Below are 57671 nucleotides of genomic sequence, written 5' to 3'. Positions count from 1 at the left end.
GCGGTTCTGGCGGAACCGGCGCTGGTGCTGCTGTTCGGTCAGAAATGGGCGCCCGCCGCTCCGGTCCTGAGCCTGATGTCGGTGTTTGGCATGTATCTGTGCGCCGAAAAGGTGCAGCAGACCTTTTGTCTGGCGGCAGGTCAGGCCGGGCGTCTCGCGATCCTGTCCTGGGTTGAGGTGGCGCTGGCGGCGGCAGTGATCGCGGCGCTCGCCCCTTACGGATTGCCGGTCGTCACAGCCGGTTTTGTGGCTGTCTTTTTGCTGGTCTGGCCGCTCAAATTTGCCAATCTGGGACATATTGCGGGGCTGTCCGGCCTGACTTTGATGCGGCAGCATCTTGCGCCGCTCCTGCTGTCAGGCGGGATGGCGGCGGCAGTGCAGGGGGTCGTGTGGGTGCTGAGTGACGCCGCGCGAATTCTGGTTCTTCTGATCGGTACAATGACCGGGGGTGTTGCCTATTGCCTGCTGGCGTTTCTGTTCCAGCGGGGCAGGATGCGCCTGCTAATATCGATGGTCCGACCCCGGGGCACCAATGTGACATGAACCCATATCTGAACGCGCAGGGTCCGGACGATACGTCTTGTTCTCGGCCTTGCGCTGGTGCTTACCAGATGGGGTGTCCTAAACGAAAGATGACAGTCTCTTCCTTGCCATCCGATTTTTTTAGATTGGCTATGATCTCGTTTTGCGTTTCAGCGGGGGTCAACTGGAAATAGGCTGTGGCTTTTGCATCGTGTCGGATCAGCTCAGCTGACTGGGCCGGACTACTATCAATTTCAATCGATACGGCTACAACGTCCGGCGCGCCGATCCGCATTTCAACATCAAGCGGGGTTTCGTGCCGCAGTGGTGCGCGCAAGATCAACCGGGCGATCGACCCGTCGGCGTTGACGGGATGGACTCTGGTCGCAGCATAAGCGCCAGGGTTGAAGCGGTGATAAGCTGTGAACAGCATTCCGGCCAGCAGCAGCAGATAAGCCCATCGGGTCCAGCCCATCCCGCGCCAGATGCGCCTGAATGGGCCATAGCACGCAACATCCGGGTATAGCCGGGCAGAAAAGATCATGGCACCGGTTATGGCAACGCCGGTCGCGATTAACCCGAACACAATCCAGAGCGCCATCGAAAACGCCCCGGCCCAGGTGCCGAAATGCAGCATGTTCATCAGCTCTTTCCACTTTGCAAGCCCGCCCAAACCATCTGGCGTCAGAACACCCAGAACCTCGAGCGTCGCGGGGTCCAGTGCAACGGAGCTCATGCCGCGAAACTTTGCGATCCCTTCCACATGCCCGATAAAGACAAGGCTGTCGGCTTGGCTACCGGGTATGAGCATCACAACAGGATCAAAGCCGGACAGGGCCGCCCGGGCGCGGGCTTCAGCGGTGTTTATAATCTCCGGTCCAAAGCCCGCCGGCAGAGCGGAGTCGCGAGGAGACGAGGGTGGAAGCTCTGGTGTTGTGCCGCTAATTCCCAACCCGCCCAGCATGAAATAGAAGCTGGTCAGGGCGATCAGGATCACAACTGGTGCGGACCAGATCGCGGTCAGCCGATGAGCACCGCCTGTCCATGATCGCAATCCGTTCGAACGGCCGGGCCACCGGAAAAACCCTTTCCAGAACCGCCGATATGTAATGAGTCCGCTGATGATCTGCCCCAACAGCAGAACCGATGTGGCCGAAATCAGTACGAACATGATCCGTTTCTCGGTCAGAAACGTATCGTGTAAATCCCGCAATATGTTGCGAAAGCCCAGATTGCGCGTTTCTTCGGCAACCTCTCCGGTGACCGGATCGGTCCAGAATGTCACCGCCTCTCCCCAACCTGTGTTGCCATAGGTCTGGTCCACGAACCAGGGGGGCGAACGTTTGACGATCACGAAAGGGCGGCTTTGAGGATGGGTTTCTTTGACGCCCTCGTAGATCATTCCGAAGCTAGCGGTGCGATCTTCCTCGGAGGTGATGGTCCAGATTGCCGGGCGGCCAATCGATTCAAGCTCGAACCCGGCCACCAGAAGGGTGCCGGTCAGAAACATGAATGCAAAAAAAATTGATAAATGTAGACCCATCCAGGTGTGGATCTGAAAAAGCGCATTACGGATTTTACGGTTCATTCGATTATTTTTTTTCAGTCTACAATTCCCGGGTATACTAAACGCGGTAAAAGCTTGGGAAACAATAGCCGTGCAGTAACATTGCCGGGTGGGACGGATTTCATCTTCTCTGTGGCCGAGAATGCACATTGCTGCATGATATTTCTGCAGCGCAGGTGTTGTGCGAATCTCGAACTTTGCGGGATGCTATGATCATGCCTGCATATTGGGTGGGTAAGTGGTGCCGTTAGATGCTAGATGATGATATGAAAACAATTTCTGTTGTCTCTCCCTGCTTCAATGAAGAAGACAACGTAGTGAATTGCTACGAAACCGTTAAGGCGATTTTTGAAAATGAGCTACCAGGCTATAGGTGTGAGCACATCTTTGTCGACAATGCTTCAACCGACCGTACCGTGGAAATCCTGCGAGAGATCGCTGCCGGTGACAAGAATGTAAAAGTGGTAGTGAACGCCCGGAATTTTGGCGTGTTCCGATCTGCCTTCAACGGGCTGCGTTATGCCGGGGGGGATGCGATCATCGTCATTCTGCCGGTTGATCTGCAGGATCCGCCTGAAATGATCCCGGAATTCGTGCGGCTGTGGGAAAACGGCTATGACGTGGTTGCGGGTGCACGGGCCAGCCGCGAAGAAGGTTTCGTGATGCGTTGTGCACGATCGGTGTTCTATACGATCGTCAACCGGTTGTCGGATGTAACGATGGAACCATCCGTCGGAGAGTTCCAGCTGATCGACCGCAAGGTGCTCAAGGCGGTGTTGTCGCATCGAGATCATTACCCGTATATCCGTGGTATCATAGCAAGCTGCGGGTTCCGCCGGGTGATTGTGCCTTATGTCTGGCGGGCTCGGGCACGGGGGTTGTCCAAACATAATCTGATGGCCCTGACGGATCAGGCGCTGAATGCGATCTTTGCCTTCACGCGCGCACCCATGCGGTTCTGTACGCTCAGCGGTCTGGTCATTGCCATTGGCTGTATCCTGTTTTCCCTTATTGCCACGGTTTTGTATTTCCTTAACCCCGAGCAGGCTCCACGGGGGACAACGACCATTATCGTGGCGCTGTTCTTCCTGTCGGGAATCCAGATGTTGTTCATTGGAATGTTGGGGGAATATATAACCTCGATCCACAACCAGGTACGCGGCGGACCGATTGTCACAGAGCAGGAACGTATCAATATTGATGGCCCCGCGCGAGATCCTGCACTGGTCAAAGAAGAGCATATGGCATGAACATCTGCTCAGGTCAGCTTCTGTGGAGCCTCATTGGCCTTTTAGCGTTGGGTTGCGGTCCCGCATGGGCCGCAGATGCCCCCACCACCAATGCGACACTGGCCGAGCTGCGCCTATGGTTTTCCGTCATGGCCGCCGCGGCGGTTGTTCTGGCTGGCGTATTTTGGCGCAGCGGGCAAGGTCTGTTCGGGCTTCTGGCCGCAATCATTCTGTTGGGTGGTTCTGCTCGGTTGTGGCTAGTCCAGCCCCTTTGGTTTCCACGACTCGAGATTTCCGCAAACCCTCCTGAAAACCTGATCATGCTGGCGATACTGGCGGGGCAGGCGGTGTTGACGGGCTTTGTGCTTGTGCGACCGCAGGGAAGGGCGGCCATAACGGGCCTGATGGCAGAAGCAGGACGGTGGCGGCTGATCCTTTTGCTGGGGCTGGCTGCGGCCTTTTGCGTTTCTGCGACGCCGTACGTGGCTTACGGGTACTATCTGGCCTTCGGTTTGCAGATCGGGATCGGCGGTGCGTTGAACCTTGTGCAGATGGCGACGCTGGTCGCCGTTTTCACAGTTGCCGGACCTGACCGGGCACCCCGCATTCCGGTTCTGGCCCTGGCGGTCTTTGCAACGCTGGCCAGCGCGGCTCTGGCCTGGGCGGCGTTCGACCGCGTGCCTCATGTTGAGGATGAGGTGGCGTATCTGTTTCAGGCGCGCACCTTTGCCGCGGGTGTCCTCGGAAGCCCGGCCCCACCCGAAGCGGCGCAACTCGCATTGGAATATTATCTGTTCGATATTAGCGGCGATCAGTGGATCGGCGTGCCGGCACAGGGCTGGGCCATCGTGCTGAGCCTTGGCGTGCGGGCCGGGGTGCCGTGGCTGGTCAACCCTGTGCTGACCGGGATCTCTGTCTGGCTGGCGCATGGCATCGTGAGCCGTGCCGTCAGTCGCGAACGTGCCGATCTGGTGGCATTGCTGATGGCCATGTCGCCCTGGGTGCTCGCCGTCGGGGGCACACTGATGGCACATTCCACAACGTTGGTGATGGTGCTGCTGGGATGGTGGTGTCTGCTCAGAGCCGGAGAGGGATCAACGCGCAGGGATGTCTTGCTTGCGCTTGTTGCAGGTCTGGCTTTGGGCTGGGCCTTTGTCACCCGACAGCTTGATGGGTTGATCATAAGCGTTTTGACCGGCCTGTGGTTGCTGCGGCGCCTGCCGGGGGGGATCGGACAGGTGATCGCCTGCGCCTTGGGCGGTGTTCTGTCGGGTGGGTTTTTTTTACTGCTCAACCTGATGATCACCGGAGACGCGCTGCTGACCCCGCAAGCGGATTACCTGAGCCGGTTATGGCCCGACACGCAGAATGCCTATGGGTTTGGTCCCAATGTAGGGCCACCGGCCGAAAGCTGGGGCGCGCTCGACATCTGGGTCGGGCATAGTCCGGCCGAGGGTCTGCTGAATCTGGTCAATGGTCTTGCCGCGCTCAATTACGAACTTCTGGGCTGGACATTCGGGTCCCTGGTTCCGGTCTGGATTGTGTTCATATGGGGTAAAAAGCTGGCCGGGTTCGACCGGGCCATGCTGGTGGTGTTCGCGTTTCTTGTGGGGGCACTGTTTTTTTACTGGTTTACGGGCACGTTCTATCTTGGGCCGCGCTACTGGCATACGGCTTTGTTGCCAGCGCTGGCTTTGGCGGCGGCAGGAATCGAGACCATCCGGGACCGGTTGCCCGAACGGCATCGTGGCCGCCTGCAGTGCGTCATCATATTGCTGTGTGCGGTGTCTGTTGTCAGTTTCACCCCATGGCGGGGGGTGTCGAAATACAATGGGTATGGTGGCTATACCGGTGACATAAGACGGCAGGCCGCCGGGCTTGGAAACGCTCTGGTCTTTGTCTCGACACAGGGCGATATCGGGTCTGCACTCTATCTCAACGACCCGTTCCTGCCCGAGGGCAAACCGATTTTCCTGCGCGATATGGGCCCCGAGCAGAACGCAGACATCATCGCGGCCTTCCCCGGGCGCGAAGTTGTCTATCTGGGGGACAGCGAATAGGCCCGGGGCCTATTCGGCTGCATGTCGGCTTTCGCCTGACACGAAGTTGCGCCGGAAATCATTGGCGAACATCGTTCGGGTAAACCGGCCGAGCCCTGAGGCTTGTTCGCCAAAGGTTTCGATCCGGGACAGCAAGGTGGTTTTCACCCTTTGATCGACCTGGGTCTGGAACTCGCGGGGGGCATCGAACTGGTAATCCTGCAGCACGCCCTGATATCCCGAATTCCTCCAGGCCTCGACATCGAAAGACGAGCTCCAGACGGGTTCGTGTTCCAAGGTTTCCGAGAAGGGCACATGCAGCATCACGGCGTTGTAGTAATTGATGATCGTGTCGAGCATCTCGTGCGCTTTGTGGTCGTCCTTGTCCAGAAGGTCGCTGATGGCCCGTTTCAGGAAATCAAGTGCTTCGTCCAGCACGATGAACCGGCCAATCATCGAGTATTTGCTGAGCAGATTGCCCCCCAACTCGCCGCTGATCAGGTCATCATAATTTTCCTGCGCCCAGGCGACACAATCGGCGCGGGTTTCAAACAGCTCCTGCTGGTTCTCCTCCAGATACCCGGCCACCGCATCCCGGAAGGGCTGGGGGGCCTGATCGAGAATGTCCTGCATATGCTTGACGATCAGGAAGGGCCGGATGCCGCGGGAGCGCGCCAGCCGGAAGGCTTCCTCGAAATTGTCTTCGTAATAGAAGATTGTCAGCAGCAGATGGAAAACGCGGGTGTCCAGGTAATCCTGGAACGAGAAATTCTCGGACTGGACCACCATCTCTTCGGTTTCGACCACGGTCGGACCGTTATATTTACCCAGGCAGCGAGCGACGACCCGGTGCAGGGTTTTGAAGCCGAATTTCTCGCGGCTGTCGGGGTTGGCCAGCGGTGCGCCGTGCAGCAGCATCAACTGGTGCGCCGCGACCCGGCTGACGCCGGTTTCGATCAGTTGATCGACGGCATCCATGAAGGATTCCCTGGTTTCACCGGGCATGCACAGGATCAGCTCGCCATAGGATTGCATGCCCTTTGAATGAAGCTCCTGTTGTACCTCGGCATAGGTGTCCAGGCTGATATTGTCGCGTTTGATGTTCTTCAGAACTTCCGGGTTCAGAGACTGAACTGACGAGGTCATCGGCAACCGGCCCTTGGCTTTGCGCATCACCTTGATGATCCGGTCGCCGCGGTTCTTGCCCGTGGTTGTGCGGATGTATTTGGGCCAGTCGTACCGGTCCATCAGATGGCCCAGATAATCGGCCACCTCTTCGTCCTGCACATACATGCCGAAATTGTCGTCAGCAAAACACAGCGGGCTGGCATGGTTGATGCGGGCCACGATGTAATCCAGATCGGCCTTGGTGCGTTCAAACGAATGGCGGAAGACCTTCGAATTCGATTTGACCGCCGAATTGCAGAACGCGCAGGTGAACGGGCAGCCCCGTGCCAGTTGCATCAGTGCAAACAGGCCGGTGTCAAAGAACTTGTCCATCAGCCCGGCCAGATAGGGCGACGGGATCTCGTCCAGATCGCGGATGCGGGGCGGCTCGGCCCCGCGCAGGATCTCTCCGGTTTTGGGGTGCACGTAAAGCGCGCCATCGACGGCCTCTTCCCACATGCCTTCGCGTCGGGTGCCGACATCGATGAAGCGTTGCAGCGTGCTGAGGAAAGCGCGCTCGCCCTCATAGGTGGGGCCGCGCACATGCAGGTCGATCTGCGGCATGGTCCGGATCCAACTGTCCTGCTCATCTTCGGTCAGCGGAAAGTTGGGACCACCCATCAGGGTCAGGCTGTTGGGGTTAACCGCCTTGACGTAGTCGGCAAAGGACAGGGCCAGATGGTGGTTCCAGGAATAACTGGAAAAGCCGACCACATCGGGCGGAGCTGTGTCGACGGCCGCTTTGAATTCCTGCGGATCACGAAAGATCGCGACCTCGACCGGTGTCGGGCTTTTCGCATGAGCCTGGGCATAGGTTGCAAGATTTCCAACACCCAACGGGTAGGTGTCCGACGTGGCAGTAACGAGGTTATGTCCAAGATCAGCAAGATAAAGACGCATTGACGATTATCCTTCCAGCACTGGTACCAAATACATTTAACAGTCCATATCCTACTATATATCAGATGGACCGGTTACGGATCGAAAGTGTTTATGTCTGTTGTTTTTAGGCATTATATCAGACTTCCTGTTGCCACGGGAAGCGATCGGTCAGCGCCCGGGAAACAAGGATGAAGGCCAGAACGGCAGCAGGCAGAACCAGCAGACCCTGTGCAACGATCGGGTGCCGCCCTGTGCTCAGGAGAGCTTCCAGCAAAAAAGCGTTGAAAACGTAAACTATGACGTATGCCAGCAGATAAAACGGTAGTTTTTTGAACCCTTTGGTGTCAAATACAATCCAGGCATGGGTCATGAAATTCCACAACACGCCGATGACGAATGAGACCGCAAGAGCAACCTGTGCTGGCAACCCTGACAGGCTCAGAACAGAAAAAACCGCGTATCCAAAGACTGTGTTTATAATGCCTACCAGAGCAAAAAGCATGAAGGATTGCTTGCGTAAAAAAAACGAAGATTTCATACAGCCTCCTCCTTTGTCCGAAGACACCGAGCGACTCCGGACGTAATGTCATATTGTGGCATAAATCCGGCCTCGTTTCGCAACCGGGTCACGTCCGCTGCCAACCGTGCCGGATCATCCGCTGCTCGGGCGATAGCCCCCAACCGGATCAGATCGGGTCGGTGCATCTGGTTTGCGACTTCTTCAATCAACTGTTGTACCGGGACGGCGGTGCCGCTCGCAACATTGATCGCGCCGGTGACATTGGTTTCCAGCAAGAGCGCCAGTGCGCGGGCAAGATCATCGACATGCAGGAAATCCCGCTCCTGCCGTCCATCGGTGCAATCTACCGGTCGTCCCGCCCTGAGGTTTGACATCAGATCGCCAAACAGTCGCCCCGGCGGTTCATCCGGCCCGTAGACAAAAAATATGCGTGCCCAGGCCAGAGACAGACCAAGCGTCTGCTGGCCCGCGCACAGTGCCAGACCGGCTCCGGCCTTGGCCGCCCCATAAAGGGTGCGGGGGCGCAGGGGGCTGGTTTCGATCAGCTCCGGTACCGACCAGTCATATTCAGCACAGCTTCCGGCGCAGACGACACGCTGGCCTCCTGTATGCGCGAATTCCCGCACCAGATGCAGCGTGGCGGCCATCCAGTCCAGATTGGCCGCAGAAGTCCAGCGGTCGCGCGCGCCGTCATGCCAGGCCAGATGAACCAGATGGCTGGCACGGGTTGCTTCAAGGGCTGTTGTGGTGGCACCGGGGTCCAGCAGATCGCAGGTGATGTCGCTTGCCGGGTTGCGGCCCAGTGTCACCACCTCGTGGCCCGCCTCTGTCAGAGCCGTGGCTGTCGCGCGCCCGATCAATCCGGTTGCGCCCGTTAGCAGAACCTGTGCCATCAGCTGATCCTGACCTCCGGCACGGCGGTTACGAACCGGGTACCGTGCGCCTTCAGGTCGGACAGTTGATCCGTGACCTCATCCCGGATGTTCCAGGGCAGGATCAGCACGTAATCGGGCGGGGCCTCGCGCAGGGCTTCGACCCCGTGCACAGGGATATGGCTGCCAGGCAGCAGCGTGTTCTGCTTGGCCGGGTTGCGGTCAACACAGTAGGAAATCAGATCAGGGCCGATCCCGGCATAGTTCAGCAGCGTGTTGCCCTTGGCAGCCGCCCCATAAGCGGCAACCGTGTCGCCCCGGGCCTTTGTCGCACGCAGGAAGGCGAGCAACCCGTCGCGCAGCGCTTCGACCTGCGTGGTGAAATTCATGTAGCCTTCTGGCTGATCGAACCGGGCCGCCGCTTCGTCGGCACGGGCCTTGGCCAGACCGGGCCCTTCGGGATGGCTGGCACCCTCAAGACAGGCGAACACCCGCAGCGAACCGCCATGGGTGGGCAGTTCTTCGACGTCGAAGACACGCAGGCCCGCCTTGGCAAAAATCTTTTCCACCGCCAGCAGCGACAGATAGGAGTAATGCTCGTGATAGATCGTGTCGAACTGGACACTTTTTACCAGGTTCAGAAGATGTGGAAATTCAACCGTGTAAACCGCATCGCAGGTCAGAAGCGTGGTGATCCCGGCGACAAAATCGTTGATGTCAGGCACATGCGCCAGCACATTGGCCGATGCGATCAGAGCTGGAGGTTTCTCGGTCGCGGCCACCTTGCGGGCCAGCGCCTCGCCGAAATAATCGACCAGCGTGCGCACACCCCTTTCCTGTGCCGCGGCGGCCACATTGCCTGATGGCTCGATCCCTAGAACCGGGATGCCTTTTTCAACGAAATACTGCAGCAGATATCCGTCATTCGAGGCGATCTCGACCACCAGATCGTCCGGCCCGAGATCCAACCGATTTACCATTTTTTCCACGTAGCCCCGGCAATGGGCCAGCCAGCTGTCCGAGAAGCTGGAGAAATAGGCGTAATCGGTTGAAAATATCTCTTCCGCCGGCACGACATCATCCACCTGAACCAGCCAGCATTCCGTGCAAACACGGGCGTGCAATGGATAGACCGGGTCCGGCGTGTCTGCCTCTGTTGGGTCGACATAGGAATTGGCCAGAGGGGACAGCCCGAGATCGACAAGCGTCATCTCAAGGGCCGCGCCGCAATGGCGGCAGGTGGGATGGGTTGTGCCGGTCATACCTGTCTCATGCTCAGTGTTTCGAATTCAGCAATCTGGGCGTGGCACAGCTCGGTTGCCGGGGTGCCACGGGCCCAGCCCGCATACCAGCCTGCCGTCAGCCTGACGGTATCGTCAAAGCTCAGGACCGGGCGCCAGCCAAGCATTGCACGCGCCTGCGATACATCCAGCCGGAGCATTGTGGCCTCATGCGGGGTGTCTGCCGGAGTATCGATATCGATCCGGCCCTGTCCAAGCGCCTTGATGATCGCATGGGCCACATCCAGAACCGGACGCTCATCGTCACATTCGGGGCCAAAATTCCAGCCCGTCGCGAAGGCATCGTTTTGTTCGAGCTTCTTGGCCAGCACCATGTACCCCTTGAGAGGTTCCAGAACATGCTGCCAGGGGCGTATTGCGCCGGGGTGGCGCAATACGACACGCCCTTCATCGCTCAGACAGCCGCGCACGATATCGGGAACCAAACGGTCTTCGGCCCAGTCGCCGCCGCCAATGACGTTGCCCGCACGTGCACTGGCAATCCGGGCCGGGTGCGCATCTGACGCATAATAACTGCGCCGCATTGCTGCGACCGCTATTTCGGTTGCACCTTTCGATGCAGAATATGGATCATGCCCGCCCATCGGGTCGGTTTCGCGATACCCCCAGGCCTGTTCGACATTCTCGTACGCCTTGTCCGAGGTTGCCACCACCACCGCGCGCAGGCTCGGGGCTGCACGCAGCGCGTCCAAAAGCTGAACCGTGCCCAGAACATTGGTGGCGAAGGTCTCAACCGGCGCGCGATAGGAGCGGCGGACCAGGGCTTGCGCAGCCAGATGAAAGACGAATTCAGGATCGGATTCCGCGATGATCCGGTCCAGGGCCGCGCGATCATTCAGGTCACCGATGACCGACCGTATTTTGCTTTGGTCCAGCAACGTCCAGAGATTGGGTTTCGTCTCGGGGGCGAGGGCGTACCCGGTGACTTCCGCACCTGCCTCGGCCAGCCAGGCAGCCAGCCAAGCGCCTTTGAAGCCGGTATGCCCGGTAACAAGCACCCTGCGTCCAGAAAACGCGCTCGCACTCATTCCCAGATTTTCCACGGTGCGTTGCCTGTGGCCCAGTGTTCTTCCAGTTCCTGACGTTCGCGAATGGTGTCCATGGGCTGCCAGAAGCCTCTATGTTCAAAAGCCATCAGTTCGCCATCGCGTGTCAGATTCATCAAAGGGTTGCGTTCCCAAGCGGTATCGTCGCCGTCAATGTAATCGCCCACTTTGGGCGACAGCACGAAAAAACCGCCATTGATCAGACCACCATCTCCGACGGGCTTCTCGGAGAAATTCAGAACCTGGTTGCCTTGGAGTTCGAGCTGGCCGAAGCGGCGGGGCGGAGGAACTGCCGTGACGGTTGCAAGCTTGCCATGCGCCTGATGAAAATCGATCCCGGCACGAATGTCGATATCACCAACACCGTCGCCATAGGTCAGGCAGAACGCTTCTTCATCCTTGAGCAGATGCATGACCCGGCGAAGTCGCCCGCCAGTCTGGCTGTCGTCTCCGGTGTCGATCATTGTCACACGCCATGGTTCTGACTTGCTGTTTGCGATTTCAAGACCACCATTGGCCAAGTCTATCGTGACGTCCGAGTTGTGCAGAAAGAAATTCGCGAAGAATTCCTTGATTACATAACCTTTGTACCCCAGGCAGATGATGAAATCAGTAACGCCGTGGGCCGCGTAGATTTTCATGATATGCCAGATGATCGGTTTGCCGCCGATCTCGACCATGGGCTTTGGAATCTTGACGGTTTCTTCGCTGAGCCGGGTTCCCAAGCCACCGGCCAGAATAACGCATTTCATCAAATTGCTCCCTCGTTAACAACGAGACTGGCTACCAATTCACTCGTTTGAACCCAGACCTGATATATCCGAGCTTTTCTAAACATTCACACGCAGTAGGATGGCAGCGCCGCCATCCTGTCAAGATTCACAGGGCGACGAGTCATGAGGCGCTGAATTTCCTGTTGCTCTGGCGCTCAACCATACACAATGCGTGAAAAGTCACAGCATTGTTGATGCGCGATTTCGGCCCGCCGATACAGTGAAGGACATCACAGACGCAGCCTAAAAAAGCGGTCATGGTTCAGGTCAGGCGCCGTGCAAGAGGTGTATGGATCGAATGTATGTTTCGCTTCCGGGCGGGGAATTTTGGCTGGTGGCGCCAGTCAGTAATCATCGTTATGTTTCAGGACATTGTGGAAAACGCGTGCAGTTTCGGGGGGGTGAAAGGCCGACGGTTCCGCAAAGCGGGAACCGGCTTTCGGCACAGGCAACGCGGTTCGGGTCTGCCATCGATTTGCAGAGAAGGACGCGAGTGCGGTTCGTCAAGCCGGATGGTTGATTTTTCTACACGAAAGAGGTGGAACTCAAAGCGCAGGAGCCCCGTTTCGGGAACTGACAGGATTTTGTTGTGAATCTCGGATAACCTCTTGTAGCTTTAGGTCAGTGTTTTGGTATGGGTGTTAGTCATTTGAAAAAAGATATTGTTCCCGTTGTCGTCATTGGTGGTGGTCCTGCAGGGCTGACAGCAGCCTATGAACTTCAGAAACTGAGCGACACACATGTTCCCCGGGTGTTTGAAGCCTCGGACATGGTTGGTGGCATCTCACGAACCGAAACGCACAAAGGTTATCGCTTCGACATTGGCGGGCACCGGTTTTTCACCAAGGTGCGTGAGGTCGAAGAGATGTGGCACGAGGTGATGGGGGATGATTTCATCACCGTGCAACGTCTGAGCCGCATTTTCTACAGAAATAAATTCTACGATTACCCACTGCGTATCTTCAACGCCCTTGGCAATATCGGCCCCTACGAGACCTACAAGATCATCGGCAGCTTCATCAAATGGAAGATCCGCCCCCGCCAGCAGGAAGACACGTTCGAAGACTGGGTCGTCAATCGCTTTGGTGGGCGGCTCTATATGCATTTCTTCCACAGCTACACCAAGAAGGTCTGGGGTATTCCACCGTCGGAAATCCGGGCCGACTGGGCCGCACAGCGGATCAAGAACCTGTCCCTGCCCAAGGCGGTCTGGAACGCGATTTCCGGGGCCAATGACACCGCCAGCCTGATTGAGGAATTCCAGTATCCCCGCCTGGGACCCGGCATGATGTGGGAAAAAACCCGCGATCTGATCCGGGAAAAAGGTGGCTCGGTCGAAACCCACTCCGAAGTGGTCCAGGTGAACCGTGATGGCAATCGCGTCACCTCGATCGATGTGCGCCACTGGACTGAAGATGGCGAAAAACACACAGAACGGGTGGAAGGTGCAGAGTTCGTCAATTCGATGGCGGTACGCGATCTGATCCACGCCTTCGACCCGCCACCGCCGCCCGAAGTTGTCGAGGCGGCAGACCGCCTGCGGTATCGTGATTTCCTGATCGTGACCCTGATCCTGGACCACGCGGACCCGTTCCCGGACAACTGGATTTACATCCACAGCCCGCAGGTGAAGGTTGGTCGCATCCAGAATTTCCGGGCCTGGTCCGCGGAAATGCTGCCCGATCAGAACACCGCTTCGATCGGGATGGAATATTTCTGCCAGAAAGGTGACGGGTTGTGGTCGTCAAGTGACGAAGATCTCAGGCACCTCGCCAGTGAAGAGCTTGAAAAGCTGGGTCTGGCCAAGGCCAGTGATGTCATCGATCACGCAGTTATCCGGCAGCCCAAGGCTTATCCGGTCTATGACAGCGAATACAAGGACGCCCTAGACACGGTCAGCGACTGGCTGAAGACGCTGGAAAACTTCCAGACCGTGGGTCGCAATGGTTTGCACCGCTACAACAACCAGGATCATTCCATGCTGTCGGCGATGTACGCGGCGCGCAATATTCTGGGCGAAAATCATGATGTCTGGGATGTCAATGTTGAGCGCTCTTATCACGAAGAGTTTGAAACCAAGCCCAAGAAAAAGGCTGCTCCGCAATCGGCCGTCCGCAAGAGCACGGTTCTCTGAGGAAGGGCAGCCCTTCAACTGTGGACCGCAGTGCCCACAGGTTTGTTGGCAGAGGAGGGTCGGGGGCGGAATCTGTCCGGCCGGATGCTGACGTGATCGCGTAATCTGTTATTTCGCGATCTTCGTCCTGATGATCCAGCCGGCATCGCAGCCAAACTTGGATCAGCAACAACCGCAGCCGCAGATCCGGGCTGGCCTCTTCGATGATGTTTGTCATCTGTGTCCGGGTCAGGCTGAAAAGATCCCCTAAATGGGCGTTCCTGAAGTATTCCGGCCGGATCTCAAGTCGCTGAAACACCGTCGTCCAGAACCCGATCTTGATGCGCTGGCTCAGGGTGTTGGGGATGTAGCGGTTGGCAACCTCGCGGACCACCCATTTGTCGCGGATGAAGGGATATGCCTTTTCAAAAACGAACGGAGAACCACTGAGTTTGTAGCGTGCTGGCAGATTGATCTCGAACCGGGCAACCTGTGTGTCCAGAAACGGGAACCGCGCCTCGATCCCGGCAGCCATGCCCATTGTATCGTTGCGATGCAAAAACGACACCATCATAGACGATCAGAAATGGCCCCCCGATCTGGTTCCCGTGGTTGAGGAATTGCGTGAACTGCACTGGCGCAATGGTACGATCATTGAAAAACACCGTCGAAAAAACGCAGAGCTGGCTCATGGCCTGAAAACGCCGCTGGCGGCACTGGCGCGCGTTGCCGAAGAGCTTGAGGGAGATAAAGGAGATCAGATAACGGATTTTGTGGGGCGTATGACCGGTGTCATCAAACGCAACCTCAGCCGTGCTCGTACCGAACGCCCCTATGGAAAATCCTCTCCGGTGCATGCCTGTGCCGAAGATGTATCGTTCGCACTTGGCATCACACTTCGAAACAGGATGCCGCATATCGAAAACGCCATAGGTGCCGGAAACACCTTTTGGGGCGAGGAGGCCGACATTCAGGAGATCCTGGGCAATCTGCTTGAAAATGCCTGTCTCTGGGCCAAGAGCCATGTACGCATATCCGTGGCAGCACCCGAGCCGGGCATGATCACGTTGAGTATCGAGGATGAAGGCCCCGGGATGGGGGCGGGTAAATCAGAGGGGTCGGCTCAGAAAGACAACACCGATGAGGCCGAGGGGCATGGGCTGGGGCTTTTGATCGTGCAGGATATCGCTGAACTTTACGGCGGATCCGTCAGTATCGGGATATCTTCTCTGGGTAGCGCGCGCGTTTCGGTAACGCTGCCGGGCCAAATTGAAGCTTCCAGAAAGCCCAGAACGCGTTCCCTCAAAGGAAACTTGCGCAGGGCAAACTGATTTGTTTGCCCGGTTTTCGGCGGGCGAAACCGGACAGGTTAACTTCGCCTGACCGACAAGTTATGCCGTCTGCCCAGCATGTGATATTCGAACAGGCACCAGACATATATAGTGGCCGAGTAGACGTAATAGACCTGATGGTAGAGCAGACACTTGAACGCAAACCACGGCCCGCCATGCCCGGACATGGCGCGAACCAGATCCAGATTGGCGACAAAGGCCGCGGCCAGTAACGCAAAAGGCAAAGGCCAGCTTCCCGGCCAGAACGGCAGGGCCAGAAGCGACAGCAGCAACAGCCCGGCAATTGCGGCCCGTGCCCGCTCGGCCATCGAGGTGTTCAGGTCATCGGTCAGCCCCTCGCGCGAGATCATCAGCCGGGCCCAGGGCAGGGCGCGGCAGAAGATATCCGTGCTCAGGCTGTTGCGGATGGTCCAGACCTTCAGGTGTTTGCCCTGTAAATGCGGCTCGACCAGGATACGGCGACCGGTGGCCGCGATCCGATAACCCAGTTCGATATCCTCGATCGAGGGGACCTCATAGGTTTTGACATCGAACCCGCCAACCTCAAGAAACACGTCGCGCCGGATGGCGCCACACCCGGCCCAGAAGGTGCGCGCCTCGCGGCGCGCGCGCTGATGGTGATAGCGATGCAGAAGGTTCTTGTAGCGTGAAAACCAGGCCTGCCCGTCCGGGGCATCATCATAGGATCCGAACACGGCACCTACATTGTCTTCGGACATCGCCCGGCGAATATGTTCCGGCCCGTCCGGCCAGGCGATGACATCGGAATCCACGAACCACAGGATATCGCCCGTGGCCTGCTGGGCGGCCAGGTTGCGGGCGGCTCCGGGACCGCCATTGACGGGTGTGGCCAGAACGGTTGCGCCCATTTCCCGTGCCAGCGCCGCAGTGCCGTCCGGGGACTGGTCATCCACCACCAGAACCTGCTGCACCTGTCCGGTATTCAGCATCTCAATCAATGGCGGCAAAACGCGCGGCAGCAGATGTTCGGCGTTGTAAGCGGGCATGACCACGCTGATGGAAAGGGGTTGATCTGAACTCACGAAGGATCTCCGGCAATGATACGCGAAGCGCCTGAGCGCTGAACAAGGAAAAGAAAGGCGGCTGTAAAGGGCAATAGCCACATCACGCGCGCGCCGTAACGATCCGCGGGTTGTGATACTCCCCCACAAACCAGTGCGTTGACCGCTATTCCGATCAGGATGAACAGCGCAAACAGCTTCATGTCACGCGACACACTACCGGGCCGAAGCAAAACAAAGACGATAAAGGCAAAAGAGACGGCATAGATCACGCCGTGTACGATATCGGCCGTTTCTATCCAGCCCCTGTCCTGAGACAATGAACCGCCTTGGAACATATCGGGCCGGATGTCTTCCATTCTGGCCAACCAGCGGGCGTTTTTCAGCTCCACAGCCGTCGGGATCGTCATGGCAATGCTATAGCGCAATACCTGCTGATAGCCGTTCCGGGCCAGCGCCAACGAGGTGGAAAAGGGCCGGGACAGGAAAACCGCTTTGGCGAACTCCCGTTGGGACAGGGCAACCCGTTTCTGATCTTCGGGTGACATGAGCCGGAATGAACCCAGGTTGGGCGAGCGTTCGAAAATGATATGGGATGGTGTCAGCCTGTAGGGATCATCTGACCACGACAGCGCTTCGTGTAGCGCGCAGGTGGGCACTTCGGCATTCGGACAGACCTCGTCCAGATAATCCATGCCCGGCCCGTCAACGATGAGCCGCGCGGTGATATGCGGCGTATAGACGACCTCTTTGTTGGTGGCGATTTCCACGGTGACCTGAAAGGCCTTGCGCTCGGCCAGTGCCAGCGCCAGAACCATCATCATCAAGATTGTCGCACGCCAGCGTCGCGGTCTTTTCCCCCAGAACGCGGCCAAAGCGACAAAAGGTACCATTAACGCTGTAACCGCCAGATGAGACGGGTGTAGAAGAGCACTGAACAGGGCCAGACTGGATATCAACAAAAGTTCCCAGGTTTGCATCACCCGCCCAAAGGCCGTCAGTGAGGCAATCACGATCAGCAGCACCGGTGCAAAAATATCCGGCATCATATAGGCGATATAAAACGGCAATGAAGTACTGGCTGCCACAAACAAAGGCACCGTAGTCATCGTGATTGTGTTCTGCGCCCCGCCCGGAGACCGGCCAGCCGTTCGTGCCAGCATCCAGACGGCCAGCAGCGTAGCAGCCAGATGCAATACCGGAAGGACGGGCAGGGCATCGATCCGAACAAGCGCAGCCATGATGAGGCCATAGATCAGTGACCGTGATCCGGTTGCGGTGTTATCCTCATCGGCGGCGTGGGTTACACCTGCCGCAACGCTATCAGCTGTCGGCGGCAGGAAACTGCTCAAGGCCACATTTCCCTGCCGGATGTAACTGCCGGTATCGAAGTAATAAAGCGGCCCGCCATTGATCATGAGAACGGACAGGCAGGCCAGCAGCGCCGCGATCAACAGGAAGAAAGCCCCGAACCTCCAAGATAGTTTATCCGAAGGAACCGACACGGTCATATCCGTTCTGCGACCAGTTTCGCCGCAAGTACGGTGGGCTGAAAGCAAGCAACTATTGCATTCAGCCCGTCTTCCAGTGCCATTTCACAGGGATCAAAATTAGGCGCGTTCATCAGCGTCCTCGGCAGCCTCCATCAATCGGGCCATAAGCGGTGTTATCCCACTCCGGTCTCTGCCGGCATGGCGCTAAGCAATCATTTGATAGCAAGAAAACCTTCAAAACAAATATACTTCTGGATACTCATCACATCTTTGAAATCGGCCCGGCCCAGCAGATCTAGATTGCCCTGGGTCGAAAACGGCTCAAGCACGCTTTTCAGGCTGCGTGCCTGAACTTGGTACAATAGCAATTCAAGGCTACACGAAACTTTCGGGCCGTCGAAGGAGAAATATAACCGAACCCGGGTTTGTGGCCTTTTTCCCTTCTAGCGCGGTCTGCAGGTCCTTTGCGAAGTGCTGAAAGTGGACAGTGCGTCGAAATGGATTTCATTGTTTCTTGCCCCCCCCCCGCAACGCGCAGGCGCCCGCCCCATGAAAAGGTTGTTTCGATTGCACCTTATGGCGGAGTGATCGAGGACGGATTTGCACCGCTTGAAGCTGTTCGGATTTTGTTCGGTGCCATGTGAAAACGCTCGGAATCGCTGGAAAGCCAGCATGTTTTTCAGACGCAGATTCGCCTTATTCGGGTGATTCTGGTTCACGATTAGGAAACAGACTGTAACTCAAACATCCATTGTGCCCGGGAATGCCGCTCCACGCCCAGAAAAAGCCACAGTTTCAAGAAAAATCCTTCGCAATCAAATGGAAATGAATTATTAATAATAGCAATAGTTGCCCTGCCGGAATTTCGAGCGGGTTGTGTGTATAAAAATCAAAGGTGGGACTTTGTATGTTTAGAAGTTTGAAAATGATGGCGGCAGGGGTTGTTGCTGCTGCAATGATGGCCGGATCGGCCAGCGCGCTGACTTCGGTGTCGTCTGGTGGAGGCCCTCTTGCAGGTGGTGGGTATGACATCACCTCCGATACTCTTTTTTCCGGTACGGTTTCCACGCTGGGCGGACCTGGAATGTACTCGGTTAACTTCCAGTCACCCCGTGATCCCCTTTTTGGTGTAGCGAATGCTTCGATCACTGTAAATTTGCTGGATACCTTCACGTCTCTGACAGTGAGCTGGGTCGACGCATTAAATCCTGCCAACGTATTGGCATCAACGCCTGTTCTGGGCGGTGTTCAGACGACACTCAACACACTGTTCAGCAGTGTGAGCCCGCACACCCTGAGCCAGAATTTGGTGTTCAGTTGGGCCAACTCTCAAGGTGCAAAAGATGCCGACGGCAACCTGGTTCCGGTTACATTTGATTTCGACGTAGCTCCGGTTCCGCTGCCCGCCGGTGGTCTGCTGCTTCTCACGGCGCTTGGTGGTTTGGCTCTGACGCGCCGCCGCAGGACGGCCTAAGCGACACACCAACCTGACAAACAGGACAAGGGGCCGTTTCGCGGTCCCTTTTCTTTTGATCAGATGGCGCCACCTGCTGCCTGGCGCAACATCCAGACCATCCGCTGACATCTGAGCCGGAACAAAGTGATGATCGCCCGGCTGGTTTCGCCAGCCGAGACCAGCTTGTCACTGGTGAGAATTTTCGGGGTGTGCACAACTGCACTGACCGGCATGGCCAATCCACGGATCGCCCACCGCATGCGCGCGGCCGCGTTGGTGCCGTGCAGCAGATATGCCTCTTGGGTCGTGCGTCGCCACTTGGCCTTGAGCGCGGGCCAATTCTGCCGGGACGGATGGCTGACACGGAAGTCGTCCCGATAGATCAGGCTATAACCGCGCGCGACCGCGCGCATGGTCCATTCCCGATCTTCCGAGACACCGTTGATGAAGCCGCCGATCGCATCAAACACATCGCGTCGGGTCAACAGGTTGCCGGCGCCGGAAAACCCCTGAACCTCGATATACCTGCGGAAGTTGAATGCAAAAACAGCCTCGAACGCTTCTGCACCGCTGCGCGGGGGGGGCGTTTCGTCAAAGACATCCACCCGGCCACCAATCAGATCGGCCAGATCCGCGACCTGACGCCCGACGCTCAACCAGTCCGGCGCGGGTACGCAATCGGCATCGATGAAAAACAGCCGGGGCGCTCTGGTTTCTGCAACTCCGCGATTGCGGGCATGGGCTGCGCCCTTTTGGGTTTCCACCACGAAATGCACCTCGGGAAAGGACTGGCGTATCATGTCCAGCGACACCGGAGAATTATTGTCAACGACAACGATTTCCGTCGCCGCCAGATCATTCTCTCTCAGGGCAAGAAGACATCGTTCCAGCCGGGGCAAATCGTTGTAATGGGGAATGATCACCGCATCGGCTGGAGCCGTATCAGTAGGAGCCGTACTCATTGCCAAACGTCCCGCTGATGTATCGGCATTTGTTCAACACGATCCCCATGACGCTTGTCAGTTCTGCCAGTTGCCGCTCGGCAACGTCGATATGGTCAATGCTGGTTTCTTCGGCGGCAGCCAGAAGCAGGGCACAATCGACATTCCTGAGAAATCCGTGGCTGTCATCGCTCATCATCAGGGGCGGTGTATCGAACAAAATGATATCGGGTTTGTAGTCCGCCTCGAGCTGTTCCAGAAACTCGATCATCCGACGGCTTTGCAGAACTTCTGCCGGGTTTCGGGTCGACGCGTAATTCAATCCGAAGAGTACGTTGTTCCCATAGCGCAATGCATGTTCGTGGAACGGCACCTTCCCTTGAATAACATCAGCCATCGTGTGACTGCCGGATTGCTTCAGGATCTCGGCCAACCCCCTGCGTCGCATGTCAAAATCAATCACGATCGTGCGCAGATCGTCCTGTCGCCCCAGGCTGAACGCCAGATTGGCCGTCGTCGTGCTCTTGCCGCATCCGCTGTACGGGGAGGTCAATGCCACCCGGCGCCAGGTGTTGGAGAGGGTCTGCTGTAACATCTTGGTGCGCAACATGTCATAAGGCGTCGCGTCCGCGCCCCCGTGAAATGATATCAGCCGGTTACGAGAGATGTGGCGCTGCTCGATCTTTATCTCTGGGACAGCCAGCCAAAGATCTTTATCGCCGCTGTCTTGCAGTGCCGGGGGCTGCTGTACGTCTGTGGGGACCGCAGGTTGAGGCTGCTGCCGGCTGTTGCGTTCATCACGCGCTTTCCGAATCGCTTGCTGAAGACGGTCCATTACAAATCCACCAAATCAATCGAAACAATACTCACCAGAATGTCTCCAGTTTATCCATGACCCTCTCTGCGATAAGATCGAGGGGCAGATAATAGGTGTGCACCGTCCAGACCGCTGCGGGAACCCCGACCAGAATGGCCAATATGATCCCCCCCCATACGGTTCGCTGCATGATCACTTCGCCGCGTGAAGGGGCATAGGGGATCGTGGCGATCGGCCAGACATCAAGCTTGCTGATCAGATCTTCGGGTCGCCGCACAGACCGGTTCAGGATTTCCAGCAGAACCACAAGCCCCAACCCCAGTGCGATGCCAAAAGCGGCGCCACCTCCGGCGATCATCAACCGGTTCGGTTTCGCCGGCTCGGTTGGTGTGGACGGGTGTTCAATGACGGAAACACGCTGGCCCTGGGACGTGACCTCGATCCGCTCTCCGGTCGAGGCTGCGGCCAACCGGCTGACTGCGGCATTATACTGGGTTTGTATATTGTCGTGTTCGCGCTGCAACTCTGCAAGCGTGATGGCATTCGCCGGGGTCTGGTCAATTGTCAGGGTTAGCGCATCAAGCCGGCTCTGCGTCACGCGGCGCTGATCCTCAAGCGCAGATATCTGCGTGTCGACCTGAGCCAGTTGCAGATCAAGAGTTGAATTGCCCGTCTGTGTGCTAGGTAAGGCAGGGGTGGTTGCCTGTTCGGAAGCCACGACCTGTTCAAGCTTTTCGATCCTGGCGCGAAGAAGTTTGATCTGTGGGCTGTTCTCGGAATAGACCACCAGCTGACTGTCGAGCTGAGTTTGCAACTGATTGAGCTGTTGTTGTGCCGGGGTCTGGTTTTGCTGCGGAGGGCCGACAACCTGCCCCGTCGAACTGAACACCCTTACAAGCTTTTCCCGCTGTGCCTTTAGGGAAAATATCTGCTGGTCCGTCTGTTCAAGATTGGTTTGCAACGCCCCTTGTTGCGCCAACCTGAACTGCAGACTGTCGGGGAGCGCATCGGAATTGTCATTCTTGAACTCAAGAATGCGGGCGCTGCGTTTGCTCAATTCGTCGTTGAGGCGGTCGACTTCCAGCTGGAAGAAGGCCAACGTATCGGTCGCGCGTTCCTTGCGGTACGCGACATCAAGTTTCTGGATCTCCGTCAGATACGCATTCAGGACGCCAGCCGCGATCTGGCCGGTTCGTGCCTCGAAGCTAATTGTCATCAGGTTGGCCTGATTGAGACCACCGGAAGTCCAGATCGAGGTGTTCTTGCGCATGGCTTTGACAATCTGGTCAGGGCTTGCCTCATCCTGGTTGGGCAGCACCTGAAACTCACGTGCGATCTCCAGAAGGACCGGACGGGTTAGCAGGCGCTGTTCGATGATCTGAAGCTGTTCCGCCGCGGGTGTGGTGACGGTACTGGCCGCCAAACTGCCCGGAATCTGAGGAGATTCAACGATCAGGCGCATCGTCGAAACATATGTGGCAGGCAGTGATCTGGCGACAATGAATGACGCTACAGACACGATCAGGGCGACGATCAGAAAAAACGGAAACCGTCTCAGGAAAATGGAGAAATAGTAGCGTACAGGACCCATTTTAGACCGTCAGCTCCTTCTCGAGTGAGTTTCCACCAAAGAACACGCCATCTTTGACCACCTGCTCCACAACCTCTTCATCCACCTTCTCGGCTTCATTCGTCCAGGCATAAAGCAGGGCAAAGTCGCAGAACTGATTCACAAGCCGCGGAACACCGCGCGTTTGCTTGAAAATCTGCTTGCAGGCCTCTTCGGTGAACTCATCGCCTGAACCGCCAGCCGTTTTCATCCTATGTCTGATATAGGCTTCGACCGAAGACTCATCCATCCGTTCAAGATGAAAACTTGCGGCCACGCGCTGTGTCAACTGGCGCATCTTGGGATCCAGAACCATATCGCGCAACTCGGGCTGACCAACCAGAACAAGCTGGATCAGTTCATCCGTGTTCGAGTTGATATTGGTCAGCATCCGGATTTCTTCCAACCCTTCGACGGTCAGGTTCTGCGCTTCGTCAAAGATCAGAACCACCCGCCGGCCCTCGGCATATTCCGCGACAAGAAAATCCTGCAGCGCCCGGAATACCTGTACATAGCTTGCATCCGCCTCGATCGGCAGACCCAGTGCGTGCAGAACCCATTGCAGCAACTCTCCGCGACCGCCCTGGGCATTCGAAATCAGCCCAACCGTGATCGACTGCTCCATCTCGCTGAGGAGATGCTGTACCAGGGTGGTTTTCCCGGCCCCGATTTCCCCGGTCAGCACGGTGATGGGCGCACAGCTCATGATGCCGAATTGCAGCACCGAGTAACCGCGCTTGTGCAGCGGCGACCAGTACATGAATCCGGGATCCGGAAGCAGTGTGAAGGGCCGTCGGTCAAGCCCGAAATAATCTAGATAAAACCCGTCACTGGACGCCATTGCACCTCGGTTGCCTTCTGCCTTGTCAAACCTCGTACTGGCCCCCCGGAGATTATCCAAACTCATACTCTGAACCACCAGAAATCCCTTTACACAACGAACGCATCACAAAAACAAAAAGTACTTGGGTACTACCTTGTCACAAAATCAAGATAGTAGGCATCACTAAACTGCACACGCGGTGAATTGACCTTTCTGCTCTCTCAATCAGAGGTGTTTAGTGCGATTGTTTCCGTTGCGCCCTTATTAGGTTGACCGAGAAAGAGACGGCCAGAACTTGGTATGATCACATATAAAAAGAGATTCTAGAGGCCAAAATCAAATCTAAAGAGTTAAATTCTTGCTCATTGTGCCCTTATGGGAAACGAAGATTCATGAATTTGCAGCGGATCAGCTGGGCGCAGCTTCACGATACCGTAAAAAAGCATCTGCATTCAGCGACCAGAGAACATGTTCGCCAGCATTAATGTTTTGCAAGACAGGTGGAATTTGTTAACAGTTGGATACGGGAAAGCGACCTCGCAAGTGAGTAAGTGCAAGGTCGCAGTGGTATAAAAATATAAGATTTTAAATATATGTAGTTGAGGTCGAGCGTGTTCGGTTCGTAAGTTTGGTGAGTGGTTCGTGAGTAATTGTGTGTGTTGGGGGTTTAAATAGTGACAAGTCATTCGAAAGAAGTGGCCAACGCTGGTGCGGGCTACTCTGGTATTTCTGTTGTATCCACTCCATTGCCGTGTCGAGGGGTGTACAGAGGTGCGGGCAAGCGCCTTTTTGACATTGCGTTCGCTTTGCTCGCAGCACCTTTTGTTGTGCCTTTTGTTCTTATGCTGGCCGCATTTTTGGCTCTTCAGGGCGTGACTCCGTTTTATCGGCAGGAACGGCTAGGGAAGAACGGCAAGGCCTTCAAGATGCTCAAATTACGCACAATGGTGCACGACGCCGAAAGCGTTCTGCAAGAGCATCTGACAGCAAATCCTGAAGCCCGTGAGGAATGGGATCGCGACCAGAAATTGCGGAATGATCCGCGCATCATCAAGTTCGGAGCATTCCTGCGCAAATCCTCGATGGATGAGTTGCCACAATTCTGGAATGTTTTTGTCGGCGAAATGTCGATAGTCGGACCCCGCCCTATGATGGTGTGCCAGAAAGAGCTTTATCCAAACAACAAGTACTACAGAATGCGCCCCGGTATTACCGGCTCATGGCAGGTATCGAACCGGAACAACTCGACATTTGCCGAACGCGCGCAGCATGATGTGGAATACTGGAAGGACATGTCATTCAAAACGGATATCCAGATCCTGTTCCGGACAGTTTTCGCGGTTCTGCGCGGCACGGGCTGCTGAAACTGGGCTGTGCAACCGAACCGATTTATGGGTTGCATGCTTTTTCGTACGTTTTGCGGGAGAACAGCAATGAGCAGGATCGTACCCCCAATTGGTGCACGACTGGTTGCCGCCCTTTTTGCAGCGACGCTTTTTCTGAGTGCGTGCGACTCGGCCGAGGAACGGGCCGAAGCTCATTTCCAGGCAGGGCTGGCCCATCTTGAAGCCGGCGATGTCGAACGCGCACTCGTTGAATTCCGGAATGTCTTCAATCTCAATGGTCAGCACAAGGAAGCGCGCCTGACATTTGCCCGGCTGGAGCGCGAGCGCGGCAACATCCCTGTTGCATATGGTCAGTATCTGCGGCTGGTGGAACAGTATCCGGACAACCTTGAAGGTCATCGCAACCTTGCCGAGATGGCTCTGGGCATGGGAAATTGGGAAGATGTTAGGCGCCACGGCGCGTTGGCGGGTGATCTGGCGCCGGATGATGTCGAAATCAAATCCATCAATAATATGCTGGCTTATACCGACGCAGTCCGGAATGGTGATTTTGCGGATGTGGACTTTAGCGTCCATACGGCCCGCGAGATGATCACAAGCAATCCGGAATTGATGACCGCGCGCCAGGTCGTAATTGACCACCTGATCCGCGATGAAGACTGGCCCGGCGTTCTGCAGGAAACCGAGGTGGCCATAGCCACCGATCCAATGGAAGTAAGCCTTTATGGAATCCGGATCCGCGCACTTCAGGCACTGGATATGCCCGCAGAGATCGAGGCGTTTCTTCGGCAGATGGCCGTGACATTCCCTGACGATGAGGGCGTCGAGCAGTTGCTTGTGGAACACTATATCGATCAGGGGAATCTGGATGCGGCAGAACAGATGCTGCGGGCCGAGGTGGATCCGCTCGCTGAAGATCACATGCCGACACAGCGGCTGATCGCCTTTCTGAACGATAACCGCGACTCTGCAGCGGCCATTGCCGAGCTGGATACGATCATCGCTCAGAACGGCCCGAACACGTTCCAATTCAAGACGGTGCGGGCAGCGCTGAAATTCCGATCAGGTGATGAACAGACCGCGATCGCCGAGATGCAGACACTGCTGGAAGGGGCGGAAAGAAGCATACAGACCCGCGCCAGTGAGGTAGAGTTTGCCCTCATGCTGTTCCAGGTCGGCCAGCCCGATGAAGCCCGCGCTTTGGTTGAAAAAGTCCTGTCCGAGGATGCAGCCCAGGTCAGCGCTCTCAAGTTCAAGGCGTCCTGGCTGATTGACGAGGACAAGACCGGCGATGCGATTGTGCTTTTGCGCGAAGCGCTCGGTCAGGCGCCCCGCGATCCGCAATTGATGACCCTGATGGCCCAGGCGCATGAGCGCAACGGAGACAGGGAACTGATGGGCGAGATGCTGGCGCTGGCGACGGAAATTTCCAGGAACGCACCGGACGAAACGCTGCGCTATGCCCGATTTCTGATCGCGGAAAGTGATCTGGTGATCGCCGAACGTGTTTTGGCCCAAGCCCTGCGTCAGGCTCCGGAACATTCCGAGCTTTTGCTTCTGTTGGGAGAAGTATATCTGAGCATGCAGGATTGGGACCGCCTGGAAACCGTCCTTGATGCCATCAGGGATCTGGACAGCCCGGGAACACTACGCTCTGCGAATGAGCTCAGGGCGCACATGCTGGCCGCACAGCAACGCACACAGGAGCTGACCTCTTTCCTGAACGAGCTGGCGGATGATCCCGAATTTGGCCTGCCCGCCGATATCGCGCTTATTCGCCTGATGCTTACAAAGGGGCAGACGGTCGAAGCCTTCGCCCATCTTGACCAGTTGCTGGCGGAAGATCCCAACTCTTTGCCAATCCGCCTGGTCAAAGCCCGCGCCCTGATCGGTGAAGACAAGCGCGGCGAAGCGGAACAGCTCTATCGTGTCATTCTCGAGGATTATCCGACTACAACCCGGGCATGGATTGCGCTGCACGGATTGGCAACGGAACGGAATGCGCCCGATCAGGCCAGGGAAATTTTGGCTGAGGCATTGGTAAATCTGCCTGAAAGCCCGGCTCTGCTCATGCTGCAGGCGGCGGATTACGAACGCAGCGGGGACCTAGATCAGGCAATCGCAACATACGAAAAGCTTTATCCAATCACCAATCGCTCCCTGATTGTGGTCAACAATCTCGCAAGCCTGCTGACAACACATCGCAACGATGACGACAGTCTGCGGCGTGCGCAGGTTTTGGCGCAACGTCTGCGGGGCACGCAAGAACCGGTCTTCCAGGAAACATATGGCTGGGTGGCCTATCGGATGGGAAACTATGAAGAGGCGGTTGCCTATCTCGAATCTGCGGCGGCAGCATTTCCCGAGCATCCGCTGGTTCTGTACCATCTAGGGAAAACATACGCAGCTTTGGCCCGCAACGAAGATGCGCTGCGCATTTTCCAAAAAGCCAGAGCTTTTGGCGGCGATTCTACAGAAATCGCATCATTGGTTGAAACCGAGATTGAACAACTGGGTGCGGCATCCGACACCAGCCACTAGCACAGAGCTGATGACGCCGCTGCATTTCTGCCGCATCTTGTATGTATCAGACTCCCTGCAGATTGTTTTGTATCCTGTAGGGCGGCATAAGTAGGAAAAAGTGAGAGATTTGAATATGCGTACAGTCATCGGGTCCCTGACCGCACTTGTCATTACCATGATCGTAGCCACCGCATCATGGGCGCAATCCTATCAAATCCAACCGGGTGATGCGCTGCAGGTTGAAGTTCTCGAAGACCCCACCCTGAATCGGACCATTCTGGTTCTGCCGGACGGGTCCATCAACTTCCCGCTTGCCGGTTCGATCCGGGCAGCCGGCCAGTCAACCAGCGGATTGAGTGCGTCGCTCTCATCGGCGTTGGCCTCGAATTTCAATACACCGCCGACAGTCTTTATTTCAGTGGCGTCGCTGGCTCCGCCACCGCTTCTGGGCGGACAGGCCGCATCCGGACCAACCATCGATGTTTTCATCATGGGTGAGGTCAATGTGCCTGGTAAGCATCTGGCAACCGAAGGCACGACAATTCTTCAGGTTCTGGCTCAGGCTGGTGGCCTGACCAATTTCGCGGCTCGCAAGCGCATCGAATTGCGCAGGGCTGACAGTAAAACAGGCGTGGTGAACAGATATACCTATAACTACAATGGCTCGGGCGGTGGTATCCAAGGCAATACAGTGCTTAGACCCGGAGATGTTGTTGTCGTACCAGCACGCCGCTTGTTCGAATAGGGGCTGATACAGGTGGGGAAATCCAGATACAGGCTGTCCAAAACACTGGGGAGCGGGGCTGTCTTTTTTATGTCGCTCACGCCGGCAACCGGGCAACAGGCTTCGCCCCAACAAACGCAGTCTTCGACACAGCAAACAACTGTACAGCAAACAACTGTACCATCGACGGTCGTGCAGCAAACGCCCAGCCAGCAACTTATCGCACAGCAGGCCCAGCGGAACCCCGCTCGCCAAGTGGGCCTGCCAGCACGCGGCCAACAGATTGGGACCGGGACCGGCCTGAGCATCACGCTGGATTACCTGACATCTCTCAGACATGACGACAACCTCAGGCTGACAGACCCTTCACTTGGCTCGACTACGTGGTGGGAAAATACGCTGGCGCTGAATGTTCTGAAGCAGACTTCGGATTCCACTCTGTCTTTCGATCTGTCGGGGTTATATCGAGTTGCCAATGAGCCGATCATAGGATCCGATTCCAGTTTCTCAGATCCGCTCGCGCGGCTGGATTACCAGCGTAGGCGCGCCAACAGCCAATTGGGTCTTCTGTTGGAGTACCGCGAACGCGACTTGGCCTTTAACCGTTCACTGACGGACACCAACCTGGATGGCGTCATCGATATTGCCGATGTGATCGGAACCATCGGCGATCAGGTCGATACCCGCGGCGATCTGGACTGGCAGGTAGGACTGAACGATCCGCTGGGTTTCCAATTCATCTACAGCCACCGCGAACGGTCTTACACGAATACGATTGACCCGAACCTGTTCGAAAACAGGTCTGATGACTTCTCGGCGATTACAACCTTTCGGTTCTCCCCCGTTTTTCAGGGCAATCTGCGTGTCGACTATAGCGATTTCGTGGCCGAAGATAATGTCAGAACTGACCAGCAGACGACGGTTGTTGCAGTTGGTGGAACATATGACATTTCCCCCATCACCACCATCAGCGCAAATATCGGATACAGTCAGGTTGACGATACGCAACGCGCGACCAACACAAGTAATGTGACCGAAGATTTTGTCTGGGACTTTGCCTGGACCAAAACGCTGCCGGACGGCACGGCTGATTTTCAGATAGACCAGATCTTTGGGGTAAACGGTTCACGTATAAACGCAACGGCTGGGCGCAGCTTTCAGCGGCCCAATGGAGTGTTGAGTATCAATGCCGGGCTGACCCGAGGTCCGTTTGACGAGGTGACCCCAATCGGCCAGATAGACTATAGCTATCGGCTGGCCAGCTCCCAGATCGGGGCAACTGTACAGCGCCGGGTCGCCACAAGCACGCAAAGCCTGGAAACCCGCCAGACAGTCGCTTTTCTGACCTATGACTATTTCATCAATCCTCTCTCGGGTCTGTCCTTCAGCCTCAACTATATTGATCAGGAAGATGAGGGCTCAGGCCCGACCAACCCGCGCGAGCGCAGTACCTTCACCGCCTCTTATACGCGCGCAATCACAAAAGACTGGGCCGTGAACGTAGGATACCAATACGAACGGGATGATCAGAACGGCTTTACGGCAACGTCGGACTCAGTCTTTGTGACACTGGGACGGCGCTTCACCCTCAAACCCTGATCAATCTCGGGCTCGCTTCACAACATCAACAACCTCTCACTTCACGACCCATTGTATCTGATCCGGATCAAATGCGCGGGAGCAGGAGGCATCGTAATTTCAGATCAAGTCTCGTTATGCATGATGGGAAGTGATGCAACGCTTTGATTCGAAAAACAGCGGCCGCACTATTCTGGAAGCGGCACAGGGGAACCTGCCCGCCATCAACACTGCCGGGTTGTTCTGGCTTTTGTTGCTGTTGCTTGGATCGATACCGATCTTCTGGATCGGGATCGTGTCGCTGGGCGCTGCCTGGAGCACGCCGGAATACAGCCACGGCCCGCTGATCCCGATTATTTCGCTGTACCTGTTCTTGCGCGAACTGCGGGACATGCCACCACCCAACCCGGTCGTTCGCGATCGTGGGCCGGGTATCGCCGTGATTGCCGTGGGCCTGTTCATCGCCGTTCTGGGCAATCTGGCCCGTATTCCGGATATCGTTACATATGCAATGATCATCTGGACGGGTGGTGTCATGCTGACCGTGTTCGGCTGGCAGCGCGGGAAACATCATCAGCTGCCCGTAATCCACCTGGTCTTCATGCTGCCCCTGCCGCAGTTCGTCTACTGGAAGCTTACGATTTTTCTGCAATGGATTTCGTCCGAACTTGGGGTCTGGTTCGTGCAGATGGCCGGTGTCTCGGTGTTCATCGAAGGCAATGTCATCGATCTGGGCGTCTATAAACTGCAGGTAGCCGAGGCTTGCTCGGGCCTGCGCTACCTGTTCCCGATCCTCAGTTTCTCGTATCTATTCGCGCTGCTCTATCGTGGCCCGATCTGGCACAAGGCGGTTTTGCTGATCTCTGCCGCACCGTTGACAGTGCTGATGAACTCCATCCGCATCGGTGTGATCGGCGTGTTGGTCAATCATCACGGCATCGAACAGGCTGAAGGCTTTATGCATTTCTTCGAAGGCTGGATTATCTTCCTGCTTTGCGTCGCTATCCTGTTTCTGATGGCAATCGGGTTGCAGCGACTGGCACCAAACCCACAGCCCTTCAGCGAAACCATCGATTTGGACACTCAGGGGTTGGCTCCCATCGCCCTGCGTATCTTTGGCATCCGCGCGTCGGTGGCATTGGCCGTCGCAGCCTTTTTGACACTTGCGATTTCAACCGCATGGACCTTGCGTCCCGCCTCGGAAGTTCAGCCCGTCGAACGCGATCCGTTCGTGCTGTATCCGCGGCAACTCGGGCCCTGGTCGGGTTCAACCGCCACGCTGGATCCGCAGGTGGAGGCAGTTCTGGGCGCCAGTGATTACCTCAATGCCACCTATATCAACACCGGATCAGGCGACTTCGTGAACATGTTCGTGGCCTTCTATGACAAACAATCCGAAGGGGACGGCATCCATTCGCCCGAGGTGTGCCTGCCGGTTGGTGGCTGGGAAATCTTCAGCCTCGAACCGTATGAGATTAACCCCGGGAGCACGCCTTATGGCAGCTTCACTGTGAACCGTGCCGTGATCCAGAAAGAACTATCGAAACAGCTGGTCTATTACTGGTTCGAGCAGCGCGGCAAACGTATGGTCAATGATTTCCGCGCCAAGATGAGCGTCATTCAGGACGGCTTCACCATGGGGCGCACCGATGGCGCTCTGGTCCGGTTTGTGACCCCCATCCTGCCCGGCGAAACCGAAGCGGATGCGGATGCAAGGTTGCAACGTTTCATGGAGCCAAGCCTGAACCGCCTGCCGCGGTTTGTACCGTTTTGAGGAGGCGCCGGACACCACGCATCAACGCACTCCCAGCGACACCCCACGTAGTGAAAACACAACACTTCCGCTTTCAATGATAGCGGCGTGACAATAATACACGATGAAGTACTCCTGACAGGTAAGGGATCAGGTTTTTCGTTTTTAGTATATGGTTAGAAATGTGCCTGCGGCAGAAATGAATATTGCTCCTCAAAGCCGTTCTTTGCGTCCAGTTTTGGCGCTGACCCTCTTGGTCAGCCTTGTTCCGCTCTGCGTGACGCCAATTCTTCCGCTGACGGATTTCTATGCCCATATCGCACGCTACTACATTCTGGCCAAACTGCCGGATTTTGAAGTACTGCAGGAAAACTACGAAGCCGCTTGGCAACTGCTGCCCAATCTCGGGCTGGATGTTCTGGGTACAGGTGTCATGAAAGTGCTGCCCCCGCTTTTGGGTGCCAAGCTGATCGCCGGTCTGATCATTGCGACCCCGTTCGCGGGTATTCTGTATCTGTCACGTGTTCTGCACGGTCACCTCCCGGTGCTCAGCGTGCTGCTGGCCGGTCTGGTCGCGTATAACCACATCCTGATCTGGGGGTTTTCGAATTTTCTGCTTGGATTGGGGGTTCTGCTGGGCGCAACCGGCTATTGGATTGCGACACAGGACCGCCCCGTCCGGCAACTGATCGTCACAGCTTGTCTGGGGCTGCTTCTTTTCTTTATTCACGGGCTGGCCTTTGCACTGTGGGGACTGCTGCTGGGTATGGTTGAACTGTCGCTTTCGGTCAGACCAGGTTATCCCGGGCTGCTGGTTTTGATGCGTAAAGCCGCAAGACTTGCATTGATCGCCATCGCACCGGCTGTGATCTTCCTGCAAACGAAAACCGCAAGCGGTGGCGTCGCCACATCGGTTTCAAATCTTCTGACTCATGTCGAGCAAGGGACATTGTGGACACGCCTGTGCACTGAGGCCTTTCTGCGCGTTGACGGGTTCCTGCGCGTGGCTGAATCCACATGGCGCACTTTCGACTGGGGTTTTGGCATCCTGTTATGGGGCGTGCTGATCGGGGGCCTCATCACCGGGATATGGCGGATCGACTGGCGTATGAAACTTGCCGTGGCGCTGTGTGGTTTGCTGATCTTGATAACCCCTCCGAACCTGTTCGGTGTCGGACATCTGAGTGAACGTATCCCACTTCTGATGCTGGCCCTTCTGGCCGCCAGCTTGTCCCTGAATCCCAGTGCCAAGCTGCGATCACAACAAACAGCCGTTGCAGCGATCGCCGGACTGTTTCTGCTGCGTAATCTGATGTTAACCGTCGGGTGGTATCAGGATGGCAAAATTTACTCCTCTTATCTTGAGGCATTGAATCGTTACGACACGCGCAGCCTGGGCGCAGGGGCTTATGTGGAAGACGCAAAAGACTCGTGGGTTTTCAAACCCAGCTGCAGACCCTTGTCCTTTCTCATGATCTTTCACGGTACCGCAGTTCCGACCTTTGCCAACCCCACACAGCAACCGCTGCGTATAGTTGGTCCGCTGGCCGGTGTGCAAAACGCAGTTCAACAGATTGCGTTGGAGGCCAATCACACGCTGCCATCGGCCTTGAATGCATTATCGAACGCCAAAGCCGATACAATCGTGACATGTTCCACGGAATCGTTTCCGCCACAGGTTCAGGGTTTCGAGATACTTGCAGCAACTGAACCGTGGATATTGTATCAAAGGATAACTTCCAAATAATTGCGGACCCATATGTTTATGCCACCAACCCAGAGGACTCGCGGATGAAAGACCAGGATGCGCATGCAGCCTCGGGCAATCCTACGCGCTGCTATATCGCGGACCGGGCAGACGGGCGGGACAACAATTTCAACCTGATCCGGATTCTTGCCGCCAGCGGCGTGCTTGTATCGCACGCCTATCCACTCAGCTGGGGTGGCGCGGTTGGTCAACCGTTTGAGACTGCTCTTCACGGGCTGTCCTTGGGCATGGTGTGCGTATGGATCTTCTTCGCTATTTCAGGATTCTTCATCACACGCAGCTTCGATAGAAAACGGTCTGCCAGTTCATTTCTGATCGCCCGCGCGCTGCGTCTGTTTCCCGCACTTGCAGTCGTGACAGGGATTACGCTCTTGGTTGCCGGGTTCATACTGACACAGGCCCCTGCATCCGTTTTCTGGGCGCAGGCCGGGGAATTTTTTGTGCGCAACATGCTGCTGTTCAAGATTCAATACGTGTTGCCTGGCGTGTTCGAATCCAACCCTTACGGCCCTGCAATCAACGGCTCACTCTGGTCGCTGTCTTACGAGGTCACCTGCTATATCGGTGTATTGATCTGCGGCACCCTTGGCATTTTGGGTCGGAAAAAAATCTTTGCTGTTGTTACCTTGCTGTTCCTGGTCGTCTATGCGGTGGCCATGGTGACCGATCTGAACCCGCGCATCGAGCAACTCACCCGGCTTGGACTCCCCTTCCTCACGGGGATGGTCTTTTATATCTGGCGCCAACACATCCCGCTGTCCCCGATCCTGTTCATCACGGCAACGGTGCTGTCCATTGTGGCCTGGTTCACACCGCTGTTTCTTCCGGTTTTTGCCGTCTGCTTGTCATATGTGGTGTTTTTCTTGGGTTACGCGAAAACGCCTCTGCTGCTGCATTACAACAAGCTGGGCGACTATTCCTACGGTGTCTACATTTATGCCTTTCCCATCCAGCAGTTGGTGGCGCAGGCCGGGGTCACCACCCCCATCGTCAACATGGTCATATCATTTCCACTAACAATGATCTGCGCGATGCTGTCATGGCATTATGTTGAGGCCCCAGCCATGCAATTGCGGCACCGGAAGACTCCAAAGCCCCTGGAGACCAAACAGGCTGCTGAGTAGCCGACCTTACCCCTTCCAGATCCGCTGATACGCCGCGATCAGCGCGGGTACCTGATGGGGCCAGGCCATTTCAGCCTCTACCCGGGCGCGGCCATAGCGGCCCATGACGGCGCGACGTTCGTCATCCGCCAGCAATTCGCTGATCTTGTCGGCCATATCCACCGGATCGTTGGCCTTTGCATAAAGCGAGGCCTCCTGTGCCGAGAACCGCCCTTCGGTCACGTCGAACTGAACGATGGGTTTCTCGAAGGCCATGTATTCGAGAATCTTGTTCATGGTGGATTTGTCGTTCATCTCGTTCACCCGATCCGGGTTCACGCAGACATCCGCGGTCGACAGAATCTCGAACAGATCCTGATCCGGCGCGCGGCCAGTGAAGGTGACATAGTCCGACAGGCCCATATCGGCGGATTGCTGTTGCAGCTTCTCAAGGCTGGGGCCGCCACCGACAAGGCAGAACTGGATATCGTCGCGCCCCTGAACCTGCACCAGATGCGCCACGGATTCCAGCAGCAGGTCGATGCCTTCCTGATCACCCATGACGCCGACATAGCCCACCATGTATTTCCGCCCATTGCGCCAGTCCGGGTTCGGCGGCAGATGCTGCAACCGGCTCAGATCGGGGCCCGAACGGACGATAAACACATCCTCGGGCGCCATGCCGCCACGTTCGATGGCGATCTTGCGATAGCTTTCATTGGTGGCAATCGACACTCGGGCTGAAGCAAAGGTCAGCCGCTCAAACGTCTTCATCAGCTTCCAGAAGAAACCTCGCTTATTGAATTTCGCCTCGTAAAGCTCGGGGTTGATGTCGTGGTGATCGAACAGATAACGCACGCCAAAAAGTTTGAACGGCAGCGCCACCAGAAAGATCAGATCGGGCGGGTTACAGCCATGGATGACGTGAAAGCCGCGGGTGAACTTGATCTTCAGCGCCAGCCAGCTTTCCCAGAACAGCGCCGCGCCGTATTCCAGCAGATACCCCAGCGCGCCGCTGGCATCCAAAGGCAGCGGGTGGCGATAGACCTTGATGCCTTCATCTTCCCACACACGCTCCTCATGGCCTTTGCCGGTGGGGCATATGACCGAGACCAGCGCGCCTGCGGCGGCCAGCGTCCGCGCCTCCATCCAGACGCGGCGGTCGAAGGGCACGGGCAGGTTCTCGACCACGATCAGAACCTTCAGCCCTCTCAGAGGCTGGCTCTGTCGCAGCTCATCGAACGAGATCGGCTGAACCGCGGGCACAGGGCTAGTCATATTCATAGGTTCTCACCACCTCTGCATCGCCAAGGTCCAGATCATTGATGATCCTGTTTGACCCGATCACCAGATCCCATGGTCCGGCCTCGGCAGTGGCACGATCCACCAACAGGCTGCCCACTGTTGGCAGGTGGGTAAAAGTATAACCCAGGTTCTGGCCACGCAGATCGGCCGGTTTAATGGCCGGATCATAGACCGACAGCTGATACCCCGCCTGTAGCAGACGCCGGGCAATATCGACATTGGGGCTTTCGCGCAGATCGTCGGTTCCGGCCTTGAAGGCCAGCCCCGCCATCAGCACCCGGCCCCCATCGGGCAGCCGCGCCATGATATCCTGCGCCTGATAGGTCTTATGCGCCTGATTGGTCTGCAACAGGCTGTCGATCAGATGGGTATGCGCGCCCACCTCACCGGCGATATGCTGCAGCGCACGCACATCCTTGGGCAGGCAGGACCCCCCGAACGCACCACCCGGACGCGTGTAATAGGATGAGATGTTCAGCTTGGTGTCCGAGACGAAAATCTCGTGCATGGTTTTCGCCGACACGCCCATGCTGTGGCAGATCCGGCCGACCTCGTTGGCAAAGGCCACCTTGGTGGCGTGCCACGTGTTGTCGACGAATTTGGTGATCTCGGCCTCTTCGAACGCGGTGTAGAACACCGGTGCATCCAGGCCTTCTTGCATTTCGTCCATCACCGCCGAGCGATTTCCGTCTGCCGTGCCAACAACGATCTTGGGCGGGTTGAAGAAATCATCCACCGCCGAAGCCTCACGCAGAAATTCGGGGTTATAGACAATCTCGATCGCCTGACCCGTCTGGTCCCCCAGATAGCTTTGGAAGATCGGCTCGATCAGCTGGCGCACCGTGCCCGGCCGGAAGGTGGATCGGTACGCCACGGTCAGTGGACGCCCCCGGTCCGGTGACACGGCCTTGGCAATCTGTCGCGTCACCTCGGCCACGAAATTCATGTTGTGCGAGCCGTCAGTAGAACTGGGCGTACCGACGCAAACGATGGCCAGATCGACATCGGACAGGTCTGGAATTTCAACCGTTGCGCGGATCAGGTTCTTTGCAAGCGCTTCGGTCAGCAGCTCGGCCACTTTGGGTTCCTTGATCGGAGGCTGGCCTGCATTGATTTCGGAGACCTTGTCGGCATTCACATCGACGCCGACCACCTCATGCCCCTCACGGGTCAGACAGCACGCTGCCGTGAAGCCTACATACCCCAGACCAAAAATCGCAATCTTCATACCATTACACCGTTTTGAATTCCGGCTTCCTGGCGCTGACCGCCACCGGACACATATCAGGCATCACATACTTGACGCGCTTGCTCATGAGGAGCCTGATCTGAGACACTGGGCCAGAAATTCTCCTTGAAACAGCAGATAACTTTCGGACACTAGACCCGCAGGTATCACCGAGTATGAAACAACCTTCTAACATTGAAAGAAAATCATGTGATTTAGACATAAAAAAGCGCGGTTTTCCTTGAGTAACAGCGACCCCGCCCAATTGCCAGAACGGCACTTCTCTATCTGGTTGGAATACTTGGGAGAGGAGATAAAAAGGAAACACTAACCCGTTATTCTGTTGTTTGTTTTGAATGTGGAAAGACAAAGCTGTTGAAGCCTTCGCCTAAATCCGAACCGACCGGTGCCGCAGTCCCGCGCAGCTCATCCCTTGTCGTCGGGGCCGCAGCACTGTTTGCTTCGGGCGTATTCAGTCAGATTCTTGGCCTGCTGACACTTATCGTTACTGCTCGTCTGCTGACCCCGACGGATTTCGGTGTAATCGCCTATTTCGTCATCGCTGTGGCTCTGCTTGAAATCGCACAGCGCGCGGTTTCCATGACCCTAATCCGGCAACCGGACGTAACCGAAGCACATCTCAATACAGTTTTCACGATGCAGCTGCTGCTGGGTACTTCCGCCGCTGGCCTGATCTGGATCAGTGCACCCCTGATGGGGTTTCTGGGCTTACCTGCCCTGACCGAGCTGATTCCCGCCTTATGCCTGATCGCTATCGTCAGCTCGCTCAAAAGCACACGGTTTCCCCTGCTGGAAAGGGATCTCAGGTTTGGATTCGTGGCAGGTGAAGAAGCTATTAGCCGTATTACATACACGTTGTTCGCAGTGTGCCTTACCTGGTTATGGCGCGATTTCTGGGCCATCGTGGCAGCCAATTTCCTGACCCAAGTCGCACGCGTTATCTGGTCCTTCTCCGTCGCACCTATGCGGCCTCGGCTGACGCTCAGATGCTGGCATGACTGTATAAACGTATCATCATGGTCACTAGGCGCACAGATCACACAATTCCTGACGACCAACATGCCGCAAATCGTTATCGGAGCTACATTGGGGCTGGCGGATGCTGGCATTTTCAGAATTGGTTTTCGCCTTGTGTCACTGTTCACCAGCCAGGTCATCGGGCCACTTGAGCGGGTGATTTATCCCGGGCTTGCCAGCATCTCCAGGGCTCAGGGCAACGACCGCGAAGCCTTTGAACAGGCCAATGCCATCCTGCTGGGCATCATCATTCCCGTCAGTGTCGGAATGGCGCTGGTCGCAAATCACCTGATCGTCGTGGTGGCCGGATATGAATGGCTGGCGGCCTCTCAGGTCATCTGGGTGCTCGCCCCGCTCAAGGCCATTGAAACGCTACAGGCCAATGTCCGTTCAGCAAGCTATGTGCAGGGTGACACGAAACGGCTGTTTCTACGCAACAGTATCCTGTTGGTAGTAACAACCATACTGGTGCTGCTGGGATCCAACTATGGATTTGTGGGCGCGATCCTCGGATCCGGCGCCGCCAGCCTGTTCGCGATTGGTCTGGCGCTGGTCATGGCCAAGGATTTTGGAACCGGGGGGCTTCTCACGCCCATTCTCATGGCCTGGCGCACCTTCGCCGCGGCCATCGCAATGGTCACGGCGGTTCTCATCGTCAGCAGCGCCTATGGCAGTGGCGACGCAATCGGCTGGGCTTACGATTCAGTCGAAGACCTGCCCCTGCTGCGCATCCGTTTTGCCGTCAAAATCATCGTCGGTGTGTTCACCTATATCGCGACCCATCTGTTGCTTTGGCAGCTGTCAGGGCGCCCAAAGGGATTTGAAAGTCTGACGCTCGAACTCGCATCGAAACTGCGAAACAGGATTGTTGCCAGGATATCCTAAGCCACACTCAACCCTGCAATGCCCGCTTCAGTTCCGAGACGATGTAATCGACATGCGCCTCGGAAAGATACTGGTGTAGCGGCAGTGACACGGCTTCATTCTTAAGCGCCATCGCCTCGGCCTGTCCGATCCAGTCGAGATTACGGTTGAACCCCGCCCACCACGGCGTTGCCCCGATCCCGCTGTGTTGCAAAGCCTGCACGACACGGTCGCGCTCATCCACCAACACCGGCATGTTCAGCGGGCAGGTGTCGACCGTCAGCTCGGACACGAGCATGCGCGCACCCGCCGTATCAGCCAGAAGTTCATGGTACCTTTTCCAGTTTGCCCGGCGCGTTGCGATAGCCTCGGATACGGAAAACGCCCCTAAGGGGCGGGCCGCAAACGCGCTCATACGGGTGCTGCGCAGGGCCGGATCAAAGTAGTAATGGCCAGGAATGTCTTCCAATTCACCCTCAGAACACACGTGCGTGGGTGCCTGTCCCCCACCCCGTAGCGCCTGCACCAGCCCTTTCAGGCGCGCTGTACCAAGCACATTACCCAGTCCGGCACGCAGCAGCATCTTGGTAACCATCTTGCGGGGAGGCGGGCGTGTAAACGGATGCTCAGCGGGCAGATCCGGCGCGTTGATTACCAAAGCGCCACCGCCCAGAACCGGAACAAACTTGTAAAAACAGAAAACCGAAACGTCACCCACTCGGCCTTCAGCAGGGGTCTGGCCACTCAGCAGGCTCAGCGCGCAATCCTCGATCAGCCGTAGCCCGTGGCGGTCACACAGCGTCCTCAGCTCAGCCAGCGTGGGCTGGATCACACCAAAGTAATGCGTTACGTAAATCGCCCGTGTGCGCTCCGTTATAAGCGGTGCAACACGATCCGGATCAGCCAGCAGATTCTCTGAGACAGGATACAGCCTGACCGAAAGACCTGCGTCGATCAGCGGGTCGACCTCTGAGCCGCAATTATAGGCTGGCACCAACACCTCATCCCCGGGCTGCAAGGCCAAAAGATCACAGGCCGCCCGGATCGCCACGCGGGTATTGAAACTCCAGAAAACCGAGCGATCCCGAAACAGTGCCGTATATCCGCCCGTCGGGTCCCGGCGCAACAGGTTGGCAAACTGCATGGACGGGTCGCCGCAATAAAGTGCGGTCTCATGTGTGTCGCTGCTCATGCTCCCCCTCGCATTTCAGTACTGCCGCCAGGTTCGATGGCGTGTCAGGCGGTATTCGTTACAGTGCCCAACCGGTGAAAACCCCGTTTTCAGAATATTGAGTCTGGAAGGCAGATTGTAATCCCGGCAATTGGTATAAAATCCGTCGATTCCTGCGGATCTTCTGTTGGCAACAATCGTGTTCCAAAGCCGACCCTGCAAATTCCTGCCTCGGTATTCTGGCAGGACATAAACATGCCAGAACAGCTCTTCCGTGTCGGTGAGAGGCACAAAGAAATCGCGGCTATGCGCGGCATCCCTAACCCAGGCTACGGCCTGGATGCGTCCCTCTTCCGTCAGCACCCAAAGCTGCCACCCGGCGTCCAGCCATTCCAGCATTCCCCAGTCATGCGCCGTCTCAGGGTCCGTCAGGCTGGCCAGTTCGTCACTGGTAAGGTCTTCGCGTGATCGGATTTCCCGCACCTGTTGCGCGTCCTGCCCGGCTTGTGAGTGGGCAGCGCAACTGGTTGCGTCCAGCCGGAATACCAGATGGCGCTTGCGCACGAAGCTGTCCATCAGGGCCAGCCAGAGCTGCCTGACAAGAACAACTGGACCACGTCGCGCGGCCCCCCGGATCAGTTGCATTTTGCCTTTTTTAGCCAGATTCATAATTCGCTTTACCAATCATTCAGGGACCTAACCCGCCGCTGCCCTCTTGAGCTTTTTCAGCTGCCCCCTGATCAGATCACGCGCATTTCCCGTCAGGTACACAGATCTGTTCAACACCTTTTCGCGTGCCGAAATCCGCTGCACAACACGGGGATTGAACTCTGACTTATACTTGTGAATGTTGAACTTCTTCTCGCCCGAAACCGGTACGTGATAGCCTTCGACATCCAGGGTGCTACAGCCCTTGTCCTTGGCCCATCTCATCGCCTCCAGCCACAGGGCCGGGGCGATACGCAGATTGCCCGCCGCCCGCAAATGCTCTGGCTCGGTGGTGAAATGCCGGCCGTGCACAATGTCCCTGCTGCGATACACCAAAAGCCCGGCAAGAAAGGCCTCTTGCTGCCAGGCCATGATCACGGTGCCAATCTCATCGGGCCGCAATACATCTTCAAACATCGCCTCATAGGCGGGAAGGCTCAGCTCGGGCAGCCTGCGCGAGACGCGCAACCGGTTCATGCTCTCGAGAAAAATGCGAAACTCCTCCGGAGTTCGCGCGCTTCGGAACGTCACGCCCTGCCGTTCGGCACGCCTGACCTCGCGACGGGCGCTTTTGGAAAACGCCGCCATGATCTCTTCGCTCGTGACCGATATGTCGACCCATCCGGTTTCACGAAACTGATCTTCTTCAGCCACGCGCCAACCCGCACGAGCCAGCGCGGCATCCAGTGTGTCGGCCTCTTCTTCGGTCCAGAACGGGGTAACAGTCAGGCTGCCGACCCTTGAAAGCCCCGGCTGTCGGCACAGGCCATCCAGAAACGCCACCATGTCGACGGCATCGTCGCAAACCGGGCCGCTCAGGCAGTGGGCCCGGGCCCAGGCACCGGGCAGATACGGGTGTGGTTCAAGCGAGATCAGAGCGACACCCATAAGCGCCCCATCCTGGCGCGCCGAGGCATAAATCACCTTGCGATTTAATCTTTGTTCCGAATTCGTAAACAACGGAGATTGCCGCGGATGCTGATGCCGGGCCGCATTCAAAAACGTCATCCATTCGGCATTCCGGTCTGCGGTCAGGGTTTCAGTGCATTCAATCGCAACACTATCTTGCCCTTCAAGTTCCTGCACAGCCAAACTAATACCTCAATATACCGGTTTATTCGCTCTGAATTTCACAGCTACTATTTAACAACAGCCGTCGCTTAATGACGTTGAGTGTATTCATAGATCAGAACAATGGCTAAACAATCTGAAAATGTAAGTGATTAACGAGAACAGGGTTTCATGACTTCACCGTCACACGGCACGCAGAGCGAATGCGCTGTTTCCATTGTCATCGTGAACTGGAATACCCGGGACATTCTTCGGGATTGCCTGATATCCATTTCCCGGCAGACCCGGAAGCCGCATGAGATCATCGTCGTCGACAATGCCTCAGGCGACGGATCCGCCGATCTTGTCCGTGACGAATTCCCTGATGTTCGCTTGATCGCCAATGACACGAACCGGGGATTTGCCGCCGCCAACAATCAGGGGTTGGAAATCGCACGGGGTGACAATCTGCTGTTGCTCAATCCCGACACCATCATTCTGGATGGTGCGATCGATACCATGCTGGGCTGGCTGGATCAGCATCCGGATGTCGGCTGCGTCGGCTGTCAGGTCCTGGAAGACGAAACCACCATTCAGCGCACCTGTTTTGCCGACCCAGGTCCAGGAAACCTGGCGCTGATCGAGTTGGGGCTGCACCGCCTGTCACCGCACAATCAGCTTCTGGCCCGGGCCGAGTACGGAGACTGGGATCGGCGTTCGCAACGCGAGGTCGACGTCGTCTCGGGCATGTTCATGCTGGTGCCTCGTCGTGTCTTCGATGCCGTGGGTCTTCTGGATGAGGCATTCTTCGTCTACTCGGAAGAGGCCGACTGGTGTCGTCGCATCCGTGATGCAGGCTGGAAATGCGTGTTCGCCCCAGAAGCGCGCATCCTGCACCTTGAGGGGGGCGGTAAAAGCACCGCGCAGATACGCTCGCGGATGTACGTACAGATGCAAAAAAGTAAGATGATCTACCTGCGCAAGCATTACGGCCTTTGGGGTGTGTTCCGAGGCCGGATGGTATTTGTGGGGTCATCCATATTGCGCTTTGTCATGTCAGTCGCAAATCAGCGGGAAGAAGCTGCCGCGCGGCGGCGTCTGGCCCGGGCCTCGCTGCGCTATCACCTGACCAACCAGGAGCCGACAGAGTGACCGACACAAACGTCCGGCTGACATTCAAATGGGTTGATGGGATCAAACGCCTTGAAAGCATGACCGATGCGTGGGCCGCACTGGCCCGACAGACTGGCGCGGATATCTATGCTACTCCGGTTTGGGTCCTGACCTGGTGGGCTCACTTTGGACGCGGCAAAACGCTCCGGACCCTTGTAGCGTATGACGATCAGGGGCAGTTGGTGGCCCTGCTGCCTTTCATGATCTATCCGGTTTGGCTGGGTCCTGTGAGGGTACGTATTGCCAAACTGGCCGCAACTGACCCCAACACGGTGATTTTCCAATTGGCCGCCACGGAAACTGCGCAGAAGCACAGCTGCACCGAAGCCCTGAACGGCCTTCTCGGCGATGGCCGGGCGCATCTGGTCAGTTTCACCCCTGCCTCGGAACACGGCACCATGCTGGCAGCCATCCGCGATGGAGTGACCCTGGCACCGGGGCTGGCGCTGACCGATACGCCCGCTGGTACCCATACGGTTTTCGAACTACCCGATACATTTGACGGCTATCTTGCCAACCTGTCCAAGAAACGGCGAGGTCAGTATCGGCGGGATTTAAAACATCTGCAGAATGACCACGGCCTGACAACACGGAGAGTCCATCCTGACGCACATCAGTTCGGGGATTTCGTCGACTTTCACAACCGGCAATGGCAGGAGGTGGGAAAAGGAGGCCATTTCGCGGATTGGCCCTGCAGCGCTGCCTTCTACGGCGATCTGGCAGACGCCACCCTGAAGGGGCAGGAAACCTGGTTTGTCGAACAGCAGGGCCGGGACGGCCCCCTTGCCACCCAATTCTGCCTGGTCGAGGGGCAGACCTGCCATTGGCGATTGCCCGCCAGATCAACCGACCCGGAGCTTGAGCGGCTCAGCTTGGGTAAAATCGGCCTGATTCAAATGATCGAACAGCTTATCGCCGCAGGCGTGACGCGGATTGAGGCCGGGGTTGGCGCATATGGTTATAAGCTGGTCTATGGCGGTGAATCGGTGCCCATTCACCGCCTGATCGTCTCAAGGCGATCAGGAATATCCCCTGTCTTGCTGAAGCTCTGTCTTGGCTGGGCGCGTGTGTTGCACCTGGCCTATTACAGGCTCTGGTTCGGGCGGATTGCGCCACGGCTGAGAGCGGTGATCCCGCTGAAAAACAAATCGCTGTGGTCCAGCTGGACCAAAACAAGGATATGAGGCGGATATGATCACAGATCAGCTCTCCGCACGGGTTCTGCCTGAAGAGGACTGGCCCGTCCTCAGCGCGTCGTTCCGGGATCTGACCCTTGAACACAGCCTGACTTATGCCCGCGCGGCGGCCCGACGGATCGGAGCAGAGGCACAATTCCTGGTGCTTGCCTCCCCGGACGGGCAGCCTGTCGCCGCTGCATGTCTGCGCATCAAACATGTTCCCGGTCTGCGGCGTGGCATTGCATGGCTTGCCGCCGGACCGCTGGTGCAGCATGTCGATCGGCCGGACCCCGACACCGCAACACTGCGCACTGTGCTGTCCGCGCTGCGTGCATATACTCAGAAGAACGGGCACATCCTGCGCCTGCGGTTCCCGGCCACACCCTGGCATGATGTTGCTTTGCTGGATCAACTGACCCACAGCGAAGGGTTTTGGCCCACCGATCGATCCCCCGCCTATCGGACCGTGGTCGTGGATTGCGAGCAGGACGAAGACACGCTGATGCGTGCCCTGCACGGGAAATGGCGCAACCCCCTGCGCAATGCGCTGAAAGCCGGTCTTGATCTGGATATCGTACCGATTGCACAAGCGGCCGACCGGTTTCATCCTATGTATACTGAGGTTCAGGCAGCCAAAGGCTTCCGACCGGATATACCGCCAGAATTCTACTACACTCTTCAGGGGTCAGATTTTGCCCATGAGGTTCTGTTTGCCCGCAAGGACGGGGCCGACATTGCCGCAATGACGCTGGGCCGGGCTGGGTCCAATGCCGTCTATCTGTTCGGGGCCACTCTGGACACCGGGCGGCGCCTGAATGCCGGGCATTTTTTGATGTGGCATTCCATGCTGCGCTGTCGTGAACTGGGCCTGAAGTATTTCGACCTGGGTGGGATAGATCCTGAAGCCAACCCTTCAGTCACACGCTACAAGTTGCGCACGGGTGGCACAGAGCTGCGCGCGGCGGGCCCGTACGAGTTTCGCCCAGCCGGCGCAACCTCTGCTCTGATCAGCGTTGCCGAAACCGTTCACGCCCGTCTGAAGAAACTGCGCTCATGACAAAACCCATCGGCATCAACTTTCACGGCATCGGAACGCCTGAACGTCCTCTGGAACCGGGCGAGGCCCCCTATTGGCTTTCAGTCGAGCAATTCGAACGGGTTCTGGACCGGATCGCCGCGGCCCCCGATCCGAACCGGTTCAACATCACCTTCGATGACAGCAATCTTTCGGATCATGACATCGCGCTGCCAGCGCTGTCGGCCCGGGGGCTTCAGGCGAGGTTCTTCGTTCTAACCGGGCGGATCGGACAGGCCGGGTCATTGGATGCCGGACATCTGCACGCATTGCAGGCCGCTGGCATGACAATCGGCAGCCATGGGGTCGACCATCTTGCCTGGCCGACACTGGATGACGCCGCTCTGGTCCGAGAACTCAGCGAATCCCGCGCACAGTTGGAAACGATATGCGGCCGCCCGGTGACCGAGGCGGGCATCCCCTTTGGCCGCTACGATACACGGGTGTTACGTGCGCTGAGCGACGCGGGCTACACTACGGCCTGGTCAAGCGACGGAGGCACCTGGCGCAAAAACGCATTTCTACGCCCCCGCACATCGCTGCGCGAGGATATGAGCGATCAGGATTTGCAGGCGATCTTGTCGGGTCGCATGCCGCTCGCGCGCCGCGTTCGGCGCGCATTGGGCATGACCCGTCGGCGCTGGACAACCACAGGTTAGCGGGCGCGTGCAACGCGCCCGGTAGACAGCTCGCCAGGCAGGGCCTGAGAAAACCGGGTATATCGCATCTTTTTGTCTGCTTGGTCGGCCTGTGCCTGATCCACGTCCTGCCCAGATCCGTCATCCGCATCCAAAAACCAGCCCCCCGCCCCCAGCAGGAACATCAGAAAGCAGAACGTGGAATCCCAAAGGTGGACGGTAACCGCGGATACACAAAGGCCCAACAGCGAAATCAGGTATCCAAGGCGCGCATCCGCCAGTGCTCCGGTCAGATTTCTGCTGCCCAGTTTAAAGAACGTGACAATGACTGCGCCTGCCAGCAGGAACAGGGCTGGAAAACCATGCCGCAATGTGACCACCAGCCAGAAATTGTCGACGCTGCTCAGCAGTACCATCCAGTGGGGACGCGTCCAGTCATGCAGACCGATACCAAAGATCGGGTTTCGCAGAATATCGTCGGATGCGAAGTTGAACGTATGAATGCGTGCCCATGCCGTACCGGGGGTCAGCGTGAAATGGGTTGCAAAAATCTGGAACATACTCCGGTTCGAGCCAATCTCGGCAATGAAATACAGAACGCAGAATATGCTCAGCAGAACTTTCCATTTCTTCTTGAGGAACTGAAAGACCCAGTTCCATCCCATGAGCGCCAATTGAATGATGACATTCAGAAACGCACCCGATGAAAGGGAGAAGAACACTGCGCCTCCGATCACCGAGGTCAGGCCAACCTTCTTGAAGAACGATTTATGCCATCCCAGCACATACCAAGTCAGCGCGAAGGCCGGCGCACAAAACACTCCGAACAGGATAGGATGCGGCATCGTTGTCTGCGCCCGCAGCAATCCAAGCCGAGGTTCGAAAATCCACTTCTGATAGACGCTCAGGACCTTACCGAACAGATTCAACAGCGGGGTCTTGCCCGTAAAGGATTCGAACAAAGCAAAGGGCAGCAGAATGAGGATAAGCAGAAACAGGCATTTCACGAAATACCGAAACGATTCCAGATTGCGTATATAGGTGCGGGCAATGAAATAAGGCACCAGGGTTTCGATCATGAACATTCCGATGAACTGCCACATCGGTGCCAAACCATGATTGACTGAAAAGGACAGAGCCGACCAGAAGCTGAATGCAATCACCAAAATATCAACCGGCCTGATCTTTCCAGCCTTGCCGCTCAGCCATCCGATAACCGCAGGAAACATGAACAGCAGTAGGATCACCCGATACCCGCTGAGCCTGAGCCCCCCTAAGTGAAAAAAAAACGGCATCGCAAAGGAGAAAATGAGCAAGGCGAGAACGATCGGCTTTGTCGCCGGGGCGCTGGCTTTCGCTGACAAAACAGCTGTCATCTAGAATTCCTGCCTTTAAACGGATAACACTTTACAGATTGCGCAAACATATTGTCAGTATTCTGGCAGTGCGCCCGAAGCCAGTCACTTTTCCACAGCATTGCCTGAAGGGTCCTCATCGCGAGGGGTAGGATTGCGACAAGCTGGACCCCGCATTCAGGCGATCAAGCTGGCTGCCGGGGCGCACGCCGTATTCGTTGTACCCGTTCTTCCCGCCACGCGCGTGGTAGATGAATTCGTTATCGTAATAGCCACCCTGTGACGGGCTTTGATCCTGAATCAGCGCATTATTGAGCACAACCCAATCGCGCTGGTTCTCGTGCCCGATGATATTTGCCACCGCATTCTGCTCAATGACCACCGAGGTCGAATCCGGAGAAATGTTGATGGCCGGAACCGAATGGCCGCCGGGCACATGGATCACCGAGTTTTTTCTGATCGAGATATTGTCTGAACCGTGGATTGAAATGCCGTGAATATGGCCATTATAGATCATGTTATTTTCAACCAGTACATTGCGATGCCGCATGACGGGGTTGTTCAGGTCCTTGCCGTCGCCACCGGCCCATATCGTCTGGGTGAAATCGCCACCGGCCATGTCAAAGACATTGTCCCGGATGACGATATCCGAAGACCCCCGTGGCGATACCCGCATAATCTGAATCATGTCACGGTGATCCTGAGACCCGGCCGCGCCGCCGAAATCGTGAAACCGGTTTCGTTCAATTCTCAGGCCATCTGCGGCATCGACATCAATCCCATCGGACCGGATCGTGTGAATGTTGTTGCCCGTAAAGATGAACTGCCGCGATTGTACGGACAAAACAGCGGTCCACCATCTGCGAAACTCGTTCCCTGAAAGGGTCAGGTTTCCGCCCCGCTCGATTTTCAGACCGATCCCGATACTGTACCCGTCCGCCTCGGACCCTGTGCCCCGCGCGGTTCCCCCATCGAACACGGAATTCGATATCTTTATGTCTGTGCTGTTCAGGATGACGAAATAAGCGATGAAATGCGGGTCGCCCGCATTGTAGGTGTAATCGAAATAGACGCCATCCAGATGCACATTGCCGGCCCCTTCCAAAACCAGGCGGGTAAAACAGGCCGGTGCGGCAGGATCGGCGGACCGGATGACCACAGGCGACCGGTATGCCATGTTCATCCTCAGGGTTCCATAATTCCCCGGCGCCAGCAGAAAGATTTCCCCACCCTGGGCATTTTGCAGGGCTACTCCAAGATCGGCAGCATTTGCGACCGACCGCCCCTTGGCCTGAGTTGCGGGAAGATGAGTGTGCACGTCTCGCCCCTGACAGGGGGTCTGGGCCGCCACATCAAAACCCAACATGAACAGTAGCGCCCCTGCCAAGGCAAAAATCCGGGACCCGGCCATAACGCACCTTTCTGATAACCACACTTGCAGGAAAGTGTAGGCAAGGTGGGTTCCACTGTCTATCGCGCCTACCCGCCCTTCTGGCGCCTTGGCACGTCCGAGTGCCCCTTGCAACGCCCAGGTTTCCCCTACGGCACCGGGCAATTCATTGCCGATACCTATCGCCCATACGCAAGGACACGCCTGAATGATGGCTATTTTGTGGCCGTTGTTGCCCTACAGGAATCAATTCGCCAAACCCTAAGCAACCGCTAAGGGAAGTGGAACAATTCCCGGTATCGAGTATCGAGTTCACTCGGAAATGACTGCAAAAGGGCAAAATTGTCCCCATACAGGCAACAGTTTCCAAACATAGCCATATTCCGGCCAATCTGTCGCCCTTGTGCGACTGTTCCATACCCCTTGGGTGAGCGGGATCTTCAGCGCTTTGGGATAAGCGCGTTTGGAAACACAGGTGAAAGATGTCGACGACTATCATTGTAACTTCCGCCGCAGAGCTGAACCAGGCTCTGTCACAGGCCAGCGGTGGTGAGACAATCCTCCTTACTGCAGGTGACTACGGGTCACTGAACCTCCACAATACCAACTTCGCATCGAACGTGACGATCCAGTCCGCAGATCCGAATGCGAAAGCCAGCTTCTCGGATGTGCACCTCAAGCAATCGTCGAACATCACATTCGACAGCATCAAGTTTGACTACAGCTTCAGTGGCGGCGACTACCACTTTCAAAGCAAGTTTGGCGTCTACGACAGCCAGAACATTTCGTTCAACAACTCGATCTTCGACGGCGACGTCGCCAGCGGCACTGGGACATCCGCAGACGGTACCGGTTATGGCACGGGTCTGAACATCGCCGGCTCAACCAATATCAACATCACCAACACCGAATTCTCACAATGGTGGAAAGCTGTCATTGCCGTGAATTCCGACGGGATCAATGTCACCGGCAACGACATCCACACGATCCGGTCCGATGGTCTGGTTTTTGACAATGTCGACAACATCTTGGTTGAGAACAACCACCTGCACGATTTCGGCGGCGCGGCCGGATCGGGTGATCACCGCGACATGATCCAGATTCAGCGCGCCTATGGCAGCGGCAGCGACAACATCACCATCCGCAACAACCTTTTTGATATGGGCACCGGGGATTTCACTCAGACCATCTGGGCTGGCGGTGACGGCAAGGACATCAGCGATCCCAGCGTGATCCACCACAACGTGCTGATCGAAGAGAACACGATCTATAACGGCCACTTCCACGGGATTTCTCTTTATGGCGTGGATGGGCTTACGATCACCAAGAATTCGGTCCTGCACGTAGACGAAAAGACGCTGACCGGCGGGATCGAAATCCCAGCGATCAACGTTTCGGCCGGTTCCACAAACGTCACCATTGATCAGAATATTACGTCTCAGATCGTGGGGTACAACGGGCAGGCTGACTGGAACGTAGGCAACAACGCCCTGATCCAGCCCGGTGAGTACGACCAGAACTTCACCTATCAGGCAACGGCGCAGGGGAATGGTTACAACCAATATGTCGTCATCCCAGGCAGCCTGGCTGACACACTGAACGCCGGCTCTGCCGTCTCGAATGGTGCCTCGGGGTCCACCCCCCCACAGCAGGTTACCCCCGGGGGATCACAACCAAATACCACCAACCCCACACAACCGGACAGCGGCTCCCAGCAGCCCGATACCGGGTCCGAGCAACCCGACACCGGGTCCGAGCAACCCGACACCGGGTCCGAGCCTGTTCTTAGTGCCGACCCGCAGGGCGAGCTGATGATCGACATAACCCGTCAGGACAGCCCGGAGACTATCGAACGCCTGGACGGAATTTCTGACGTCAGCAAAGTCCATGTCTCGGCCGATGAGACGCAGGCCGAAGGCGATACAAGCGCCGAGCAGCCTGACACCGGCTCCGAACCTGTCCATGGTGACGGCTCGCAAAGCGAGTTGTCGATGATCGACATATCCAATCAGAATAGCCGGGGGAACATCGGAACCCTGGACGGAATTTCTGACGCGGCACAGGTTAGCTTCTCGGTCGACATAACCCGTGACGAAGGTGAAACGGGTGCTGAACGGCTTGTATGGAACCACTCGAATTTCGGTCTGAAGCTGAATAAGAAAGGGCATCTGGTCGCAAAAGTTGACAACAATGATGACGGGTTCCGTAAAGGCTTCAAGGTCAAGGATGTCGAGCTGAACGACGGTGAAACACATGAGGTCACCCTGATGGTTGATCAGGACACCGACCGCCTTCAGATTCTGGTCGATGGTGCCGTTGTCCTGGACGAAACCAATACGGATTTCGATTTCGCCGGCGGACAGGAAAGAGACTGGTACGTTGGTGACAGCGTTGACACCTTTGCGATCGGCGAAGAAACCCCGTTTGTCGAGCCGTATTCCGATTTGTTCGCGTAACGGCAAAGATCTCTAAAAATACAGCTTATTGATTACCACTGCATGGGCGGGTACCGAAAATTCGGACCCGCCCATATCTATTCCGACCCCTGGCATTGCCAGTCATGTAAACTTGGGTGCATACGTTCTTTGCATGCTGCCAGCATTCATCTAAAGATTAGTCAAACAGCCATGTCCGTGCCTTAAAAGGCGTATTATAAAAATCTTTTTGTCGCGATTGGTCCCGTTTCAAACGCCGCGCAAGGCTACGGGTTTTTTGGGAGAGTAAATGGTACAGTCAGAAATACGCTGGCACACGGATTGCAGGCAGGATTATCTGGATACGGTCTGGAACATCATAAAAGATGAAAAACCGGCCCAGATCATGGAGATCGGTGGCACGACCAGCCGATCGACCGGCGACAGGACACTGCCCGATCATGTCACATCCTTCACGATCAGTGACATAAGTGCCGAAGAGCTTTCCCATGTTTCCGATGAGTTCGACACCCTTCAGATCAACGCCTGCGGCGATGTCAGCCATGTGGATCAGAGGTTCGATCTGATTATGTCCAAGTTTTGTGGCGAGCATATGCCCGACGGCAAGCAGTTCCACAAAAACATGCATCATCTTCTGGCCGATGGCGGCGTGGCCGTTCATCTGGTCCCAACCATTTTCGCGTCGCCTTTTCTGATCAACTGGCTCTTCCCTGAACAACTGACTCGCAAGGCGGTTCAACTGTTGCAGCCCCGGCGCTTTGATGGCCAGAATACCGGCAAATTCCCCGCCTATTACTCACTGTGTCGCGGCTCAACCCCGTACATGCGAAAAGCTCTGGCGGATGTCGGGTTTTCGAGCATCGAAGTACATGAATATTACGGGCACCATTACTATGATAAGATTTTCGGCCTGCGGCAGCTGGATAACGGGCTGGCGCGTCTGTGCGCCCGGCGCGAATGGGCGGTCTATTCTTCCTATGCCATCATCGTAACGCGCAAGTAAGTGCCCCAGACCAGGCCCACGACGTTTGACAGGAAGCCACCAAGGCCTGAGGCTGTGGAAAGAGCGGTGCCACAAAACAGCCAAACAGACAAAATATTGAAATTGACGCCCCAGCTTATGAATACCCGCTTCGACAGGTGGAGCACATAACAAGTTGAGATCCGAGGACGTAGAGATGTTAGAGTCGAAAAGTTATCAGGCCTATATGAACAGCCCATACAAGAGCAGTAAGCATTCCACTTACTTCGATGTGTATGACAAACTTTTTTCTCCTTACATCGGAAAAGACATCACGTTTGTTGAGATCGGCGTTCTGGGTGGTGGATCTCTTTTCATGTGGCGGGAGTTCTTTGGCCCTCAGGCGCGCATCATCGGCGTTGAGCTGAACCCCGATGCAAAGCGCTGGGAACAGGAAGGGTTCGAGATTTTCATAGGCAGCCAGAGCGACCCGGATTTCCTTGAAAAAATTGTAAGGGAAGTCGGTGATATCGACATCGTTTTGGATGATGGCGGCCACACGTATGAACAACAGATCATAACTACGGAATGCCTGTTGCCACACATCAAGGATGGTGGAATGCTTGTGGTCGAAGACACCCATACCTCCTACATGGAAGGGTTCGGCCTTAGGCACCGTTCCTTCATCAAATACGCCATGAACATGGTGGACCGTATCAACCATCGGTTCTCGCGACTGACGCCTGACGCCTCGGAAAAACGCGCCTGGGGGATTAGCTTCTTTGAGTCTTTTGTCGTCTTTGACGTAAACCGCAAGGCGACCTCGGTTGTGTCTGCGCCGACAGAGAACAACGGTGAAGATCTGCAGGCAAAGGATTTCAGGCATGCAGATAATCAGACCTATGAAACCCTTCTAAAAACATCTAAAGGGCTGTCCGCACTCAAAGCGGTTCCAGGAATGCGTGCAGTGGCGAGACTGGTTCGGGCGACGGTGTCTCTGCCGTCCAACATGAAACGCGCCCGCAAGTTGAAAGAGTATTTCTGACCAGCCTCAAGCCCTGTGACCACTTGGCTTCTTTATCCGTGTCATCCACCTGCAAACATGACTCGGGCTGTTTCTGGTGTTATAGAAAGATATGGTTGTTTTTGTTTAAGATTGTTTGCCATGACATCGTTTGGCAAAAAGAGTGTTTTCGTTTCCGGACGCCAGTATCGCACAATCACCGTTTTGTGTGTGATTTCCTGTATTCTTGTATTGTCTGTCATACTTCGACTTTGGGGAATTGAACCCCGAAGCCTGTCTCATCCAGAAATCTACGTCCCAGGTATTGATCTTGTTCCCGGCATCTCTGAACCACCGCCACGCCATGACCTTGCCGAAACCGTCTGGTGGCATTTCCACGATGAGCCGCATCCTATGGGATGGTATGTGGCAATGTTGGGCTGGACCAACACATTCGGCACATCCCACTTTTCCCTGCGCTTCCCCGGGGTTCTGTTTGCCGTGGGCTCGATCCCGCTTATTTTTCTGGTCGCGCGGAATGTCTTTGGGTCAACCGCAGGCTGCCTGGCCGCCTTATTGCTGGCACTTCATGGGTTTCACATCTTTTGGAGCCAGATGGCCCGCATGTATGTTGCCGGGGCCTGCCTGTCTCTTCTGGCAACTTGGCTGTTGTTATGCCTCATCCGGTCCCGCGAACCACGTCCGGGGGTCGAGATTACCTATATCGTCTCAGCAATAGCTGGCGTTCTGACTGTCGAGTTTTTCTGGCCCCTGCTTCTGATTCATCTGCTCTGGACAGTCCTGGTTCTGCCCCGGCCGGAAAATACCCCGGGGCGTCTGTCCGATCGAATTGACCTACGGCATCCCCCTCGACTGTTTCAAGTTCAGGCTCTTGCTTTCATTCTGTCCGCTCCGGCGCTGACTCATGCGGTTTATCGCGCACGCAAAGGTGCAGCCGATGAGCCGTCCCCGGAATTCCTAGCCGAGTATTTCTCATTTGGGTTTCTGTTTGCACACGATAATTTCACGATCCCGCCACTACAGGTCGCCACAGTTCCCGCATGGCTGCTGCTGGCCTTTTCCCTCCTTTTATTAGCAGCCAGTTTGAAAGCACCCAAACGCGAGGCCCCTGTCACAAGCCCGGGTCGGTCGATTCCAATATGGATTCCGGCTGTTGCAGCCATCTGCTCGGCCTGCTTCATGTTCTGGTTAGCCACAATCGCCCACCGCCGAAACGAAGCACTGATGGTGATGTCCACCTTGCCCCTTCTGGCGCTGCTTATTCCTGTTTTGGGTACGCTTTGGGGGGGGCTAGTCCCCCGACTGCCATCGCGTACACTACATTACCCTCAGGAACGCACCTTGTTGCTATGGCTCATCGCGGTAGGTGCACCGCTGATCCTGTTCGCTGCGTCCTACAAGGTATCAGTCCTTGCACCACGGGCCTTTCTGATCTTCATACCCTATTTGTTGATCCTGAGCGCCGCAGGCGCGGTCTGGCTCTTCCAAGCCAGCCCTCTCCGACTGTCGGCAATGGGTGTCTGCGTCATCGTATTTGCCGCCAGTGTATTCTATGCCGCCCAAAAACCCGGATCGCCCAATGATTATCAGGGCATTGCACTGGCCATGCGCCCCGAAATGCACCCTGACGATCTTGTCTTTATGAAGCAGGTCCGTGACTGGACCGATACACCCCTGTTCTACTATCTCGGAACTGCGCACTATGTCGTCTCGGACCACAAAACCGCACTTCAGACCAACCCTGAGGCCCGTGTCTGGCTGGTCACTTGGCCTTATGAAGAAAACCCGGTTATCGACGATTCACGGCGGGCAGCGCTGCGTGGCTATAAACCAATCCTAAAAATAAAAAAATTACGGGCCAGCGCCGAACTCTTTGAACCTGGCACCAAACCATGATCACCTGTGCTCACATACACAAAACAAGAAAGTCGCAATGGCGCCGTTAAACATGCACCTTCCCACATCCCTGTCGCGAGCGAAGAACCCGGATCAGGGTGTGCCCACGCTAAGCATCGTTGTGCCCATGTTTAACGAGGAAGAGGTCCTGCCGATTCTGTTCGACCGACTTGGCAACTTCCTTGAAGCCCTTGGCGAAAATTATGAGATCATCTGCGTCAACGATGGCAGCACCGACAGGACCGCCGCCATTCTGGCCGAGGCGCATGAACGTGATAACCGCATCAAAGTATTGAACTTTTCACGCAATTTTGGAAAAGAGATTGCGCTGACCGCCGGGCTTGATGTCACCACCGGTCAGGCTGTTATTCCCATTGATGCGGATTTGCAGGACCCGCCTGAACTGATTGAAACCTTCCTCGAGAAATGGCGCGAAGGGTTCGATGTCGTCTATGCCGTCCGGCGTCACCGCGACAACGATACCACGGTGAAACGCTGGTCAGCACTGAAATTCTATCAGGTCATCAACCAGCTCTCGGGGGTTCCGATACCCGCCAATACCGGCGATTTTCGCCTTATGGACCGGCGCGTCGTCCAGGCTGTTGTTCAACTGCGTGAGCACAACCGCTTTATGAAGGGCCTTTTTGCCTGGGTCGGGTTTCGGCAAACCGAAGTTGCGTATGACCGCCCCGAACGTGCAGCGGGACAGACCAAGTTCAACTACTGGCGCCTTTGGAACTTTGCGCTGGATGGTATTACCGGTTTCAGCACCGTACCGCTCAGGATTGCAGGTTATGTCGGAATGCTGACTGCATTGGCCGCGATCATCTACGGTGTTTTCCTGATCTCACGCACCCTTATTTACGGGGCGGATGTGCCCGGCTATGCCTCATTGATGGTTGCTGTATTGTTGATCGGCGGCCTGCAGCTAGTTGTGCTGGGCGTGATCGGGGAATATCTGGGACGGCTTTATTCAGAAGCGCAAAAACGGCCGCTTTACATTGTCGAAAGCAGCCTGGGGCTTGAGCCCGTGGACGGTCATTCATCCTGATCCGTCAGCCTCATCTGCGCCGATAGACAAGAACCTGCCCGTCCCCCAGTGTCCCGGCAAACTCATGCTCGCGTTCCAATTGCCCTTCTGTATCACGTTTCAGATCCGGAATGGCGCGGAACATCCGGTCTGGGAACAGAACAACCAGCACCACAGGGCCGGGCTGGGCCATCGCTTCGGAATAGTCTTGCGCATCCCCGATGGTGCCCCAGTCGGCGTCGAAGTGGCTTTCGAAAAGGGGGCCGCCCGGGTTGATCGCATATATCCGTTCTGACGGGCTGCGGGTTTCTTCAACAAGCGCAAAAGCCCCCGCCAGATCCTGTTTCGGAGCAGAATAGTTCCGCTGCACCAAGAACACGGACACCACGATCATCGCCAGAACGCCCAACGCAAAGAGCGGCGATCCAAACCGGGGCTGTTGAGCCCACCGTGCCACCACATCAGCACCATACCGACACCCAACAACGGCCAGAATAATGATGAGCCCGATATCGACGAAAAAGAACCTCGGCCAGATCCGCATCTCAAGCGACAGAAGAAGGATCAGTGTCACGGCGATGTGCGTGGCGATGGAGGGAAAAAACAACGGCTGCGTCGCATGCACCCCCACAGCACCAAAGACAATGACGGCCAGCCCACCGACAGCGACAAACGACATCAGCGGACCAGTATCCCCAACTGCGGTCCGCAAACCTTCGAAAATTGTCCAAAGCGGGTTCTGGTATTCCTGCATAGGGTCTACGGCGGATGTCGCCGAAACCTCGCTCACTGTGCCCGCTATGCTTGGCAAGATCGGCAGATATGCGAACAGGGCCAAAACCAGCGCAACCGCAACACCCACCAGCGGATGCAGTACCCATTCGCGGGTCAAAGTGCCCCGGCCGAACCCACTCGCCAGGGAAAGCAACCAGATGAGGCCCAATGCAACAAAGAAAAATGCGGCGGTCAGATGCGTGAAAACAGCGGCAGCGGCGGTAAAGCCGAAGGCGACCCAGGTACCGGTTGCTGGCTGGCGCATCCCCCGCAGAAAGAAAATGAAGCCAAGCGTGCTCCAGAATGCAAGCTCGGTATACCCGCGCGCGTTCTGAGAGAACCAGACCTGATGATAGGACAGGGCCACCAGCAAGGCTGAAACATGCGCAATCCTGCTGTCTGCAACCTCTTTTGCCAGCCACCAGATTGCCCCGACAAGACCGACGCCAAACAGGACGGCCGGAAACCGATATGCCCATGCCTGATCTCCGAATATCTGGGAAACCAGCTTTGCCTTCATGCTGAAAAAGTAATGATGGTTCATCGAATATTCGCGCATCATCTCACCCCATGGAAGGCTGACATGCGTATCGACGGTCTGGATCTCGTCATACCACAGGGGCGCGTTCAGCCCGGCACTTCTGAGGACTGCTGCAAGGAGAAGAATGAACAAAAGTATTGCCAGATCATTGCGGTCAAACGCGGGGAAGGGCTGTTTCATGGGCTTCTCCAGTCCACTAGGTTCAGGTCAGGTACCCGGCAAAATCGTCGGCCTGGACGCGGCGCATGCAAGTGCCGATCCTTCTTTCGCATCCCACCGTATCCGGGGCGCATATTGACACAAGGCTCCGATGCAGGCGGTTTCACCTCAAAGCAACCCAAATACTCGATAATATACAAAACTTCCTCTTATTGTTTCCGTTTGATGCACTCTGTCAGATCGCCCCATCCAGCATCCACCGATGGATGTGTCGCAAACTCTGGGGTCTAGTTGACGAGTATGCCTGATCTAAGGTTTGTACGCGTCGAATTGTTTTCG

The 57671-nt window shown here is 56.4% G+C and carries 45 protein-coding genes (1 of these 45 running past the window's edge); 23 read left to right on the top strand and 22 right to left on the bottom strand.

Going from position 1 to position 57671, the window contains the following annotated elements:
• Window positions 1-543 carry the 3' portion of a lipopolysaccharide biosynthesis protein gene (locus AC2FJB_RS18435; RefSeq protein WP_496719944.1) on the top strand. Its footprint begins 867 nt before the window's first position, so only the last 543 of its 1410 coding nucleotides appear in the window; the start codon falls outside the window, past its left edge; its stop codon occupies window positions 541-543.
• A 61-nt stretch (window positions 544-604) separates the two neighbouring features.
• On the opposite strand, the gene AC2FJB_RS18430 is transcribed toward AC2FJB_RS18435, so the two are convergent.
• A complete protein-coding gene (locus AC2FJB_RS18430; protein ID WP_496719942.1) occupies window positions 605-2110 on the bottom strand; it encodes a PepSY-associated TM helix domain-containing protein in 1506 nt (501 codons plus the stop codon).
• Window positions 2111-2355: 245 nt separating this feature from the next.
• Here AC2FJB_RS18430 and AC2FJB_RS18425 point away from each other — a divergent pair, with 245 nt between their 5' ends.
• Both AC2FJB_RS18425 and AC2FJB_RS18420 read left to right on the top strand, forming a co-directional pair.
• Window positions 2356-3339 carry a glycosyltransferase family 2 protein gene (locus AC2FJB_RS18425; RefSeq protein ID WP_496719938.1) on the top strand — a complete coding sequence of 328 codons (984 nt, stop codon included), beginning with the start codon at window positions 2356-2358 and terminating at the stop codon, window positions 3337-3339.
• Entirely contained in the window at window positions 3336-5378 is a 2043-nt protein-coding gene (locus tag AC2FJB_RS18420; protein ID WP_496719936.1) for a hypothetical protein, read from the top strand. The genes AC2FJB_RS18425 and AC2FJB_RS18420 overlap by 4 nt, the downstream gene beginning before the upstream one ends.
• Before the next feature lie 9 nt (window positions 5379-5387).
• Here the strand turns inward: AC2FJB_RS18420 and AC2FJB_RS18415 are convergent, their stop codons facing one another.
• From AC2FJB_RS18415 to rfbF, 6 genes are all read right to left on the bottom strand, one after another.
• Window positions 5388-7424 carry a B12-binding domain-containing radical SAM protein gene (locus tag AC2FJB_RS18415; protein ID WP_496719934.1) on the bottom strand — a complete coding sequence of 679 codons (2037 nt, stop codon included), beginning with the start codon at window positions 7422-7424 and terminating at the stop codon, window positions 5388-5390.
• A 118-nt stretch (window positions 7425-7542) separates the two neighbouring features.
• Window positions 7543-7944, bottom strand: a complete 402-nt coding sequence (locus AC2FJB_RS18410; protein ID WP_496719932.1) for a GtrA family protein — start codon at window positions 7942-7944, stop codon at window positions 7543-7545.
• The gene (locus AC2FJB_RS18405) at window positions 7941-8819 is read right to left on the bottom strand and encodes an NAD-dependent epimerase/dehydratase family protein (protein WP_496719930.1); all 879 of its coding nucleotides are present in this window, start codon (window positions 8817-8819) and stop codon (window positions 7941-7943) included. Before AC2FJB_RS18405 ends, AC2FJB_RS18410 begins: the two co-directional genes overlap by 4 nt.
• Window positions 8819-10060, bottom strand: a complete 1242-nt coding sequence (locus AC2FJB_RS18400) for a methyltransferase domain-containing protein (RefSeq protein ID WP_496719928.1) — start codon at window positions 10058-10060, stop codon at window positions 8819-8821. The genes AC2FJB_RS18405 and AC2FJB_RS18400 overlap by 1 nt, the downstream gene beginning before the upstream one ends.
• Window positions 10057-11127 carry a CDP-glucose 4,6-dehydratase gene (rfbG, locus tag AC2FJB_RS18395; protein ID WP_496818827.1) on the bottom strand — a complete coding sequence of 357 codons (1071 nt, stop codon included), beginning with the start codon at window positions 11125-11127 and terminating at the stop codon, window positions 10057-10059. The genes AC2FJB_RS18400 and rfbG overlap by 4 nt, the downstream gene beginning before the upstream one ends.
• Complete coding sequence (rfbF, locus tag AC2FJB_RS18390) at window positions 11124-11897, bottom strand: glucose-1-phosphate cytidylyltransferase (protein ID WP_496719924.1); 774 nt, start codon at window positions 11895-11897, stop codon at window positions 11124-11126. The genes rfbG and rfbF overlap by 4 nt, the downstream gene beginning before the upstream one ends.
• Window positions 11898-12567: 670 nt before the next feature.
• Here rfbF and AC2FJB_RS18385 point away from each other — a divergent pair.
• On the top strand, window positions 12568-14052 hold the full coding sequence (locus tag AC2FJB_RS18385; RefSeq protein WP_496719922.1) for an NAD(P)/FAD-dependent oxidoreductase: 1485 nt from the start codon (window positions 12568-12570) through the stop codon (window positions 14050-14052).
• On the opposite strand, the gene AC2FJB_RS18380 is transcribed toward AC2FJB_RS18385, so the two are convergent.
• Entirely contained in the window at window positions 13958-14566 is a 609-nt protein-coding gene (locus AC2FJB_RS18380) for an asparagine synthase-related protein (protein ID WP_496818824.1), read from the bottom strand. The two genes, AC2FJB_RS18385 and AC2FJB_RS18380, sit on opposite strands and share 95 nt — an antisense overlap.
• Here AC2FJB_RS18380 and AC2FJB_RS18375 point away from each other — a divergent pair.
• Window positions 14565-15362, top strand: a complete 798-nt coding sequence (locus AC2FJB_RS18375; protein WP_496719919.1) for a sensor histidine kinase — start codon at window positions 14565-14567, stop codon at window positions 15360-15362. The genes AC2FJB_RS18380 and AC2FJB_RS18375 overlap by 2 nt on opposite strands.
• 38 nt (window positions 15363-15400) lie before the next feature.
• Here AC2FJB_RS18375 and AC2FJB_RS18370 read toward each other — a convergent pair whose 3' ends face one another.
• On the bottom strand, window positions 15401-16426 hold the full coding sequence (locus AC2FJB_RS18370) for a glycosyltransferase family 2 protein (protein ID WP_496719917.1): 1026 nt from the start codon (window positions 16424-16426) through the stop codon (window positions 15401-15403).
• Window positions 16423-17916: a hypothetical protein gene (locus AC2FJB_RS18365; protein ID WP_496719915.1), complete on the bottom strand. Its 1494-nt coding sequence runs from the start codon at window positions 17914-17916 to the stop codon at window positions 16423-16425. The genes AC2FJB_RS18370 and AC2FJB_RS18365 overlap by 4 nt, the downstream gene beginning before the upstream one ends.
• 889 nt (window positions 17917-18805) lie before the next feature.
• Here AC2FJB_RS18365 and AC2FJB_RS18360 point away from each other — a divergent pair.
• Window positions 18806-19372, top strand: a complete 567-nt coding sequence (locus tag AC2FJB_RS18360) for a VPLPA-CTERM sorting domain-containing protein (RefSeq protein WP_496719913.1) — start codon at window positions 18806-18808, stop codon at window positions 19370-19372.
• A 59-nt stretch (window positions 19373-19431) separates the two neighbouring features.
• Here AC2FJB_RS18360 and AC2FJB_RS18355 read toward each other — a convergent pair whose 3' ends face one another.
• The 4 genes from AC2FJB_RS18355 to AC2FJB_RS18340 are packed head-to-tail and all read right to left on the bottom strand — an operon-like array spanning window position 19432 to window position 23628.
• Window positions 19432-20316 (bottom strand): glycosyltransferase family 2 protein, encoded by an 885-nt coding sequence (locus AC2FJB_RS18355; protein WP_496719911.1) that lies wholly within the window; start codon window positions 20314-20316, stop codon window positions 19432-19434.
• A complete protein-coding gene (locus AC2FJB_RS18350) occupies window positions 20297-21130 on the bottom strand; it encodes a CpsD/CapB family tyrosine-protein kinase (protein WP_496719909.1) in 834 nt (277 codons plus the stop codon). Before AC2FJB_RS18350 ends, AC2FJB_RS18355 begins: the two co-directional genes overlap by 20 nt.
• A gap of 31 nt (window positions 21131-21161) precedes the next feature.
• Window positions 21162-22703, bottom strand: coding sequence for a GumC family protein (locus tag AC2FJB_RS18345; protein ID WP_496719907.1), 1542 nt, complete (start codon window positions 22701-22703; stop codon window positions 21162-21164).
• A 1-nt stretch (window position 22704) separates the two neighbouring features.
• Window positions 22705-23628, bottom strand: a complete 924-nt coding sequence (locus AC2FJB_RS18340) for an ExeA family protein (protein WP_496818820.1) — start codon at window positions 23626-23628, stop codon at window positions 22705-22707.
• Between the two features lie 590 nt (window positions 23629-24218).
• Here AC2FJB_RS18340 and AC2FJB_RS18335 point away from each other — a divergent pair.
• From AC2FJB_RS18335 to AC2FJB_RS18305, 7 genes are all read left to right on the top strand, one after another.
• Window positions 24219-24908 (top strand): sugar transferase, encoded by a 690-nt coding sequence (locus tag AC2FJB_RS18335; RefSeq protein WP_496719903.1) that lies wholly within the window; start codon window positions 24219-24221, stop codon window positions 24906-24908.
• A gap of 69 nt (window positions 24909-24977) precedes the next feature.
• The gene (locus AC2FJB_RS18330) at window positions 24978-27431 is read left to right on the top strand and encodes a tetratricopeptide repeat protein (protein WP_496719901.1); all 2454 of its coding nucleotides are present in this window, start codon (window positions 24978-24980) and stop codon (window positions 27429-27431) included.
• Between the two features lie 115 nt (window positions 27432-27546).
• Window positions 27547-28158: a polysaccharide biosynthesis/export family protein gene (locus AC2FJB_RS18325; RefSeq protein WP_496719899.1), complete on the top strand. Its 612-nt coding sequence runs from the start codon at window positions 27547-27549 to the stop codon at window positions 28156-28158.
• 69 nt (window positions 28159-28227) lie between these two features.
• Complete coding sequence (locus AC2FJB_RS18320) at window positions 28228-29736, top strand: hypothetical protein (RefSeq protein ID WP_496818817.1); 1509 nt, start codon at window positions 28228-28230, stop codon at window positions 29734-29736.
• 133 nt (window positions 29737-29869) lie between these two features.
• Window positions 29870-31489 (top strand): VPLPA-CTERM-specific exosortase XrtD, encoded by a 1620-nt coding sequence (gene xrtD, locus AC2FJB_RS18315; RefSeq protein ID WP_496719895.1) that lies wholly within the window; start codon window positions 29870-29872, stop codon window positions 31487-31489.
• Between the two features lie 178 nt (window positions 31490-31667).
• The gene (locus AC2FJB_RS18310) at window positions 31668-33215 is read left to right on the top strand and encodes a hypothetical protein (protein WP_496719893.1); all 1548 of its coding nucleotides are present in this window, start codon (window positions 31668-31670) and stop codon (window positions 33213-33215) included.
• 44 nt (window positions 33216-33259) lie between these two features.
• Entirely contained in the window at window positions 33260-34360 is a 1101-nt protein-coding gene (locus AC2FJB_RS18305) for an acyltransferase family protein (RefSeq protein ID WP_496719891.1), read from the top strand.
• A 6-nt stretch (window positions 34361-34366) separates the two neighbouring features.
• Here AC2FJB_RS18305 and AC2FJB_RS18300 read toward each other — a convergent pair whose 3' ends face one another.
• Both AC2FJB_RS18300 and AC2FJB_RS18295 read right to left on the bottom strand, forming a co-directional pair.
• Window positions 34367-35623, bottom strand: a complete 1257-nt coding sequence (locus AC2FJB_RS18300; RefSeq protein WP_496719889.1) for a glycosyltransferase family 4 protein — start codon at window positions 35621-35623, stop codon at window positions 34367-34369.
• Entirely contained in the window at window positions 35610-36872 is a 1263-nt protein-coding gene (locus AC2FJB_RS18295) for a nucleotide sugar dehydrogenase (protein ID WP_496719887.1), read from the bottom strand. The genes AC2FJB_RS18300 and AC2FJB_RS18295 overlap by 14 nt, the downstream gene beginning before the upstream one ends.
• A 375-nt stretch (window positions 36873-37247) precedes the next feature.
• Here AC2FJB_RS18295 and AC2FJB_RS18290 point away from each other — a divergent pair, with 375 nt between their 5' ends.
• The gene (locus tag AC2FJB_RS18290; RefSeq protein ID WP_496719885.1) at window positions 37248-38795 is read left to right on the top strand and encodes an oligosaccharide flippase family protein; all 1548 of its coding nucleotides are present in this window, start codon (window positions 37248-37250) and stop codon (window positions 38793-38795) included.
• Window positions 38796-38802: 7 nt separating this feature from the next.
• Here AC2FJB_RS18290 and AC2FJB_RS18285 read toward each other — a convergent pair whose 3' ends face one another.
• Genes AC2FJB_RS18285 through AC2FJB_RS18275 form a run of 3 tightly spaced genes read right to left on the bottom strand, consistent with a single transcriptional unit; the run spans window position 38803 to window position 41739 of the window.
• A complete protein-coding gene (locus AC2FJB_RS18285) occupies window positions 38803-39966 on the bottom strand; it encodes a DegT/DnrJ/EryC1/StrS family aminotransferase (RefSeq protein WP_496719883.1) in 1164 nt (387 codons plus the stop codon).
• 15 nt (window positions 39967-39981) lie between these two features.
• Window positions 39982-40614, bottom strand: coding sequence for a GNAT family N-acetyltransferase (locus tag AC2FJB_RS18280; protein ID WP_496818812.1), 633 nt, complete (start codon window positions 40612-40614; stop codon window positions 39982-39984).
• A gap of 27 nt (window positions 40615-40641) precedes the next feature.
• Entirely contained in the window at window positions 40642-41739 is a 1098-nt protein-coding gene (locus AC2FJB_RS18275) for a GNAT family N-acetyltransferase (protein ID WP_496818844.1), read from the bottom strand.
• 156 nt (window positions 41740-41895) lie between these two features.
• Here AC2FJB_RS18275 and AC2FJB_RS18270 point away from each other — a divergent pair, with 156 nt between their 5' ends.
• From AC2FJB_RS18270 to AC2FJB_RS18255, 4 genes are read left to right on the top strand one after another with little or no spacing between them, the layout of a single operon-like run.
• Window positions 41896-42855 (top strand): glycosyltransferase family 2 protein, encoded by a 960-nt coding sequence (locus AC2FJB_RS18270; protein ID WP_496719876.1) that lies wholly within the window; start codon window positions 41896-41898, stop codon window positions 42853-42855.
• Window positions 42852-44060 (top strand): GNAT family N-acetyltransferase, encoded by a 1209-nt coding sequence (locus AC2FJB_RS18265; RefSeq protein ID WP_496719874.1) that lies wholly within the window; start codon window positions 42852-42854, stop codon window positions 44058-44060. The genes AC2FJB_RS18270 and AC2FJB_RS18265 overlap by 4 nt, the downstream gene beginning before the upstream one ends.
• Window positions 44061-44067: 7 nt before the next feature.
• Window positions 44068-45111, top strand: a complete 1044-nt coding sequence (locus AC2FJB_RS18260) for a lipid II:glycine glycyltransferase FemX (protein WP_496719872.1) — start codon at window positions 44068-44070, stop codon at window positions 45109-45111.
• Window positions 45108-45788, top strand: coding sequence for a polysaccharide deacetylase family protein (locus AC2FJB_RS18255; RefSeq protein WP_496719870.1), 681 nt, complete (start codon window positions 45108-45110; stop codon window positions 45786-45788). Before AC2FJB_RS18260 ends, AC2FJB_RS18255 begins: the two co-directional genes overlap by 4 nt.
• On the opposite strand, the gene AC2FJB_RS18250 is transcribed toward AC2FJB_RS18255, so the two are convergent.
• Together AC2FJB_RS18250 and AC2FJB_RS18245 are read right to left on the bottom strand one after the other, a co-directional pair.
• On the bottom strand, window positions 45785-47143 hold the full coding sequence (locus AC2FJB_RS18250) for an O-antigen ligase family protein (RefSeq protein ID WP_496719869.1): 1359 nt from the start codon (window positions 47141-47143) through the stop codon (window positions 45785-45787). The two genes, AC2FJB_RS18255 and AC2FJB_RS18250, sit on opposite strands and share 4 nt — an antisense overlap.
• 115 nt (window positions 47144-47258) lie before the next feature.
• Window positions 47259-48533: a right-handed parallel beta-helix repeat-containing protein gene (locus AC2FJB_RS18245; protein WP_496719867.1), complete on the bottom strand. Its 1275-nt coding sequence runs from the start codon at window positions 48531-48533 to the stop codon at window positions 47259-47261.
• A 461-nt stretch (window positions 48534-48994) separates the two neighbouring features.
• Here AC2FJB_RS18245 and AC2FJB_RS18240 point away from each other — a divergent pair, with 461 nt between their 5' ends.
• From AC2FJB_RS18240 to AC2FJB_RS18220, 5 genes are all read left to right on the top strand, one after another.
• A complete protein-coding gene (locus AC2FJB_RS18240; RefSeq protein WP_496719865.1) occupies window positions 48995-50968 on the top strand; it encodes a right-handed parallel beta-helix repeat-containing protein in 1974 nt (657 codons plus the stop codon).
• Window positions 50969-51236: 268 nt separating this feature from the next.
• Window positions 51237-51950, top strand: a complete 714-nt coding sequence (locus tag AC2FJB_RS18235; RefSeq protein WP_496719863.1) for a methyltransferase domain-containing protein — start codon at window positions 51237-51239, stop codon at window positions 51948-51950.
• A 175-nt stretch (window positions 51951-52125) separates the two neighbouring features.
• On the top strand, window positions 52126-52953 hold the full coding sequence (locus tag AC2FJB_RS18230) for a class I SAM-dependent methyltransferase (RefSeq protein ID WP_496719861.1): 828 nt from the start codon (window positions 52126-52128) through the stop codon (window positions 52951-52953).
• A gap of 120 nt (window positions 52954-53073) precedes the next feature.
• On the top strand, window positions 53074-54828 hold the full coding sequence (locus AC2FJB_RS18225) for a glycosyltransferase family 39 protein (RefSeq protein ID WP_496719859.1): 1755 nt from the start codon (window positions 53074-53076) through the stop codon (window positions 54826-54828).
• Between the two features lie 37 nt (window positions 54829-54865).
• Window positions 54866-55879, top strand: coding sequence for a glycosyltransferase family 2 protein (locus tag AC2FJB_RS18220; RefSeq protein WP_496818807.1), 1014 nt, complete (start codon window positions 54866-54868; stop codon window positions 55877-55879).
• Between the two features lie 10 nt (window positions 55880-55889).
• Here the strand turns inward: AC2FJB_RS18220 and AC2FJB_RS18215 are convergent, their stop codons facing one another.
• Entirely contained in the window at window positions 55890-57353 is a 1464-nt protein-coding gene (locus tag AC2FJB_RS18215; RefSeq protein ID WP_496719855.1) for a glycosyltransferase family 39 protein, read from the bottom strand.
• Window positions 57354-57671 lie beyond the last annotated feature (318 nt).

The organism is Ruegeria sp. CDSC085 (genome assembly GCF_059610465.1).
This window is presented reverse-complemented; position numbering and strand designations above follow the sequence as displayed.

What these genes read in the sequence shown, in the direction of transcription:
- AC2FJB_RS18300 (WP_496719889.1), bottom strand. Translation starts at nt 35,623, where the DNA reads ATGAATATGACTAGCCCTGTGCCCGCGGTTCAGCCGATCTCGTTCGAT.
- AC2FJB_RS18230 (WP_496719861.1), top strand. Translation starts at nt 52,126, where the DNA reads ATGTTAGAGTCGAAAAGTTATCAGGCCTATATGAACAGCCCATACAAG.
- AC2FJB_RS18355 (WP_496719911.1), bottom strand. Translation starts at nt 20,316, where the DNA reads ATGAGTACGGCTCCTACTGATACGGCTCCAGCCGATGCGGTGATCATT.
- AC2FJB_RS18320 (WP_496818817.1), top strand. Translation starts at nt 28,228, where the DNA reads ATGTCGCTCACGCCGGCAACCGGGCAACAGGCTTCGCCCCAACAAACG.
- AC2FJB_RS18430 (WP_496719942.1), bottom strand. Translation starts at nt 2,110, where the DNA reads ATGAACCGTAAAATCCGTAATGCGCTTTTTCAGATCCACACCTGGATG.
- rfbF (WP_496719924.1), bottom strand. Translation starts at nt 11,897, where the DNA reads ATGAAATGCGTTATTCTGGCCGGTGGCTTGGGAACCCGGCTCAGCGAA.
- AC2FJB_RS18365 (WP_496719915.1), bottom strand. Translation starts at nt 17,916, where the DNA reads ATGACCGTGTCGGTTCCTTCGGATAAACTATCTTGGAGGTTCGGGGCT.
- AC2FJB_RS18250 (WP_496719869.1), bottom strand. Translation starts at nt 47,143, where the DNA reads ATGACAGCTGTTTTGTCAGCGAAAGCCAGCGCCCCGGCGACAAAGCCG.
- AC2FJB_RS18255 (WP_496719870.1), top strand. Translation starts at nt 45,108, where the DNA reads ATGACAAAACCCATCGGCATCAACTTTCACGGCATCGGAACGCCTGAA.
- AC2FJB_RS18375 (WP_496719919.1), top strand. Translation starts at nt 14,565, where the DNA reads ATGCCCATTGTATCGTTGCGATGCAAAAACGACACCATCATAGACGAT.
- AC2FJB_RS18240 (WP_496719865.1), top strand. Translation starts at nt 48,995, where the DNA reads ATGTCGACGACTATCATTGTAACTTCCGCCGCAGAGCTGAACCAGGCT.
- AC2FJB_RS18310 (WP_496719893.1), top strand. Translation starts at nt 31,668, where the DNA reads ATGAATATTGCTCCTCAAAGCCGTTCTTTGCGTCCAGTTTTGGCGCTG.
- AC2FJB_RS18345 (WP_496719907.1), bottom strand. Translation starts at nt 22,703, where the DNA reads ATGGGTCCTGTACGCTACTATTTCTCCATTTTCCTGAGACGGTTTCCG.
- AC2FJB_RS18405 (WP_496719930.1), bottom strand. Translation starts at nt 8,819, where the DNA reads ATGGCACAGGTTCTGCTAACGGGCGCAACCGGATTGATCGGGCGCGCG.
- AC2FJB_RS18400 (WP_496719928.1), bottom strand. Translation starts at nt 10,060, where the DNA reads ATGACCGGCACAACCCATCCCACCTGCCGCCATTGCGGCGCGGCCCTT.
- AC2FJB_RS18280 (WP_496818812.1), bottom strand. Translation starts at nt 40,614, where the DNA reads ATGAATCTGGCTAAAAAAGGCAAAATGCAACTGATCCGGGGGGCCGCG.
- AC2FJB_RS18295 (WP_496719887.1), bottom strand. Translation starts at nt 36,872, where the DNA reads ATGAAGATTGCGATTTTTGGTCTGGGGTATGTAGGCTTCACGGCAGCG.
- AC2FJB_RS18350 (WP_496719909.1), bottom strand. Translation starts at nt 21,130, where the DNA reads ATGGACCGTCTTCAGCAAGCGATTCGGAAAGCGCGTGATGAACGCAAC.
- AC2FJB_RS18235 (WP_496719863.1), top strand. Translation starts at nt 51,237, where the DNA reads ATGGTACAGTCAGAAATACGCTGGCACACGGATTGCAGGCAGGATTAT.
- AC2FJB_RS18305 (WP_496719891.1), top strand. Translation starts at nt 33,260, where the DNA reads ATGAAAGACCAGGATGCGCATGCAGCCTCGGGCAATCCTACGCGCTGC.
- AC2FJB_RS18415 (WP_496719934.1), bottom strand. Translation starts at nt 7,424, where the DNA reads ATGCGTCTTTATCTTGCTGATCTTGGACATAACCTCGTTACTGCCACG.
- AC2FJB_RS18285 (WP_496719883.1), bottom strand. Translation starts at nt 39,966, where the DNA reads ATGAGCAGCGACACACATGAGACCGCACTTTATTGCGGCGACCCGTCC.
- AC2FJB_RS18215 (WP_496719855.1), bottom strand. Translation starts at nt 57,353, where the DNA reads ATGAAACAGCCCTTCCCCGCGTTTGACCGCAATGATCTGGCAATACTT.
- AC2FJB_RS18225 (WP_496719859.1), top strand. Translation starts at nt 53,074, where the DNA reads ATGACATCGTTTGGCAAAAAGAGTGTTTTCGTTTCCGGACGCCAGTAT.
- AC2FJB_RS18260 (WP_496719872.1), top strand. Translation starts at nt 44,068, where the DNA reads ATGATCACAGATCAGCTCTCCGCACGGGTTCTGCCTGAAGAGGACTGG.
- AC2FJB_RS18420 (WP_496719936.1), top strand. Translation starts at nt 3,336, where the DNA reads ATGAACATCTGCTCAGGTCAGCTTCTGTGGAGCCTCATTGGCCTTTTA.
- AC2FJB_RS18270 (WP_496719876.1), top strand. Translation starts at nt 41,896, where the DNA reads ATGACTTCACCGTCACACGGCACGCAGAGCGAATGCGCTGTTTCCATT.
- AC2FJB_RS18410 (WP_496719932.1), bottom strand. Translation starts at nt 7,944, where the DNA reads ATGAAATCTTCGTTTTTTTTACGCAAGCAATCCTTCATGCTTTTTGCT.
- xrtD (WP_496719895.1), top strand. Translation starts at nt 29,870, where the DNA reads ATGCAACGCTTTGATTCGAAAAACAGCGGCCGCACTATTCTGGAAGCG.
- AC2FJB_RS18360 (WP_496719913.1), top strand. Translation starts at nt 18,806, where the DNA reads ATGTTTAGAAGTTTGAAAATGATGGCGGCAGGGGTTGTTGCTGCTGCA.
- AC2FJB_RS18330 (WP_496719901.1), top strand. Translation starts at nt 24,978, where the DNA reads ATGAGCAGGATCGTACCCCCAATTGGTGCACGACTGGTTGCCGCCCTT.
- rfbG (WP_496818827.1), bottom strand. Translation starts at nt 11,127, where the DNA reads ATGAGTGCGAGCGCGTTTTCTGGACGCAGGGTGCTTGTTACCGGGCAT.
- AC2FJB_RS18325 (WP_496719899.1), top strand. Translation starts at nt 27,547, where the DNA reads ATGCGTACAGTCATCGGGTCCCTGACCGCACTTGTCATTACCATGATC.
- AC2FJB_RS18380 (WP_496818824.1), bottom strand. Translation starts at nt 14,566, where the DNA reads ATGGCTGCCGGGATCGAGGCGCGGTTCCCGTTTCTGGACACACAGGTT.
- AC2FJB_RS18245 (WP_496719867.1), bottom strand. Translation starts at nt 48,533, where the DNA reads ATGGCCGGGTCCCGGATTTTTGCCTTGGCAGGGGCGCTACTGTTCATG.
- AC2FJB_RS18340 (WP_496818820.1), bottom strand. Translation starts at nt 23,628, where the DNA reads ATGAGTTTGGATAATCTCCGGGGGGCCAGTACGAGGTTTGACAAGGCA.
- AC2FJB_RS18220 (WP_496818807.1), top strand. Translation starts at nt 54,866, where the DNA reads ATGGCGCCGTTAAACATGCACCTTCCCACATCCCTGTCGCGAGCGAAG.
- AC2FJB_RS18425 (WP_496719938.1), top strand. Translation starts at nt 2,356, where the DNA reads ATGAAAACAATTTCTGTTGTCTCTCCCTGCTTCAATGAAGAAGACAAC.